Origin of the sequence: Streptomyces sp. NPDC002888, assembly GCF_042888465.1 — a bacterium.
Lineage (GTDB): Bacteria > Actinomycetota > Actinomycetes > Streptomycetales > Streptomycetaceae > Streptomyces.
On record NZ_JBIAPU010000007.1, the window covers coordinates 279973 to 337200 of the forward strand.

The window sequence follows — 57228 nt, forward strand, 5'->3', positions numbered from 1 at the left end:
GCTGCCATCGCATGCCGTTCACCTGGCCAGGTTCGTCGCCGATGACGTACCGGACCCGGCGGCCGTGCACCCGGCGGGCGGGGGCGCGGCAGCCCCGCGGACGGCAGCCGCGCGCGAGGCGGGCGTAGCGGTCCGTGGCTGTCATGGTGGTCACAGGCGTCATCGGGGCCAACTCTACCGGGAGTTCAGTCCCGGCCCTGGCGCAGTGCGGGATGTGCGCCCGCTGCCACCAGGTCGGCGACCGCGGTCTTGGGGTCGCGGCCGGTGACGAGGGACTCGCCCACGAGGACGGCGTCGGCGCCGGCGTTGGCGTAGGCGATGAGGTCGTGCGGGCCGCGGACGCCGGACTCGGCGATCTTGACGAGGTTGGTGGGGATCTCGGGGGCGATCCGCTCGAAGGTGCCCCGGTCGACCTCGAGCGTCTTGAGGTTGCGCGCGTTGACGCCGATCACCTTGGCGCCCGCGTCCACCGCGCGCTCGACCTCGTCCTCGTCGTGCACCTCGACGAGCGGGGTGAGGCCGATGGAGACGGCGCGCTCGATCAGGGACTCCAGGGCGGGCTGCTCGAGGGCGGCCACGATCAGCAGCGCGAGGTCGGCGCCGTAGGCCCGGGCCTCCCACAGCTGGTACGCCGTGACGATGAAGTCCTTGCGCAGGACGGGGATGTCCACGCGCGCGCGGACGGCTTCCAGGTCGGCCAGCGAGCCGCCGAAGCGGCGCTGTTCGGTGAGGACGGAGATGACGGCGGCGCCGCCCGCCTCGTAGTCGGCGGCCAGGCCCGCCGGGTCGGCGATCGCGGCCAGCGCGCCCTTGGAGGGGCTGGAGCGCTTGACCTCGCAGATCACCTTGACGCCGTCGCCCTTCAGCGCGGCCACTCCGTCCTTGGCGGCGGGAGCCTTGGCCGCGCGCTCCTTGAGCTCGTCGAGGCTGACGCGCGCCTGCCGCTCCGCGAGGTCGGCACGGACTCCGTCGATGATCTCGTCGAGCACACTCACGCGAGCGGCCCCCTTCCAGACGGTTGACTGTTCAAGCGGTTCCGGCAGCCGAAACCCATGGTCACTGCGATGGTATCCGGAGGATGGCGCAGGCCTCGCATCAGGCCGACGCCGGTCCCAATACCTGGACATTCCGCCATTGATCAAGGGTGCAGCCAGCCACCGAACGGCAGGTTCCGGACAACGGTGAAGACCAGTAGCAACGCGCCGAAGGTCCACAGGTGCACCGGCCCGACATCGACCCGCAGTGGCCGCCCGCGCACCGCGCGGACCACCCAGACGGTCCACAGCACGGCGAAGCCCAGGTAGGCGACGACGGCCGCCGCGTTGTCCTGCAGCGCGGTCAGGAAGTCCCCGTGAATGAACGCGTGCGCGCTGCGCAGCCCGCCGCAGCCGGGGCAGTAGACGCCGGTGTAGCGCAGGAGGGGGCAGACGGGGTAATGGCCCGGCTCGTTGGGGTCGACGGCTCCGACGTAGGCGAAGGCCCCGGCGACGGCCGCGAGTACCCCGGCGGGGACGGCGAGGCGCCCCAGGACGGTCCCGGTGGCCGGCGGAGGCGACGGCGGTGGGGGCGGCGGCACCACTTTCTGGCTGTCGGCGTTCACGTCTCGCATTGTGCCCCGCCCGGCCGCACACGCGCGCGAAGGGGCGGCCCGGCACCCACGGCGCCGGACCGCCCCTTCGCGCAGCAGCGGGGAGGTCAGCCCTCGACGCTCGCCGGCTCGGGCGTCGCCGAGACCTGGTGCACCGGGTGGACCGTCTTCGGCTGGCCGAGGCCCATGGACCGCATGATGCCGCCGACGACAGGGCTGAGAACCACGATCACCATGCCGGCCCAGAAGCCCAGTGGTTCCGCCATGACCATGAACGTGCCGGCGACGGCGAAACCGATGATGGCGATGGTGACACCGGTCCAGGCGGCCGGGGTGTGTCCGTGGCTGCTGCCCGCCATGACTTGCTCCTCGTTGCTGTGTACGTGTCGTACGTGTCTGAGCCGGCGTGTCGGAGCCGGACGCGGTCCATTGTCCCGTACCCGCGCGCGTGCCCCGAGCGGGGGTGCGTTCCGACCGTGTCTGGTTCACCACATCGGGAGCGCCGGTGCTGACGGGCGATGCTCCGCTACGCCGGATCCATGCCCGTCGGGTCCTCGCCCCGGTCCAGCGCCTTCCACAGGTCCTCGGGACGGTCGGGGTCGACGGCCGGGGCCGCGCGGCGCGGGCGGGGGGCGCCGGCGCGCTCGTAGCGGCCGGACATCGCGGGCCACAGACGGCCGTAGCGCAGGGCGAGCAGGCCGGCGAGGAGGAGGAGGACGCCGGCCGCCGCAGCGACGTACGGCCAGGCGGTGTGGCTGAAGGCGGTCACGGTGGACGTGGTGTCGCCGGAGGCCTTCGCGGCCTGATCGTCGAGGGCGGAGCTGTCGGAGGCACCGAGGAGGGCCGCGACGATCGTCCCGACGCCGGAGAGCGCGAGCACGGCGGCGACCAGGTGGCGGCCGGCCCTGCGGACGGCGAAGACGGCGACGAGTGCGGCGAGGCCCACTATGGCGAGCGCCGCGGGGACGCCGGTGACGTCGCTGCCCTTGGCGGTCAGGGGGAAGGATCCGCCGGCCACCGTCGCCGTGCCCTCCGACCAGCTCTGCCGGGTCGCGAGCAGGGCCACGGCCGCGCCCAGCGCACCGCACAGCAGGGCGAGGGCAAGACTCCGGCGGCCGGACCGGGCGGGGGCGGCGGCTTCGGAACGGGGGTCAGGTACAGCAGTCACGTACTCCACTATCGCCTGAACCCCGGGCGAACCGTCACCCGGGGCTCACGTGAGAAGCGCCCCACTTTCCCGTAAGCGCCCTACTTGCCGAGTCGGTTGGCCGTGTGGACGGCGCGGAGGACCGCTGCCGCCTTGTTGCGGCATTCGGTGTCCTCGGCGACCGGGTCGGAGTCGGCGACGATGCCGGCGCCGGCCTGGACGTAGGCGGTGCCGTCCCGCAGGAGGGCCGTGCGGATGGCGATGGCGGTGTCGGAGTCGCCGGCGAAGTCGAGGTAGCCGACGCAGCCGCCGTACAGGCCGCGCCGGGAGGGCTCGAGTTCGTCGATGATCTGCATCGCGCGGGGCTTGGGCGCGCCGGAGAGGGTGCCGGCCGGGAAGCAGGCGGTGAGGACGTCGAAGGCCGTGCGGCCCGCGGCGACCCTGCCGGTCACCGTCGAGACGATGTGCATGACGTGCGAGTACCGCTCGACGGACATGAAGTCGACGACCTCGACCGAACCGGGCTCGCAGACCCGCCCCAGGTCGTTGCGTCCGAGGTCGACCAGCATGAGGTGCTCGGCGCGTTCCTTGGGGTCGGCGAGGAGTTCGTCGGCGAGGGCCTGGTCCTCCTGCGGGGTCGCGCCGCGGTGCCGGGTGCCGGCGATGGGGTGGACCATCGCCTGCCCGTCCTCGACCTTCACCAGCGCCTCGGGCGACGAGCCGACGACGTCGAACTTTTCGAAGCGGAAGAGGTACATGTACGGCGACGGGTTGGTCGCGCGCAGCACCCGGTAGACGTCCAGCGCGCTCGCGGTGCACGGCGTTTCGAAGCGCTGGGAGGGGACGACCTGGAAGGCCTCGCCCGCGCGGATGCGCTCCTTGATGTCCTCGACGGCCTCCCGGAAGTCGGGGCCGCCCCAGAGCGCGGAGTACGCGGGGAGTTCGGAGGGCGGGAGGACGGCGGGGGGCTGGGCCACCGCGCGCGAGAGGTCCGCCTCCATGGCGTCGAGGCGGGCGACCGCGTCCGCGTACGCCTCGTCGACGCCCGTGTCGAGGTCGTTGTGGTTGATCGCGTTGGCGATCAGCAGGACGGAGCCCTCCCAGTGGTCCATGACGGCGAGGTCGCTGGTGAGGAGCATGGTCAGCTCGGGCAGCTTCAGGTCGTCGCGCTCGCCGGGGCCGATCTTCTCCAGGCGGCGCACGATGTCGTAGCCGAGGTAGCCGACCATGCCGCCGGTGAAGGGCGGCAGGCCCTCCTGGTGCGGGGTGTGCAGGGCCTCGATGGTGGCGCGCAGGGCGGCGAGGGGGTCGCCGTCGACGGGGACGCCGACGGGCGGGACGCCGAGCCAGTGGGCCTGGCCGTCACGCGCGGTGAGGGTCGCCGCCGAGCGGACTCCGACGAAGGAGTACCGGGACCACGAGCGGCCGTTCTCCGCGGACTCCAGCAGGAACGTGCCCGGGCGCTCGGCGGCGAGCTTGCGGTAGAGCGCGACCGGGGTGTCGCCGTCGGCGAGGAGCTTGCGGGTGACCGGGATGACCCGACGGTCGGTGGCCAGCTTGCGGAACGTCTCGAGGTCCATGGCGGCTGACCTTACTGATCCCCGGCCGGTACGCCGGAATCGGCGCCCTCGGCGTCCTTCAGGAGCACGTCGACGTCGAAGCAGGTCCGGGCGCCGGTGTGGCAGGCGGCGCCTACCTGGTCGACCTTGACGAGCACGGTGTCGGCGTCGCAGTCGAGGGCGACGGACTTGACCCACTGGAAGTGGCCGGAGGTGTCGCCCTTGACCCAGTACTCCCGGCGGCTGCGCGACCAGTACGTGCAGCGGCCGGTGGTGAGCGTGCGGTGCAGCGCCTCGTCGTCCATCCAGCCGAGCATGAGCACCTCACCGGTGTCGTACTGCTGGGCGATGGCGGGGAGGAGCCCGTCGGGGCTGCGCTTGAGGCGCGCGGCGATCTCGGGGGCCAGCCGGCTCGGCTGGCGGGACGTGCTGGTCATGGGTGCCATTGTGCCGCGCGCCACTGACAAGCCCGGCGTGGTGTCCACTGGATGGAAAGGGGCGGCGCGAAGCGCCTCGGTGAGGGGTGGTGGTCGGGTGACGGGTGGGCGGACCCCGTACGCGGTCGTAGGCTGGCCGCATGTCGACCTTCGCCAAGCGTGAACGGCTCCTTCTCGCCGACCTCTTGGAGACCGCCGGTCCCGACGCCCCCACCTTGTGCGAGGGCTGGCGGACCCGCGAGCTCGCCGCGCACGTGGTGGTGCGTGAGCGCCGCCCCGACGCGGCCGGCGGAATACTGATCAAGCAGCTCGCCTCCCGCCTGGACAAGGTGATGGAGGAGTTCACGGACAAGCCGTACGAGGAGCTGGTCCAGCTGATCCGTACGGGCCCGCCGCGCTTCTCACCCTTCCAGCTCAAGCAGATCGACGAGGCGTCGAACATCATCGAGTTCTACGTCCACACGGAGGACGTGCGCCGTGCCCAGTCGGACTGGACGCCGCGCGAGCTGGACCCGGTCTTCCAGGACGCCCTGTGGTCGCGCCTGGAGCGCACCGCCCGCCTGATGGGCCGCGGCTCCCCGACGGGCCTGGTGCTGCGCCGCCCGGACGGCCGTACGGTGGTCGCCCACCGCGGCACGCCGGTCGTGACGGTGACGGGCGAGCCGGCGGAGCTGCTGTTGTTCCTCTACGGCCGGCAGAGCGCCGCGAAGGTGGGGCTCGACGGCGACGAGGACGCCATCGCCAAGGTGCACGAGGCGAAACAGCTCGGGATCTGAGAAGCACCGCCGAACAGCCCTGAAAGAGGCACCTCATGATCAAGGTCGCGATGACCGGCGTGTACGTCGACGACGTGGCGAAGGCCCACGCGTTCTACACGGACGTCCTCGGCTTCGAGACCCGCATCCACATGGATCTGGGCGGCGGCACGCTGTTCGTCACCGTCGGTGCGCCCGAGGGGGCCCAGCCGGACCTCCAGTTGCTGCTGGAGCCCGGCCAGGGCCCCATCGCGGAGCCGTACCGAAGGGCGCTGCGCGAGGCCGGCCTGCCCTGCATCGTCTTCTCCGTGGACGACCTCGACGCGGAGTACGAGCGGCTGCACGGCCTGGGCGTCCACTTCACGCAGGCCCCGCAGGAGCAGGGGCCGGTCGTCGCGGCCGTACTCGACGACACGGTGGGCAATCTGGTGCAGCTGACGCAGCCGAAGGGCTGAGGGGCTCAGCGGGGCAGTTCCGCGCGGCGCAGGGGGGCGGAGGCGAGGGTCACGGCGCCGCTCAGGGCGCAGACCGCGGCGCAGGCGGTGAAGACCGGGCCGGTGCCCCACAGCTCGACCGCCCAGCCGACCACCGGGAAGGTGAGCGGGGCGACGCCGAAGCTGACCAGGGTGGAGACCGAGGTGACGCGGCCGACGTAGGCGGCACCCGCCCTGGCCTGCACCAGGGCCCCGGCCAGGGCACCCGACAGCCCGGCGAGGAGCCCGACGAGCAGGGCCACGCCGGCCGCTCCGGCGACCGACGGCACCCGGGCGAGGGCGCCGATGGTCACGGCACCGGCGATGCTCGTCACGGCCATCACGCGTCCCGCGCGGGCCACCCGCCCGCGCCAGGCGAGCAGGAACGAGGCGGCCCCGGCGCCGACGCCGAACCCGGCGAGCACCCAGCCCATGCCGGACGAGCCCCAGCCGCGCTCCTGGGCGAGGAGGGTCAGCCCGAGGTTCATGGGCCCGACGAACCCGAGGTCGCCGAGGGCGATGGCGAGGACCAGCGGGAACAGCACCCGGTCGTGCCGGATGTGCCGCAGCCCGTCCCGCAGTTCGGCGAAGACGGCAGCGCGCGTCTTCTCGTCGTCGTGGGGCAACTGCCCCACTCGCACGGTCAGCAGCAGCGGCAGGGACGCGCCGATCAGCAGCGCGGCGAGTCCGAACGCGCCCGCGGTGCCGCCGAGGGCGACGCCGATGCCGCCCAGGGGTCCGCCGAGGACGTTCGCGAGGCGGACGGCGAGGCCGCGCATGCCCTGGACCCGGGCGAGCTGACCGCGGCCGGTGATCCGCGCGGGGAGGGCGCCCGCGGCGGGCAGGAAGACGGCGTCGACGATCCCGAAGAGGACGGCCACCGCGCCCAGCACCCACAGGCCGGGGCTGGTGACGAGCAGGAGTGACGCCGCGGCGAGAACCAGGGCGCAGCGCACGCCGGTGCTGCCGACGACCACCCGGCGCGGCCCGTAGCGGTCGGCGACCACGCCCCCGCCGAGCATGAGCAGGGCGCGCGGCACGGCGCTGACCGCCGTCACCAGGCCGGCCTGTGCGGGGGTGCCTGCCTGTACGGCCGCCCAGGACAGGGCCATGTAGTAGACGTTGTCGCCGATCGCCGACGAGGTGTATCCGCCGAGCCAGCGCAGGACGTTGGGGTCCCGGTGGGCGGCGCGTTCGACGGTCTGGGCGACGGGGGCCGTGGGTCTGAGGGTCGACGGCATCTGCGTGGTCCTCTCGGGCACCGGATCAGGTCCGGAAGGGGAAGGTGTACGTGTGCACCGCGACGTTCTCCCGGCCCTCGGTGTCACCGGCGGCTTCGGCGGCCCGGCCGTGCTCGTCGTACCTGCGTACGAGGGCGAGCAGCTCCTTGTCGAGCTCTTTCAGTTCGTCCGGCGTCAACCGCAGGACCGCCTCGCTGGATTCGGCGGCCGTGTTCCACGGGTCGCCCCAGTGGACCCGTTCGTCGAGGAAGCGCCGGTACAGGTCGGCGCGCTGTTCGAAGAAGAGCCGGCTGGCCGCCGTGTGCGCGGCCGCCTTCTCGGGGGCGTCGCGGAAGTCCTCGTCGCGGATGCTCACCCCGTCCGAGGCGGGTTGCCACCAGCGCTCCCTGCCGTCGGCGCTCTGCGGCTCCGCCTCCTCGATGAGTCCGTGCTCGGCCAGCTTGCGCAGGTGGTAGCTGACCAGCGACACCGCCTCGTCGACCTGGTCGGCGAGCTGGGAGGCGGTGGCGACGCGGGCGATGGTCAGTCCGCGGTAGAGCCGCATCCGCAGCGGGTGGGCGAGGGCCTTGAGCGTGCCTAGGTCGGTGATGCGGCGGTCCCGCTCCTTCTTCTCCATGGCTTGACGCTAGATGCAAAAGAAAAGTTGCACAACATATTTTGCGCAACTTCTCTTTCACGTCTGCGCACAGGTAAGCCCCGGTCACCTGGTGGCCGGGGCTTACCTCACACCGGGCTGCGTCACCGCACGGGGTGTCCCGCCTTACGCAGCGTCTCCTTCACCTGCCCGATCCGCAGGTCGCCGAAGTGGAACACGGAGGCCGCGAGCACCGCGTCCGCTCCCGCCCCGATGGCCGGCGGGAAGTCGGCGAGCTTGCCGGCGCCGCCGGAGGCGATCACCGGAACCGTCACGTGCTTGCGGACAGCGGCGATCATTTCCAGGTCGTAGCCGTCCTTGGTGCCGTCCGCGTCCATCGAGTTGAGCAGGATCTCGCCGGCGCCGAGTTCGGCGGCCCGGTGGGCCCACTCGACGGCGTCGATGCCCGTGCCCCGACGGCCGCCGTGCGTGGTGACCTCGAAGGTGCCGGACTCGGTGCGGCGGGCGTCGACCGACAGCACCAGCACCTGCCGGCCGAAGCGCTCGGCGATCTCACGGATCAGGTCGGGACGGGCGATGGCGGCGGTGTTCACGCCCACCTTGTCGGCGCCCGCCCGCAGCAGCTTGTCCACGTCCTCGGGCGCGCGCACGCCGCCGCCGACCGTCAGCGGGATGAACACCTGCTCGGCCGTGCGGCGCACCACGTCGTACGTCGTCTCGCGGTTGCCCGACGAGGCGGTGATGTCCAGGAACGTCAGCTCGTCGGCGCCCTCGGCGTCGTACACCTTCGCCATCTCGACGGGGTCGCCCGCGTCGCGCAGGTTCTGGAAGTTGACGCCCTTGACGACCCGCCCGTTGTCCACGTCCAGGCAGGGGATGACTCGTACGGCCAAAGTCATGCGGTGACTCCTCGGAACGCCTCCACCTCGACCTCGACGACCAGGCTGGGGTCGACGAAGCCGGAGACGATGACCAGGGACGCGGCCGGGCGGACGGATTCGAACAGCTCCTTGTGGGCGCGTCCGATGTCGTCCACGTCCCGGGCGTGGGTGATGTACATGCGCGTGCGCACGACGTCGTCGCGGCCGAGACCCAGTTCCTCCAGCGCCGCGAACGCGACGTTGAAGGCGTTGATCGCCTGCTCGTACGGACCGCCTCCGGCGATCTCGCCGTCCACTATCGAGGTGCAGCCGGAAACCAGCACCAGACCGTTGGGCAGCTCCACCGCGCGGGAGTAGCCGAAGCTCTCCTCCCAGGGCGCGCCGGTCGTCACGCGTCGTACGTCGCTCACTGGGCTACCGCCTCCAAGGCCTCTTCAAGGGTGAACGCCTTCGCGTACAGCGCCTTCCCTACGATGGCGCCCTCGACACCGAGAGGTACCAGTTCGGCGATGGCCCGCAGGTCGTCGAGCGACGACACGCCACCGGAGGCCACGACCGGGCGATCGGTCGCCGCGCACACGTTCCTCAGCAGCTCCAGGTTGGGGCCCTGGAGGGTGCCGTCCTTGGCGATGTCCGTCACCACGTACCGGGCGCAGCCCTCCTTGTCGAGGCGCTCCAGCGTCTCGTAGAGGTCGCCGCCGTCGCGGGTCCAGCCGCGGCCGCGCAGGGTCGTGCCGCGGACGTCGAGACCGACGGCGATCTTGTCGCCGTGCTCGGCGATGACCTTGGCGACCCACTCGGGGGTCTCCAGGGCGGCGGTGCCGAGGTTCACGCGCGTGCAGCCGGTGGCCAGGGCGGCGGCGAGGGTGGCGTCGTCGCGGATGCCGCCGGACAGCTCCACCTTGATGTCCATGGCCTTGGTCACCTCGGCGATCAGGGCCCGGTTGTCGCCGGTGCCGAACGCGGCGTCCAGGTCGACCAGGTGCAGCCACTCGGCGCCCGAGCGCTGCCAGGCGAGGGCGGCCTCGAGCGGGGAGCCGTAGGAGGTCTCGGTGCCCGACTCGCCGTGCACGAGGCGGACGGCCTGGCCGTCGCGGACGTCGACGGCGGGGAGGAGTTCGAGCTTGCTCACAGTGTTCCGATCCAGTTGGTGAGGAGCTGGGCACCGGCGTCGCCGGACTTCTCGGGGTGGAACTGCGTGGCCCACAGGGCGCCGTTCTCGACGGCCGCCACGAAGGGCTTGCCGTGCGTCGACCAGGTCACCTTCGGGGCCCGGATCGCCGCGTTGTGCGTCTCCAGGCTCCAGTCGTGGACGGCGTAGGAGTGCACGAAGTAGAAGCGCGCGTCCGCGTCCAGGCCGGCGAACAGCTGGGAGTCGGCCGGTGCCTCGACGGTGTTCCAGCCCATGTGGGGCACGATGTCGGCCTGGAGCGGCTCGACGGCGCCGGGCCACTCGTCGAGGCCCTCGGTCTCGACTCCGTGCTCGATGCCGCGTGCGAAGAGGATCTGCATGCCGACGCAGATGCCCATGACGGGGCGGCCGCCGGACAGCCGACGGTCGATGATCCAGTCCCCGCGCGCGTCGGTCAGGCCCTTCATGCAGGCGGCGAAGGCGCCGACGCCCGGCACCAGCAGGCCGTTCGCGTTCATGGCCTTGTCGTAGTCACGCGTGATCTCGACGTCGGCCCCCGCGCGCGCGAGGGCACGCTCGGCGGAGCGGACGTTGCCGAAGCCGTAGTCGAAGACGACGACTCGCTTGGAAGCGGCGCTCAATTCCACACCTCCAGCCTCATGACGCCCGCTACGAGACACATCCCGGCGGCGATCGACAGCAGCACTATCAGGTTCTTCGGCATCTGCTGCTTGACGAAGGAAATGATGCCGCCGACCAGGAAGAGACCGACGACGATCAGGATGGTGGACAGCCCGTTCACAGCGCGCCCTTCGTGGAGGGGAGGATGCCGGCCGCGCGCGGGTCGCGCTCGCTGGCGTAGCGCAGGGCCCGCGCCAGCGCCTTGAACTGGCACTCCACGATGTGGTGCGCGTTGCGCCCGTACGGCACGTGCACGTGCAGGGCGATCTGGGCCTGGGCGACGAAGGACTCCAGGATGTGCCGGGTCATCGTGGTGTCGTACTCGCCGATCATCGGCGCCATCTTCTCGGGCTCGGTGTGCACGAGGTAGGGGCGGCCGGAGAGGTCGACGGTGACCTGGGCGAGGGACTCGTCCAGCGGGACCGTGCAGTTGCCGAAGCGGTAGATGCCCACCTTGTCGCCGAGCGCCTGCTTGAACGCGGCGCCGAGTGCGAGGGCGGTGTCCTCGATGGTGTGGTGCGAGTCGATGTGCAGGTCGCCCTCGGTCTTCACAGTCAGGTCGAACAGACCGTGCCGGCCGAGCTGGTCGAGCATGTGGTCGTAGAAGCCGACGCCGGTCGACACGTCGACCTTGCCGGACCCGTCGAGGTCGATCTCGACGAGGACCGACGTCTCCTTCGTCACTCGCTCCACGCGTCCCACGCGGTTCATGTGCTCTGCTCCTTCGGGGGTGTGGGGGTGTCCCCCACAAAGCTCAGTAGTTCACGGACCGCGTCGAGGAACGCGTCGTTCTCTTCGGGGGTTCCGGCGCTGACCCGCAGCCATCCCGGGATGCCGTTGTCCCGGACCAGGACGCCCCGGTCGAGGATCTTCTGCCAGACCGTGTGGGAGTCCTCGAACCGGCCGAACTGCACGAAGTTCGCGTCGGACTCCACGACCTCGTAACCGACGGCACGCAGCTCGCTCACCAGCCGGTCCCGCTCGGCCTTCAGCTGCTCCACGTACTTCAGCAGCGTGTCGGTGTGCTCCAGGGCGGCCAGAGCGGTCGCCTGCGTGATCGCCGAGAGGTGGTAGGGCAGTCGTACGAGTTGCACGGCGTCCACGACGGCGGGGTGCGCGGCGAGGTAGCCGAGCCTCAGGCCCGCAGCCCCGAACGCCTTCGACATCGTCCGCGAGACGACGAGATTCGGCCGACCTTCGATGAGCGGCAGCAGCGAGTCGCCGTGGCTGAACTCGATGTACGCCTCGTCCACGACCACCATCGACGGCTTGGCCGCCTGCGCGGCCTCGTACAGCGCGAGGACCGTCCCGGGCGGGACCGCGTTGCCCGTGGGGTTGTTGGGGGTCGTGATGAAGACGACGTCCGGCCTGTTCTCGGCGATCGCCTTCTCGGCGGCCGCGAGATCGATGGTGAAGTCGTCGTTGCGCGGACCGGAGATCCATCCCGTGCCCGTGCCGCGCGCGATGAGCCCGTGCATGGAGTACGACGGCTCGAAGCCGATCGCCGTGCGGCCCGGCCCGGCGAAGGTCTGCAGCAGCTGCTGGATGACCTCGTTGGAGCCGTTGGCGGCCCAGACGTTGGCCAGGCCGACCTCGTGGCCGGAGGTGTCCGTCAGGTACTTGGCGAGCTGGGTGCGCAGTTCGACGGCGTCCCGGTCCGGGTAGCGGTTCAGATCCCGGGCCGCCTCGCGCACCCGCTCGGTGATCCGCTCGACCAGCGGCTCGGGCAGCGAGTAGGGGTTCTCGTTGGTGTTCAGCCGTACGGGGACGTCCAACTGGGGCGCGCCGTAGGGGGACTTGCCGCGCAGCTCGTCCCGTACGGGGAGATCGTCGATTCCGAAGTTCACTTGTTCGCCGGTACCTTCCACCCGAACCTCGCCTTGATCGCCGCGCCGTGCGCGGGCAGGTCCTCCGCCTCCGCCAGCGTCACCACGTGGTGCGCGACCTCGGCCAGCGCGTCCTTCGTGTAGTCGACGACGTGGATGCCGCGCAGGAAGGACTGGACGGACAGGCCCGAGGAGTGGCAGGCGCAGCCGCCGGTGGGCAGGACGTGGTTGGACCCCGCCGCGTAGTCGCCCAGCGAGACGGGCGCCCAGGGGCCGACGAAGACCGCGCCCGCGTTCTTCACGCGGTCGGCCACGGCGGCGGCGTCCGCCGTCTGGATCTCCAGGTGCTCGGCGCCGTACGCGTCGACCACCCGCAGGCCCTCGTCGACGCCGTCGACCAGGACGATCGCGGACTGCCTGCCCTTCAGGGCGGGGACGATCCGGTCGTCGACGTGCTTGCTGGCCGCGACCTGAGGCTCCAGCTCCTTCTCCACCGCGTCGGCGAGCTCGGTCGAGTCGGTGACGAGGACGGCGGCCGCGAGCGGGTCGTGCTCGGCCTGGCTGATCAGGTCGGAGGCGATGTACACGGGGTCGGCGGTGGAGTCCGCGAGGATCGCGATCTCGGTCGGGCCGGCCTCGGCATCGATGCCGATCTTGCCGGTGAAGTAGCGCTTGGCGGCGGCGACCCAGATGTTGCCGGGGCCGGTGACCATGTTCGCGGGCGCGCAGGACTCGGTGCCGTACGCGAACATCGCGACGGCGGTGGCGCCGCCGGCCGCGTAGACCTCGTCGACGCCCAGCAGCGCGCACGCGGCGAGGATCGTCGGGTGCGGCAGCCCGTCGAACTCGGCCTGGGCCGGGGAGGCGAGCGCGATGGACTCGACGCCGGCCTCCTGAGCCGGTACGACGTTCATGACCACGGAGGACGGGTAGACCGACCGGCCGCCGGGGGCGTAGAGCCCGACGCGCTCGACCGGCACCCACTTCTCGGTCACCGAGCCGCCGGGGACGACCTGGGTCGTGTGGGTCGTACGGCGCTGCTCGCGGTGGACGAGACGGGCGCGGCGGATGGACTCCTCCAGGGCCGCGCGGACGGCCGGGTCGAGCTCCGCGAGGGCCTTGACCAGGGCCTCGGCCGGCACCCGTACGGATTCCAGCAGCACTCCGTCGAACTTCTCGGCGAAGTCGATCAGCGCCGCGTCGCCCCGATGATGCACGGCCTCGCAGATCGGACGCACCTTCTCGAGGGCGGCCGAGACGTCGAAGTCGGCTCGGGGCAGCAGGTCGCGCAGGGCGGGTCCCTCGGGGAGGGCGCCGCCGCGCAGATCGATTCGGGCCAGGAAGGAATATCGCAGCACGGGCTCAATTCTCTCAGAACCCGGATGCGGGTCGTCCGCGCGTATCAATGGCTGATACAGAACGTGGCCGGAACCCGGAAGATCCCCTTCACCTTGAGCGTTCAGGGCGCCACTCAGCGGGCATGAACGGTTGTACGAACACAATCTGTGACCGAAGGAGCTGAAAGAGTGACCGACAGTGCCGGCATCCGGGACGGCAGCGACCTGCCGGACGAACTGACCGCCACCGAGGCCGGCATGTGGCAGGCGTTCCGCAACGGCACGGTGTACGACCTGAGCAGCGGGGACACGGTCGTCGACGATCCGCACGGCGGGCATCCGTGGCGGCCGGCCCGGACCGTGCGGGCCCGCATCGTCGCCTGGCTGCTGCTCGACGGCCCGCCCGCGCTCGCGGGACGCGTGTCGTCGCTGAAGCTCACCGGCGTGCAGATCAGCGGCACCCTGGACCTGGCGGGCGGCACGGTGGTGCCCTACGTCGAGCTGAAGCGCTGCCGGTTCGAGCGGGAGGTGCTGCTGCCGGAAGCGCGTTTCACGACCGTGCGCCTGGTGGACTGCTCGGTGCCGCGCCTGGAGGCGGCCCGGGTGCACACGGAGGGCGACCTGCACCTGCCGCGCTGCCGCTTCCACAACGGCGTACGGCTGACCGACGCGCACATAGGCACGGATCTGCTGCTCAACCAGGCGATCGTGTACCGCGACCGCAGCGGCCGCTCGATCGCAGGCGACGGCATGACCGTGGGCCAGGACCTCCAGGCCGAACTCCTCGAGTCGCACGGCGAGCTGAGCCTGCGCAGCGCCACCGTCGGCGTCTCGCTGAGCCTGCGCGGCGCGAAGCTCGTCAACCCGTACTCCCGGCTCGCGCTGAACGCCCCGCAGCTGACCGTGGAGCGCACGTTATACCTGACCCCGGCCGGCATCGGCGGGCAGACCCTCAGCGGTACGACCCCGGCGCGCGGCACGCGGATCCAGCGGTTCGAGTGCCAGGGCGGGGTGCGCCTGGACGACGGGCGGTTCGGCGACGCCGTGGACCTCCAGCAGGCCCGGTTCACCTTCACGGACGAGCAGGAGCTGTCGCTGCGCCGCGTGCAGACGCCCGAGCTGCGCTTCCTCGGGGAGCGGCCCCTGCGCGGGGGCGTCGTGCTGTCGGGCGCACGGGTGGTCAACCTCGTCGACCGGGCGAACAGCTGGCCGGGGCCGGGCAACCTGCACATGGGCGGCTTCACGTACGAGAACCTGGTGCCGCGGGGCCCGTTCCCGCTGGCCGAGCGACTGGAGTGGGTGTCCGCGGCGACCGCCGAGTACAACCCGGAGCCGTACGAGCGTCTCGCCGCCGTGCTGCGGGCGGGCGGCGAGGACGAGGACGCCCGCGAGGTGCTGCTGGCCAAGCAGCGCCGCCGCCGCGAGACGCTGCCGCCGGCCGCGAAGCTGTGGGGGTTCGTGCAGGACTGGACGGTGGCCTACGGCTACCGGCCGGGCCGGGCCGCGGTGTGGATGGCGGTGCTGTGGGCGGCGGGCTCCCTGGCCTTCGCACACTCCGCCCCTCCCCCGGCGAAGGGCGAGGGCCACCCTCCGTGGAACCCGGCCCTCTTCGCCCTCGACCTGCTCCTGCCGGTCATCGATCTGGGCCAGGTCGGCCAGTGGGAGCTGCGCGGCGGCCGGCAGTGGCTGGCCGCGGCACTGATCCTGCTCGGCTGGATTCTGGCGACGACGGTGGCGGCGGGCGCGACGCGGTTGCTGCGGCGCAGTTGAGCGCCCTCGAAGGCCCTTGAAACCCCGGGGAGGTGAAGGGACACAGGAGGGACCAACACATGAAGAACACTCACCTTTTACTGTCCCTTGACTGCTCCGCGTACAACTTTCCGCAGGTTGTGTGAACCCCCTGGCGCCGCCCCGACCTGCGGCTTTTCAATGGTTGACACCATGGCTCTGCTGCCCCCGTTCATCCGCGCGTCCCGGATGACCAGGACCCTCGCGCGCCCCGCCGTCGCGCCGGCCCCGGCCGACGACGAGGTGCTCCTCGACGCGCCCGACGGCCGTCTCGGACCCGCCCTGGTGGCGGCCGGGCGGGGCGCGTACGAGCCCGCCGCCGAGCTGCTCGCCGTCACCCGGAAGAGAGCCGAGTGGGAGGAGCGCGACCGGTACGCGACCCGGCTCGCCGCCTTCGCCCGCTCACGCCCCGAGTGGCTCGACCGCTGGCGCGCCGCCACCCCGCACGACCCCGACTCCCTGGTGGTCGCCGCCCAGCTGGCCGTGGACCGCGCCTGGGGGTCGCCGGCCCGGGCCGAACTGCTGCGCGAGCTGAGCCCCCTGATCACGGCCGCCGCGCAGGGCGACCACCGCGACCCGGTGCCGTGGCGGATCGCGCTGGACCACGCGCGCGGCGCCCGGGCGGGCCACAGGTACTTCGAGGAACTGTGGGAGGCGGCGGTCCGCCGGGCCCCGCACCACTTCGGCTGTCACGTGGCGGCCCTGCGGTATCTGGCGTCCGCCTGGCACGGCTCGCACCGCGAGTGCATGAACTTCGCCGACCGGGCCGCCCAGGACGCACCCGAGGACGCGCTCGTGCAGGCGCTGCCGGCGCTGGCGGCCTTCTCCTACCTGAGTGACGGCTGCGGGCCGGGCGTGCCGCGCGAGCGGCTGGACGCGGCGGCCGACCGGGCGATCGTGCTCTCCGCCCGGTTCCCGGCGGCCGACCCGTGGTCGGCCGAGCTGCGGAACCTGCTGACGTACGTCCTGGCCCGGCTGAACCGTTGGACGGACGCCCTGGAGCAGCTGCGTCTGACGGGGCCGTACGCCACGTCGTTCCCCTGGGATTGGGAGTCGGACGACGCGTTGACCCGCTTCCTGACGGTCCAGGAGGAGGTGCGCGATGCGGTCGCGCACGGGCTCACGCCCGCCCCGTGGCATCCGAGGAGTGGGCACGGCGGACACGCGCGCGCTCTGGGCCATTAGGCTCTTGCGTCGTGACCACCGTCCGTCTGCCGCTCTTCCCCCTGAACTCGGTACTGTTCCCGGGGCTCGTGCTCCCGCTCAACGTCTTCGAGGAGCGCTATCGCGCCATGATGCGCGAGCTCCTGAAGGCCCCCGAGGACGAACCGCGCCGGTTCGCCGTCGTGGCGATCCGCGACGGCCACGAAGTGGCCCCCGCCTCGCCCGGCATGCCCGACCAGACGACGCTGCCCGAACGCGGCCCGGCGGCCGGTTTCGGCGCGGATCCGGCCAAGGCGTTCCACGGCGTCGGCTGCATCGCCGACGCGGCGACGATCCGGGAGCGCCCCGACGGCACCTTCGAGGTGCTGGCGACGGGGACCACCCGGGTGCGGCTGCTGTCGGTGGACGCGTCGGGCCCCTACCTGACGGCGGAGCTCGAGGAGCTGGCGGAGGAGCCGGGCGACGAGGCCGGGGCGATCGCGGAGGGCGTACTGCGGGCCTTCCGCCAGTACCAGAAGCGCCTGGCGGGTGCGCGGGAGCGGTCACTGACGGGCGGTGCGGAGCTGCCCGACGAGCCGTCCGTGGTGTCGTACCTGGTCGCGGCCGCGGTGATGCTGGACACCCCGACGAAGCAGCGCCTGCTCCAGGCCCCGGACACGGCGTCCCGCCTGCGCGACGAGCTGAAACTCCTTCGCTCGGAGACGGCGATCATCCGTAATCTGCCGTCGTTGCCCGCGTCGGAGCTGACGCGCGGCCCGACGAGTCTGAACTGAGGCCGGGGGACCTTCGATGGCGAAGAAGGCGAAGAAGCAGCAGCAGTCGGGCGGCACGCCCGCGACGGTGGCGCTGACGGCGGCGGGCGTGGACCACACGGTCCACGCCTACGAGCACGACCCCTCCCACCCCTCGTACGGCGAGGAGGCGGCCGAGGCGATGGGCGTCTCCCCCGACCGCGTCTTCAAGACCCTCGTGGCGGACGTCGACGGCACCCTCACGGTGGCCGTGGTCCCGGTGGCCGGCTCCCTGGACCTCAAGGCCCTGGCATCGGCGGTGGGCGGCAAGCGGGCGACCATGGCCGACCCGACCCTCGCGGAACGCACCACCGGCTATGTGCGGGGCGGCATCTCTCCCCTGGGCCAGCGCAAGAAACTCCCCACCGTCCTGGACGCGTCTGCTTCGACCCACGCCACGATCTGCGTCTCGGCGGGCCGCCGCGGCCTGGAGGTGGAGCTGGACCCGGACGCGTTGACCAAGCTGACGAACGCGGTGCTGGCTCCGATCGGCCGTTCATGACGCCCTAGTGCCCCGGCAGGCAACGTTTGCCCGTCAAGGAGCGGCGTCGTGGGGGTCCCTCCCGCTCGAGCGAAGCCGAGAGTGGGGGAGCGTGCTCTCGGCGTGCCGGCCGGAAGCCCTCGTACTGGATGTACTTGGGTTTTCGGCCGGTGCGGCGAGAGGGCGTGCCGGGCGTCGCGACGGGGCGAACGTTGCCTGTCGGGGCACTAGCTGCGGGCAGTCGTGCCGCTGGGGCGGCTCCCGACCCAAAGAACGGCGGCACCCCGTCAGCACCCACCCAGCCCCCACACCAGCACCGGGCGCCTGAATTTCAGGCCGACTGTCCCCCGTACGGCGGCAACTGCTCCACCTCAGGATCCCGAGGCCCGAACAACGCCGTAAGCCCCACATGCACCAGCAACCCCGCCAGCGGCCAAGCGAGCAACGCCCCCTTCGCGCCAAGCCGCAGCGGCGCCGAGAATGTCACCCCCTTGCCCACCTGCTTCGCGTGGGCGATCACATCCGACGTGGGTCCGAGCCACACCCCGACCCGCCACGCCAGGAACGACCCGAGCAGCCCCCCGACGGCCAGCGCCACCACCAGCGGCACTCCCCCGCGGCGCCGCCACAGGAACACGGCCACGGCACTCACCGCTCCGAACGCCAACGCCAACAGAGTGAACGTTCCGTCGACGCCCACGGCCTGCTCGCCCTCGGTGTCCTTGACCAGGACGACCCAGCCGCCCTCCACCACGGCACCGATCAGCTGCACCTGCGGCGCCAGCCACCACCACAGCACCCCGAGCAGCGCCCCGCAGAGCGCCACCACCACGGTGACCACGGCGGCCTCTCGCACTTCGGTCTTCATCCCGGGCCCGTCCTGTCCGTACGCGGCGTCATGCGGCGCTGAAGCCACACCCGTATGCCCGGCGGGCGCCGGCGGCCACGGCTGGTGCGACGAGGACTGCGCGGAATGCGCGGCCTGCGAGGACGGTTCGTGCGGAGGCGGAGTCAGTGGTGCGGTCACCCTGACATCGTGCCAGGCGCGCCGGTGCGGCGCGTCACCGGACGGCGGCCCGACGGTACGCCCAGGTCGCGACGGCCAGCGAGACCACACCGACCCCGGCGCACACGGCGAGGTCACCGAGCACGAACGCCCAGTCGGGATGCGGTCCGAAGGTGCGTGCCAGGGCCTCCACGCCGTACGTCGACGGCAGCAGGTCCCGCGCGAACCGCACCACCTCCGGCATCCGGTCGGCCGGCAGCACCCCGAGGAGCAGCGCCGCCGACATGCCCAACTGCCCGAGCAGCGTGGCCAGCTCCGGCCGCGGCGCGAGCAGCCCGAAGGCCGCGCCGAGCCCGGACAGCGCGGCGCCCGCGAGCGGGATCACCGCGAGGAGTACCCACAGGTGCGTCAGCGGCAGCCCGAACAGCGCGCACCCGAACACGGCGGTCACCACGGTCCCGGGCACGGTGAAGGAGGCGTACGCCCCCGCCGCGCCCAGTACGACCGCCGCCGGCGGCACCGGCAGGGTGGCGTAGTGGTCGAGGCCCCCGCTCGCCCGCAGCTGCCCGAAGTACTGCGCGAGCAGGTTCAGCGCGACGAACGCGACGACGAGGACCGCCGACCCGGCCACCACGGCCTCCGCCTCGCTCCCGCCGTCCACGACCCCGCGCATCATGATCAGGATGCCGACCGACTGGAAGGTCGCCACGAACAGCAACGGGATGCGCGCCACCCGCGCCCGGGACAGCTGCGCCCGGTACACGGCCACCAGCGACGGCCACAGCCGCGCACGCGGCCCGAGCTCGGCCGGGGCCGGGGCCGTCGACTGCGCGGCCCGGGCACCACCCGGCACAACCTCGGCGGGTACGACACTCACGTCGCGCAGCTCCTCTTCGCTTCGGTCTTCGCGCTGATCCGTACGGAAACGGGGGCTCGCGTGCTCAAGCCCTCACCAGCCCCTGTCGAGCGGCGCCGCCCAGCGCCAGGTAGACGTCCTCCAGGCTCGGCGTGGCCAGGGTGAAGTCGTCGAGCGCGGCGAACGCGGCGCCGCCGGTGACGGTGGCCACGACCGTGCGGGCCTCCTCGGGGGCCAGCCGCAGCGTCCAGCGGCGCCCGGAGGCGACGGCCCGGTCCTGCAGCGCGGCGACCTCCGGCACGTCCAGCGGCGCCCGCTCGCGCCACACCAGCTCCACCCGCACCTCGTCGGCGACCTGCTCCTTGAGCCCGGCGGGCGTGTCGCAGGCGATGACCCGCCCCTCGTCGAGGACGGCGACCCGGTCGAGGACGGTCTCCGCCTCGATGACGTTGTGGGTGACGAGCAGCACGGTCGTCCCGTGCTGCGCCCGCCGCCGGTCGACGGCGGCCCAGACGGCCCGCCGCGCCACCGGGTCCATGCCGGTGGTCGGCTCGTCGAGCACCAGCAGCGGCCGATGACCGACCAGCGCGGCGGCGAAGCAGGCCAGCCGCCGCTGCCCGCCGGACAGCTTCCTCAGCGGCCGTCCGGCGATCGCCGTGAGCCCCAGCTCGTCCAGTACGGCGTCCCGCTCGGCGCGCGCCGAGCGGACGTCGAGGCCGCGCAGCCGCCCGGTCGTCTCGGTGGCGAGGGCCACGGTCAGCTCGTCGAGGGCACTGGACTCCTGCCCGAGGTAGGCGAGGATCCGCGCGGCCCGCTCCGGGTGCCGCACGATGTCGTGCCCGAGGATCTCGACCGCGCCGGTGTCGGGCCGCATCAGCCCGGTGAGCTGCCGTACGAGGGTGGTCTTGCCGGCCCCGTTCGGACCGAGCAGCCCGAAGATCTCACCCCGTCGGACGTCCAGCCGTACATCGTCGGTGGCCCGTACTTCGGGTGTTCCGGGAGCGCCGCGCCGGCCGCGTACCGCCGGGTAGGTCTTCGTCAGCCCGCGCGCACACACGACCTCGTCACTGTGCCGGATCACCGGTGCCGCGCGCGTACTCACAAGCAACGAGACTACGGGGTCGGCGAGCTTTGCTCGCCCCTGGGGCACTACAACCGATTCACTGATCCGCCGCCGGTACGCGTTCCGCCGCCGTCCGCACGTCGACCTCCCGCCAGAACCCGGCCCGGATCGCGTAGCGGTCGTGCTCGTCGATCTGGTCGTCCTTGTGCGCCAGCAGCCCGAACCGTGCCGCGTACCGGAGCAGCTCTCCGTCGACCCGGTGCGGGATCCGGGGGTACATGGTGGACAGCTTCTGCAGGTGGCTCTGGTCGCCCAGCCGTTCCATCCACCGCCGCGCGAAGACCTGCCCCACCTCGTACGGATCCCCGCCGACGGTGGTGATGTCCTCCTCCCGGTCGGCCCACCGCTGCTCCGCCGTGGTCAGCTGCGCGAGGGTCGGCATCGAGGCGACCTCGGGGGGCTCCGCGGCGCCACCCGGCCGGTCGACCCAGCCCTTGTCGGAGGACCAGCGCAGGGTCGCGGTCGCGGGATGCTGCACGGGGTGCGCGCCCGGGGTGCGCAGGGCGGCCAGGTCCTTCGGGGTGGGCACGCCCTTGGAGGAGGGCACACGCTCCTGTGTGCCGTTCTCGGAGGCGGCGGTAGCGGCGGGGTGCTCCCGCTCCTCGGCGGGCCGCTCGGCCGCCGGGGCGAGCGAGGAGTCGGGCAGCGGCGCGGAGAGGATCGCGGCGATCTCGGGGCGGGGCGCGGGCGGCGGCGCGCAGATCCCGCCCAGGTCCTTGGCCCGTACGGCCTTGGTGATCCACGCCCGGTCCAGCACGCGCCGTTCGTCGGCCTCGGCGACGAGGTCCTCGGACTGGTTGTAGTCGCCGTCGGCGGCCTGCACGGCCCACAGGTGTACGGCCACCCCGTGTTCCTTGGCGGCCATCATGCCCGGCAGCAGGTCGCCGTCGCCGGTGACGAGGACGATGTCGGAGCAGGCGCGGTTGCGGGCCAGCTCGGTCAGCTCGGCGTGCATGGCGGCGTCCACGCCCTTCTGCGCCCAGCGGCCGTCGCTGCGGGTCAGGGCGCCGAGCCGGACGGTGACCCGGGGCATGACGCGCAGTCTGCGGTGTTCGGGCTGGGGGACACGGTCGGGGGCGCCGTCGAACCAGTAGATGCGCAGCAGCGGGCGCTGGGTGTCCGACTCGGCCTGTTCGCGCAGCCCCTGGATGAGGGCGGCGTGCTCGACGGTGATGCGGGACCGCGAGGGCTCCCCGGCGAGGAGGCTGGCGGCGGCCCCCAGCAGATACCCGGCGTCCACCAGGACGATGCAACGGTCCACACGACTCACCCTCTTCCCCGGAGGTTTGCTTAGGGCCTGCTTCGAGTCTGCCCGACAGCGCGGGGGTTAACGGCCGGAACTCGATCTTCGGCGTGGCGTTTCCGGTCCGCGCTCTTCGACAAAGCCTGTCACAGACGGTAATTATCCGAAATGCGCCTCTTGCCAGCCTATGTGAATCTGGTCCCGGCCCTGGCCCCTAGATCACCCACAGGAGGCAGATCACCATGGCCAAGAACAAGAACCGTGACCGCAAGCCGTCGCAGTCCGACCGCGCGCAGCAGACCCCGCAGTCCGTGATGGAGCCGCCGAACGAGCAGCACGCCTCCCAGGCCACCCCTGGTGACCTGGCGCACAAGGGCCGGCAGAAGCGCTTCGGTCACAACTGACATCTGCGTAAAGGGCTGTTGCAGCCCAGGCACAGCGAGGGGCGCATCCGATGCCGGATGCGCCCCTTCCTGCGTTCACGTCCCTCAGCCGGCCAGGCAGGACGGTCCGAGCAGCACCTTCAGATCGCCGAAGAGTGCCGGGTCGGGCTTGACCCGGTGCCGGTCCAGGCGCAGCACCGTCGTCTTGGTCGGCCCCTGGAGCTTGATGCGGACCTCGCTGTCGCCCTTGTGGTGGCTGAGGATCTCACCGAGGCGGCTGACCATCGGCGGGGTGACGCGCGTGGCCGGGATGGTGAGGACCACGGGCGCGTTGGTGCCCGCGTTGGACAGGTCGGGGACCTGGAGCTCCATCGCGACGAGCCTCGGCACGTCCTCGCGCTTGTCGAGGCGGCCCTTGACGAACACGACGGCGTCCTCGACGAGTTGGGTCGACACCAGTTGGTAGGTCGCCGGGAAGAACATGCACTCGATGGAGCCCGCGAGGTCCTCGACCGTGGCGATCGCCCAGGCGTTGCCCTGCTTGGTCATCTTGCGCTGGAGGCCGGAGATGATGCCGCCGATGGTCACCACGGCCCCGTCGGCGTGCTCGCCTCCGGTGAGCTGGGCGATGCCCGCGTCGGCCTTGTCGGACAGCACGTGCTCCAGGCCGAACAGCGGGTGGTCGGAGACGTAGAGGCCGAGCATCTCGCGCTCCTGCGCGAGCAGGTAGGTCTTGTCCCACTCGTCGGTGGTGAACTCGACGTCGAGTCCGAACCCGGGCTCGCTGGTGTCCGCCTCGCCCATGCCGCCGAAGAGGTCGAACTGGCCCTCGGCCTCCTTGCGCTTGACCGCGACCACGTTGTCGATCATCGGCTCGTACTGCGCGGTGAGGCCCTTGCGGGTGTGGTTCATGGAGTCGAAGGCGCCGGCCTTGATCAGGGATTCCGTGGTCCGCTTGTTGCAGACCACCGCGTCGACCTTGTCGAGGTAGTCCGGGAAGGAGAGGTACTTCCCCTTGGCCTTGCGGCACTTGATGATCGACTCGACGACGTTCGTACCGACGTTGCGGACGGCGGAGAGGCCGAAGAGGATCACGTCGTCGCCCTGCGCGGCGAAGTTGGACATCGACTCGTTGACGTTCGGCGGGAGCACCTTGATGCCCATGCGGCGGCACTCGTTGAGGTAGACGGCCGACTTGTCCTTGTCGTCCTTGACGGACGTCAGGAGTCCGGCCATGTACTCGGCGGGGTGGTTCGCCTTGAGATAGGCGGTCCAGTACGAGACCAGGCCGTACGCGGCGGAGTGCGCCTTGTTGAAGGCGTAGCCGGCGAAGGGGACCAGCACGTCCCACAGGGCCTGGATCGCCTCGTCGCTGTAGCCGTTCTTCCGGGCGCCCGCCTGGAAGAGGACGAAGTTCTTCGCCAGTTCGTCCGGCTTCTTCTTGCCCATCACTCGGCGGAGGATGTCGGCCTCGCCGAGCGAGTAGCCGGCGATGATCTGGGCGGCCTTCTGCACCTGCTCCTGGTAGACGATCAGGCCGTAGGTGACCGCCAGGACCTCTTCGAGGGGCTCCTCCAGCTCCTTGTGGATCGGGGTGATCTCCTGGAGCTTGTTCTTGCGGAGCGCGTAGTTCGTGTGCGAGTCCATGCCCATCGGGCCGGGACGGTAGAGCGCGGAGACGGCGGAGATGTCTTCGAAGTTGTCGGGCTTCATCAGGCGCAGCAACGAGCGCATGGGGCCGCCGTCGAACTGGAAGACGCCGAGGGTCTCACCGCGCTGGAGCAGTTCGAAGGTCGTCGGATCGTCGAGCGGCAACGAGAGCAGGTCGAGGTCGATCCCCTTGTTGGACCTCACCATCTTGACGGCGTCGTCCATGATCGTCAGGTTGCGCAGGCCGAGGAAGTCCATCTTCAGCAGGCCGAGCGACTCGCACTGCGGGTAGTCCCACTGCGTGATGGTCACGCCGTCCGTGTGCCGCACCCAGATGGGGGCGTGGTCGACGATGGGCTCGCTGGACATGATCACACCGGCCGCGTGCACACCCATCTGCCGGACCAGGCCCTCGACGCCCTTGGCGGTGTCGATGACCTTCTTCACGTCCGGCTCGTTCTCGTACATCGCGCGGATCTCGCCCGCCTCGCTGTAGCGGGGGTGCGAGGGGTCGGTGATGCCGTTGAGGTCGATGCCCTTGCCCAGGACGTCGGCGGGCATCGCCTTGGTGAGGCGGTCGCCCATCGCGTACGGGTAGCCCAGCACGCGCGCGGAGTCCTTGATCGCGTTCTTGGCCTTGATCTTGCCGTAGGTGCCGATCATGGCGACCTTGTCGGCGCCGTACTTCTCGGTCACGTACCTGATCACCTCGACGCGCCGACGCTCGTCGAAGTCGATGTCGACATCGGGCATGGAGACACGCTCGGGGTTGAGGAACCGCTCGAAGATCAGGCCGTGCGGGATCGGGTCGAGGTCGGTGATGCCCATGGCGTACGCGACGATCGAGCCGGCCGCGGAGCCTCGGCCGGGGCCGACCGCGATGCCGTTGTTCTTGGCCCACATGATGAAGTCGGCGACGACGAGGAAGTAGCCCGGGAACCCCATCTGGATGATGACGTCCATCTCGTACTCGACCTGCTTCTGCCGGTCCTCCGGCACGTTGCCGGAGAAGCGGCGCTCCATGCCGCGGCGGACCTCCTCCTTGAACCAGGTGATCTCGGTGAAGCCCTCGGGGATGTCGAACTTCGGCATGAGGTTCTTGGCCTCGAACATGCCGGTGGTGTCGATCTGCTCGGCGACCAGGAGGGTGTTGGCGCACCCCTCCTGCCAGGCGTCCGAGGAGTCGATGGCGTACATCTCGTCCGTGGACTTCAGGTAGTAGCCGGTGCCGTCGAAGCGGAAACGGTCCGGGTCGGAGAGGTTCTTGCCGGTCTGGATGCACAGCAGCGCGTCGTGCGCGGTCGCCTCGTGCGCGTACGTGTAGTGCGAGTCGTTCGTCACCAGGGGCGGGATGCCGAGCTTCTTGCCGATCTCCAGCAGACCGTCGCGGACCCGGTGCTCGATGTCGATGCCGTGGTCCATCAGCTCCAGGAAGTAGCGGTCCTTGCCGAAGATGTCCTGGTAGTCGGCGGCCGCCTTCACGGCCTCGTCGAAGTGGCCGAGGCGCAGCCGCGTCTGGACCTCGCCGGAGGGGCAGCCGGTGGAGGCGATGAGCCCCTCGGACCACTGGGAGATGGTCTCCTTGTCCATGCGGGGCCACTTCTGGAGCCAGCCCTCGGCATACGCGTCCGAGGAGAGCCGGAAGAGGTTGTGCAGGCCGGTCTGGTTCGCCGCCCAGATCGTCTTGTGGGTGTAACCACCGGAACCGGAGACGTCGTCCCTCTTCTGGTGCGGCTGGCCCCACTGGATCTTGCGCTTGTTGCGCCGCGACTCGGGCGCGACATACGCCTCGATCCCGATGATCGGGGTGACTCCGGCCTTCTTCGCGGTGTGGAAGAAGTCGTACGCCCCGTGGAGGTTGCCGTGGTCGGACATGGCGATGTGCGTCATGCCCATCTCGTTGCAGGCGTCGAACATGTCCTTCAGCCGCGCGGCACCGTCCAGCAGCGAGTACTGGGTGTGGACGTGCAGGTGCGTGAACGGCGGCTTCGACACGGTTTCGGCCTCCAAGAAAAACGTACTTTTACGGATGTCCGACCGGCAGCGGACGGTCTGGGGGACAGCGTCGAAGTCTATGCCTCGGCACTGACACTCGGCGGGCACCTCCGCGTACCTTCGTGCGTTGGAGACGGCAGAGACTCTGTCGTACATGTACCGCACCAGGAGGCACCAGCGATGTCGGTTCCGCAGCTCAACGACGAGCACCGCGGCGAGGAGATCCTCGCCGTCTTCGACACCGCCTTCGGCCAGCTCCTGGCCGCCGACCCGGCCGCGTTCCGCGTGAAGTTCCGGAAGATGGCGGCCTCGGCCTTCGCGTTCTACCGGGGCACGGCCGGCCTCTTCTACCACGACCTGGACGTGGAGAAGCGGGGCGGCCCCTACCTGGACGAGCGCACCTCGCGCGTGTGGATCCACGGCGACCTGCACGCGGAGAACTTCGGCACGTACATGGACGCCAACGGCCGGCTGATCTTCAACGTCAACGACTTCGACGAGGCGTACGTCGGCCCCTTCACGTGGGACCTGAAGCGCCTGTCCGCCTCGATCGCCCTCGTCGGGTACGCGAAGGCGCTCAGCGACGACCAGATCACCGAGCTGGTGCAGGTGTACGCGGGCGCGTACCGCGAGCGCATCCACGCCCTGTCCACGGGCGCGAAGAGCGACGAGGTGCCGCCCTTCACCCTGGACACCGCCCAGGGCCCGCTTCTGGACGCGCTGCGTGACGCCCGCTCGCTCACCCGCTTCGGGCTGCTGGACTCGATGACCGAGATCCGTGACTTCGAGCGCCGGTTCGCCGCGGGCGGCGGCTCCATCGAGCTGGACGCCGCCACGCGCTACAAGGTCCTCGCCGCCTTCGACGGCTACCTGGAGACGCTCCCGGAGACCTCCCTGGCCCGCCCCGACTCGTACCGGGTGAAGGACGTCGTCGGCCGCCGCGGCATCGGCATCGGCTCGGCCGGCCTGCCGTCGTACAACATCCTCCTGGAGGGCCACAGCGACGCCCTGGAGAACGATGTCGTGATCTACATCAAGCAGGCCCAGACCCCGGCTGTCTCCCGGCACATCACGGACCCGGCGATCCGCGACTACTTCCAGCACGAGGGGCACCGCACGGTGATCTCCCAGCGCGCCCTCCAGGCGCACGCCGACCCGTGGCTGGGCTGGACCGAGCTGGGCGGCTCGGGGCAGCTGGTCGCCGAGGTCTCGCCGTACGCGGTCGACCTGGACTGGGGCGACATCGACGACCCGGAGGAGATCGCGGGCGTCGTCGCCGACCTGGGCCGCGCCACGGCCACGATGCACTCGGCCGCCGACGACCAGTCCGGCGAGTCCCTGGTGCCCTTCTCCACCGAGCGCGCCATCGACGCGGCGATCGCGGCCGACGAGGAGGGCTTCGCGCCGCTCCTGGTCGACTTCGCGCACAGCTACGGCGCACGCGCGCGTGCCGACCACCAGATCTTCGTGGACCTCTTCCGCAACGGCCGCATCCCGGGCCTGTGACGGGATCCATGCCGGGATCCGTAACGAAAAGAGCTCTCACAGGCACCCTTTAGGAGTCCCTTACGGGACCACGTGACACACTCTCCTGCGCTATGGACATATCCGGGACCCACCTCAGAGTCGTACGCGCGGCGCTGTTCACGACACTCGTCGTGACGCTCAGCACCGCGTCGCACGTGCTGCTGTCGCGGGCCCCGCTGCCGCTGAACACGGTGGCCGCGGTCGCGGTCGCCGTGTTCGCCCTCGCGTACGCCCTCGCGGGCCGCGAGCGCGGCTTCGGCCGGATCGCCGCCCTGCTCATCCCGCTGGAGCTGGCGGCCGACACGGTCTTCACCACCGGCCAGCACGTCTGCTACGGCCGCGCGGGCGGCCCGGTCGCCGGCCCCCTGCGCTCGGTCGGCTGGGACGTGCTGTGCGGCAGCGGCTCCGACGTGGGCACCCCGCTGGCGGCGGTGCCCGGCGCCGACACCGACCGGCTCGCCGCCCTGCTCGCCCACGCCGACCCGGCGACCGCCTGGCTGCTGCTCGGCGCGCACGTCGGCGTCGGCCTCCTCGCCGCCGCCTGGCTGCGCCGGGGCGAGCGGGCGCTGGCCCAGCTGCTGCGGGCGGTGACCGCGACGACGTTCCGGCCGCTGCTGCTGGCCGTCGCCGCCGTGAGCGTGCGGCTCGCCCCGCGGACCCACCGCCTGCCGCGCCCGGCGCGTCGTACGGCGACCGCCCGCGACCTGATCCTCGTGTACTCCCTGGGACGGCGTGGACCGCCGTGCTCGGCCGCTGTCGCCTGACAGCCCCCTGAGCACCACAAGTCCCCCTTACCCATCCCGCACACGACTGTGCGTTCCCTACGGAGATCATCACCATGAGCAAGCGGAACAGCCAGGCCGCGAAGAGCGCCGCCCGGGATCGGCTGCGCCAGGAGCGCGAGCGCCAGGCCAAGCGCGACAAGATCAAGCGTCAGGTCATCGTGGCCGCCTCCCTGGTCGGCGTCCTCGCGATAGCCGGCGGCATCAGCTACGCCGTCGTCCAGGGCAACAAGCCCGGCTACTGGGAGGCCGCGAAGGACGACAAGCTCGTCAAGCCGGCCAACACCACCGGCACCGACGGCACGACCGTCGTCGTCGGCAAGAGCACCGCCAAGAAGACCCTCGTGATGTACGAGGACCCGCGCTGCCCGATCTGCGCCCAGTTCGAGCAGACCGTCGGCTCCACGGTGGACAAGGACCTCGACGAGGGCAAGTTCAAGATCCAGTACGTCGGCGCCACCTTCCTCGACAACGGCCTGGGCGGCGAGGGCTCCAAGAACGCCCTCAGCGCCCTGGGCGCGGCGCTCAACGTCAGCTCCGAGGCGTTCCTGGAGTACAAGACCGCGCTGTACTCCACGAAGTGGCACCCCGCGGAGGACGACGACAAGTTCAAGGACGACGCCTACCTGATCAAGGTGGCGGACACGGTCTCCGCGCTGAAGGGCAACGCGGCCTTCCAGAAGGCCGTGAAGGACGGCACCTACGACAAGTGGGCGCTGGAGATGTCCAAGACCTTCGACGACAGCGGTGTCAAGGGCACCCCGACGCTGAAGATGGACGACAAGACGCTGACCGCCCCCGGCAGCAAGAACGCGCCGATGACGGTCGCCGACTTCAACACCGCGCTCGAGGCGGCCCTCAAGGGCTGAGCCGAGCCGGCGCCGGTCGGGCCTGAGCCGACCTCCAGCCGAAGAGCGGGCGAACTTTTGCCAGTTCGCCCGCTCTTTTGTCGTACTGGTCAGTAATCTGATCGCCCGTGACCAGACGACACAGATCATCCGAGAGCGCTCACCCGGCCAACTCCTTTGCGCCGCGCCGCCGTACGGTCGTCAAGGCCGCGGCCGCCACCGCGGTCCTCGCCGGCCCCCTCGCCGCCGCGCTGCCCGCCCGGGCGGCCGCCGACACCCCCGCCTTCCTGCACGGCCTCGCCTCCGGCGACCCGTTGCCCGACGGTGTTCTGCTGTGGACCCGGGTGACGCCGACAGCCGAGGCGACACCTGGCTCGGGGCTCGGCCCGGACACCGAGGTCAGCTGGATCGTGGCCAAGGACAAGGCGCTGACGAACGTGGTCGCCAAGGGCTCCACCACGGCGACCTCCGCCTCCGACCACACCGTCAAGGCCGACATCCGCGGTCTGGCACCGGCCACGGACTACTGGTTCCGCTTCTCGGCCGGCGGCACGGACTCCCCGGTGGCGCGTACCCGCACCGCGCCGGCGGCGGACGCCTCCGTGGCGGGCCTCCGCTTCGGCGTGGTCTCCTGTGCCAACTGGGAGGCCGGTTACTTCTCCGCCTACCGCCATCTCGCCGCGCGCGGCGACCTGGACGCGTGGCTGCACCTGGGTGACTACATCTACGAGTACGGCACCGGCGCGTACGGGACGCGCGGCACCGTCGTACGGCAGCACGCGCCGACCCACGAGATCCTCACGCTCGCCGACTACCGCACCCGGCACGCCAAGTACAAGACCGACCCGGACCTCCAGGCCCTGCACGCGAAGGCTCCCGTCATCGCGATCTGGGACGACCACGAGTTCGCCAACGACGCCTGGTCGGGCGGCGCCGAGAACCACACCGAGGGCGCGGAGGGCATCTGGTCGGCGCGTCAGGCCGCCGCCAAGCAGGCGTACTTCGAGTGGATGCCGGTCCGCCCGGCCGTCGCGGGCACCACCTACCGCCGGCTGCGCTTCGGCAAGCTCGCCGACCTGTCGCTGCTCGACCTGCGTTCCTACCGCTCGCAGCAGGTCTCGGTCGGCAACGGCTCGGTCGACGACCCGGACCGTACGCTCACCGGGCGCGCCCAACTCGACTGGCTGAAGGCGGGCCTGAAGGCGTCCGACACCACCTGGCGGCTGGTGGGCAACTCGGTGATGATCTCGCCGTTCGCGATCGGCTCCCTCTCCGCGGACCTGCTGAAGCCCCTCGCCAAGCTGCTGGGGCTGCCGCAGGAGGGCCTGGCCCTCAACACCGACCAGTGGGACGGCTACACCGACGACCGCCGTGAACTCCTGGCCCACCTGCGCTCGAACGCCATCCGCAACACCGTCTTCCTGACCGGCGACATCCACATGGCGTGGGCCAACGACGTGCCGGTGGACGCCGGGACGTACCCGCTGTCGGCGTCGGCCGCCACGGAGTTCGTGGTCACCTCGGTCACCTCGGACAACCTCGACGACATCGTGAAGGTCCCCGAGGGCACGGTCTCCACGATCGCCTCCCCGATCATCCGGGCCGCCAACCGGCATGTGCACTGGGTCGACACCGACCGCCACGGCTACGGCGTCCTGGACATCACCGCGGACCGCGCGCAGATGGACTACTACGTCCTGTCCGACCGCACGAAGGCCTCCGCGACCTCCGCCTGGGCCCGTTCGTACCGCACGCGCAGCGGCACGCAGCAGGTGGAGCGGACGTACGACCCCGTGTAGCCCGTCTGTCAGAGGGTCTCGAGGAAGCCGAGCGCCACCCGCCAGGTGGCCTCGGCGGCCTCCTCGTCGTAATCCGGCAGGTCGGGGTCGGTGTACAGGTGCCCGGCCCCGGCATACCGGTAGACCTCCACGTCGGCGCCCGCTCTGCCCATCTGGAGATACCAGGCACTCAGCCAGTCGTCCGTCTCGAACGGGTCGGGCTCGGCGACGTGCAGCTGGACCGGCAGGTCGTCGACCGAGGTGTTCGGCGCGAGGTCCGAGGTGCCGTGCAGGAGCAGCAGTCCACGCGCCTTCTCGTCGCCGAGCGCGAGGGTCTGCGCGATGGAGGCACCGAGCGAGAACCCCGCGTACACGAGCCCTCGCTCCGAGTAGGGGGCAGCGGCCAGGACGGCCCGCCTGAGCAGTTCGTCCTTGCCGATCGCCGTGTTGAAGGCCATGCCTTCCTCGACCGTGTCGAACGTGCGTCCCTCGAAGAGGTCCGGAGTCCACACCTCGTGCCCGGCGGAACGCAGCCGGTCCGCCGCCGCGCGCACCGCGGGGCGCAGTCCATGGGTCGAGTGGAAGAGCATGATGTTCATGAGGCCATGGTGCCAGCCGGCACCGACAACGCCGTTCGGCACCCACAACGCCGATCGTGGCCCTCTTCACAGAAGCCACATGTTCACGGGCCCGCTCGGCCGGTTACGTTCGAAGGCATGGAGAATCTGCTCCGCCCCGTGATCGTGATCGGCGGTTCGGTCGTCCTGACGCTGTTCATCGGCTGGGCCACCGACCGTCTGCTGTGCAAGGCCGACAACCGGCACCCGGAGACGCCCCTGTGGGGGCTGCTGCGCCGGGGCCGCATCCCGTACCAGCTCGTGCTGTGCGCGGCGCTGCTGAGAGGGTCCTACGACCAGGTCCACGTGCTTCAGGACCACCGGGTCGGCATCGGCCGGACCCTGACGCTGGTGCTGATCGGGTCGGCCGCGTGGCTGGTGATCCGGATCGCGGGGGCGGTCGTCGAGACGTCGTACACGCGGTACGCGCGCATGCACCGCGACCCGGCCCGGGTCAGGCGCGTGCGGACCCAGGTGACGCTTATCATGCGGGTGGTCTCCGCCGTCGTGGGCGTGGTGGCGTCGGCCGCGATGCTGCTGACGTTCCCCGCGTTCCGGGCGGCGGGTGCCTCGCTGCTGGCCTCGGCCGGCGTCCTCGGCATCGTCGCCGGTGTGGCCGCCCAGTCCACGCTGAGCAACCTGTTCGCCGGGCTGCAGATCGCCTTCGGCGACATGGTGCGCATCGGCGACACGGTCGTGGTGGACGGCGAGTGGGGCACCGTCGAGGAGATCACGCTGACCTTCCTGACGGTGCGGACATGGGACGAGCGCCGGATCACCATGCCGGTCTCGTACTTCACCTCGAAGCCCTTCGAGAACTGGTCGCGCGGCACCCCGCAGATGACCGGCATCGTCTTCTGGCACCTCGACCACTCGGCGCCGCTGGACGCGATGCGCGACAAGCTGAAGGACATCCTGCGCGAGTGCCCGGCCTGGGACGGCCGTGCCTGCGGTCTCGACGTCACGGACACCACGCCGAACACCCTGCAGGTGCGGGCGCTGGTGACGGCCAAGGACGCGGACGACATCTGGACGGTCCGGGTCACGGTCCGCGAGCGCATGATCCGCTGGCTGTCCGAGGAGCACCCGTACGCGCTGCCCCGCGTCAACACGGCCGACGCGCTCCTGCCGCCGAGCCGAACCAACGGCGACCGGCCAGGCGGCGACCGGACGAACGGTGACCGGACGAACGGCGACCGGTCCCGCGGCGGCTCGTCCCGCGACGGCTCCCGCGAGGGCGCGGTACCGCGCCGCACGTAAGAGCCCCCGCGCACGGGCCGCTGACATGACGTCCACCGGGCGTACCGGCACGCCCGGTGGACGTGCCGCCGACGAGCCGCTCCCGCGGCCGGCGCCGGGGTCGTTCCACCACGGCCGGAAAGCCGCCGACGGCGAACATCCCCCGGGGGAAACGCCCACCCCTCGTCCCACTGAAAACGTGCGCTGCGCGGGTGGGAGATCTCACCGCAGACTACGCACATCAAGGTGCCGAAGCACCCGATCCACGACCTCCGGATCCGCCCCCGCCTCACTCCGCGCCGCCACCACCTCATGCCGCGCGGCACTCAGCATCTCCGCCTGGATCCGCCGAACCCGCTTCAGCCGCCGCACCCGATGCTCATGTGCCTCCCGCCGCTCGTCCTCCCCCATGTCGGGACTGATCCGCAGCCCGATGTCGAACGCGCGCCGCAACATCTGCTCGGACAGCTCCTCCGACAGATCCTCCTCCGCCTCGATCTCCCGCAGCCTGCGCTTCGCAGCCTTCGCCGCCCGCACCGCCAACTCCTTCTCGAACTCCTTCTCCCGATCGGTGTCGGCCTGCACCCCCAGCCGCCGCACCAGCCACGGCAACGTCAGTCCCTGCAACACCAGCGTCGCCATGATCACCCCGAACGCGATGAACACGATCTCGTCCCGGTCGGGAAACGCCGTCCCCGTGTCCGTCTCCAACGGAACCGCCAGCGCCAACGCGACCGAGGCGACCCCCCGCATCCCCGCCCACCACATCACGACGGTCTCCCGCCAGCCCATCGGAATGTCCTCATCGTGGTCCCGCTTGGCGTGCAGCCGCTTGGTCAGCCACGTGGCCGGCAGCAACCACGCCAACCGCACGAACACGACCACCCCCACGATCGCCGCCGCCCACCCGAGCATCTCCCCCCACCGCCCGGACGCCGTCCGGATCGCGTTGTGCAGCTCCAGGCCGATCAGCCCGAACGCCACGCCCGTGACGAGCGTGTCGACGATGTCCCAGAACGTGTGCCCGGCCAGCCGTGTCATCACGTCGTCGGGATCGGTGGCGTACTCGGCGATGAACAACGCGGTGGTGAGCACGGCGAGCACCCCGGACCCGTGGAACTCCTCGGCCATCACGTACGAGGCGTACGGCACCAGCAGGGTCAGCCCGATCTGCAGGGTCGCGTCCCCGAGCAGATCCATCAGCCTGTTGGCGCCCCACCCGAGCCCGAGCCCGACCGCCACCGCCACCACGGCGGACAGCACCAGGTCAAGTCCCGCCCGCCACGGCGAGAAGGTTCCGCTCACCGCGGCGGTGATCGCCACGTGGTACAGCACGATGGCCGTCACGTCGTTGAAGAGCCCCTCGCCCTCCAGGATGGACACCAGCCGACGCGGCAGCCCGAGCTGCCCGGCGACGGCGGTCGCGGCCACGGGGTCGGGTGGCGCGACCAGCGCCCCGAGCGCCACCGCCGCGGCGACGGGCAGCCCCGGCACGATCGCGCTCGCGACGGCGGCCACGCAGAACGTGGTGACGAACACCAGCGCCACGGCCAGCAGGAAGATCGGCCGTTTGTTGGCCGTGAACTGCCGCCAGGACGTGCGCCGTACGGCGGCGTACAGCAGCGGAGGCAGCAGCAGGGGCAGGATCAGGTCCGGGGGGACGCTCACGTTCGGCACGAAGTCGAGCACCGCGAGCACGATCCCGAGCAACGTCATCAGCACCGGTGCCGGCAGCCCGAAACGATCCCCCACCGGGACGCTCACCACGGCCCCGAGCAACAGGACGAACAACAGGGCCAGCTGATCCACGCTCAGCGCTCCGCAGGGTCGACGTCACACAACAGACCCCAAGCCTGCCACGTCCCGCCCGTACCGCCCCCGAACAGAACAGCTAGAGCGCACGCCGCATCGCCCGGTGCGGTATGCCCGCGTCCGGGAACTCCGGCCCGTAGGGCACGTACCCCAACCGCTCGTAGAACCCCAGCGCGTGCGTCTGCGCGTGCAGGTCCACCGCCGTCAGCCCACGCGCGCGGGCCGCCTCCTCGACGGCCCGTACCAGCGCCGCTCCGACGCCCAGCCCACGCGCCGCCTGCGCGACGGCGAGCCGGCCCAGGGACCCCACCGCCGGGTCACCGTCGGTCTTCGCCGCGGCGGCCTCCCCGTACAGCAGCCGAGCGGTGCCGAGCGGCACCCCGTCCTCCCGGATCGCCAGCACGTGCACCGCGTCGGCGTCGTACGCGTCGTACTCGATCTCCTGCGGAACGCCCTGCTCCGCGACGAAGACCTCCTTGCGCACCGCGAAGCACGCCTCCCGGTCGGCGGAGTCCGCGGCGACGCGCACCGCGTACGGGGGCAGGCTCACGCGTACGTCTCCTCGCGGACCTGGTCGAGGGCCTTCTGGAGGTCGGCGGGGTAGTCGCTCTCGAACTCGGCCCACTGGCCGTCCCCGGGGTGCTCGAAGCCCAGCCGCACGGCGTGCAGCCACTGGCGGGTCAGGTGCAGCCGCTTGGCGAGGGTCGGGTCGGCGCCGTAGGTGAGGTCACCGACGCAGGGGTGGCGGTGAGCCGCCATGTGCACGCGGATCTGGTGCGTGCGGCCGGTCTCCAGCTTCACGTCGAGCAGCGAGGCCGCGCGGAACGCCTCGATGAGGTCGTAGTGCGTGACGGACGGCTTGCCCTCGGCCGTGACCGCCCACTTGTAGTCGTGGTGGGGGTGGCGGCCGATGGGCGCGTCGATGGTGCCGCTGGTCGGGTCGGGGTGGCCCTGGACGAGCGTGTGGTAGCGCTTGTCGACCGTGCGCTCCTTGAACTGGCGCTTCAGCGACGTGTACGCGTACTCGGACTTGGCGACGACCATCAGGCCGGAGGTGCCCACGTCGAGGCGGTGCACGATGCCCTGGCGCTCGGCGGCGCCCGAGGTGGAGATGCGGTACCCGGCGGCGGCCAGCCCGCCGATGACGGTCGGGCCGGTCCAGCCGGGGCTGGGGTGCGCGGCGACGCCGACCGGCTTGACGATCACGACCACGTCATCGTCGTCGTGCACGATCTCCATGCCCTCGACCGGCTCCGCGACGATCTGCACGGGCGCGGGCGCCTGCGGCATCTCGACCTCGAGCCAGGCCCCACCGTGCACCCGCTCGGACTTCCCGACCACCGAGCCGTCGACCGTGACCTTCCCCGCCGCGGCGAGCTCGGCGGCCTTCGTACGGGAGAAGCCGAACATGCGGGAGATGGCGGCGTCGACGCGCTCGCCCTCCAGGCCGTCGGGCACGGGCAGGGTACGGATCTCGGGAATCGTGCTCACCCGTCGAGTATGCCGGACGGGGCCGACAGCCCCGTACGGAGCCTGTGGACAACCCGGGCAACCCGGGCAGCCCCTCGCGGGCTCAGTCCTTGTGGACGGTGCCGTCCGGGTCGAGGCCGCGGAAGGACAGCAGCACGATCAGGATGCCGCCGCAGACGATCGCCGAGTCGGCGAGGTTGAACACCGCGAAGTGCTTCGGCGCGATGAAGTCGACGACCGCGCCCTCGAAGACGCCCGGCGAGCGGAAGATGCGGTCGGTGAGGTTGCCGAGCGCGCCGCCGAGCAGCAGGCCGAGCGCGATCGCCCAGGGCAGGCTGTAGAGCTTGCGGGCGAGCCGGGCGATCACCACGATCACCGCCGCCGCGATCATCGTGAAGATCACGGTGAAGGCCTCGCCGAAGCCGAACGCGGCGCCCGCGTTGCGGATCGCCTCGAACTTCAGCCAGTCCCCGACGATCTCGATCGGCGCGTGGTGCTCCAGCTTGGCGACCACGATCATCTTGCTGACCAGGTCCAGGACGTACGCGAAGGCCGCGACGGCGAAGAGCACGGGGATGCGCCGCTTGCCCCGGGACCGCTCGGCAGGGGTCTCCTGCGCCTCGGCACCGTTCGTCGCCGACGTCCCGTCGGAACCGCTGGTGCCGGAACCGCCGGCCGGGGCCGCCGTCCCCTCGGCGTCGGACCGCTCGCCCGACGCGGCGTCGTCACCGGGCTGCTCCTGATCGGCCCGCGCCGCGTCCGGGGTGTCCGGCGTACCGATGATGCGCTCCGCCTCTGCCACGTGAGTCCCTCAACCTAGGTGCCTGACTGAGGACGAGGGTACGGCACGCCCCGCGCGAGGACTCGCCGGATACCGCAGGTCAGTACCGGCGCTCCTGCTTCTGCTTGCACTCGACGCACAGCGTGGCCCGCGGGAAGGCCTGCATCCGGGCCTTGCCGATGGGGTTGCCGCAGTTCTCGCACAGGCCGTAGGTGCCCGCGTCCAGCCGTTCCAGGGCTCGCTCGGTCTGGATCAGCATCTCGCGCGCGTTGGCGGCCAGCGCCATCTCGTGCTCGCGCGTGATGTTCTTGGTGCCGGTGTCCGCCTGGTCGTCGCCCGCGCCGTCACCGGAGTCACGCATGAGGCCCACCAGGGACGCCTCGGACGAGGCGATCTCCTCGCGCAGCCGCTTCCCCTCGGACAGCAGCTCGGTCCGCGCCTCCTCGACCTCCTCCGGCGTCCAGGGGTCCTCACCGGGGCGCACCGCGAGCTCGCCCGGCTCCACCGCGGCGACCCGTGCCTTGGGTACCGCGCTCTGCGCCGCCGTGGCCGTGCCAGGAGTCTTCTTCGCAACCACGTTCGTGGCTCCCGTCTGCTTCGCGGCCTGGGCCGCGCCCACTTTCTTGGACGTGCTCTTCTTGGCCGCACCCTTCGTGGAGCCGCCCTTGCCCGCACCGCCCTTCCCAACGGCACCCTTCACCCCGACTGCCGCACCCGCTGTGGCGACCTCTTCCCCGCCGGCCGCCTTCAAAGCCCCGGCCCTCTTCCCGGCCGCCTTCGCCGCGCCGGCCTTCTTCCCGGCCACCGCCTTCTCCTCCACGACCTCGACGGCCGCCCGCTTCCCGGCGGTGGTGGCCTTCCTGCCGGCCACCTTCTTCGCGGTCACCTTCTTCGCGGCGGCTTTCGTGGCGGCGGGTGTCTTCGTAGCGGAGGTCTTGGCAGGGGCTGCCTTCTTCGCAGCCGTCTTCCCCGCAGCCGTCTTCCCCGCAGCCGTCTTCCCCGCAGCCGTCTTCCCCGCAGCCGTCTTCCCCGCAGCCGTCTTCCCCGCAGCCGTCTCCGTCGTGGCCGTCTCCGTCGTGGCCGTCTCCGTCGTGGCCGTCTCCGTCGTGGCCGTCTCCGTCGTGGCCGTCTCCATCGTGGCCTTCTTGACAGCCGCAGCCGCCTTCTTGCCCGTCGCCTTCCCGGCCGCCGACTCCCGCGCGGCCCCGGCGGCAGCCGACCGCACCGCCCGCACGCTCTTCACCGGCGTCGCCGGCTCCGCCTCACGAGCCGCACGCGCCCCACGAGCCACCCCGGTACCTGCCTGGGTGCTCTTCTTCCCGTCCACATCCTTCGCCGCACCGCCGGAGGCCTTGGCACGCGTGGACCTGCCCGACGCCGACTGCTGTACGGCGGTCTTCTTACCCACCATGCCGCGGCCCCTTCACATATTGTGATCTTGCTCGCGAATCGTGCTGGGACGATAAATCGACTTGAGTCCCGCGGCAACGGGGCACGCCGCCCGATTCGCCCGCCCCGCGAGTGCCACGCGACAAGCCTGCCTGCGTTGTGCCCAGCTCCCCGCCGGGTAATCCGACGAGCTCACGGTCCCAGCATCCGAACAGGCGTACCGCTCCATTCGGGGCACCCCGCCTCCCGCACGCCCGGCGGCCCGGGCCCCGAAAAACCGGTCCCCCCGTGTCCGCGCGGCGCCGTACACTGGGCGGAGCGAAAAAGCGTGGATGGGGACGAGTAGCGCCGTACGCAGCCCAGAGCGACCCGGGGACGGTGGAAGCCCGGGGGCGAGCGCGACGTGAAGATCACCCCGGAGCCGCCGGAGGAAAGCCACGGCTGATCGGCCAAGGCGAGTAGAACCGGCATCGCGACCCCAATGAGGGGGCTCACCGGTGCGCAGGGCACCCGGGCGAGCCAAGGAGGGTGGTACCGCGGGAGCGCGCCGCACATGGCGTAGACAGGAAAGAAAGCTCTCGTCCCTCCGACGGAAGGCAGCAAGTCCGCCGGAGGAAGCTCGCTGATGACAACGCCGACGTACCGCCAGGTGCCCGCCCAGGTCGACCTGCCCGCGCTCGAGCACGCGGTGCTCGACTTCTGGCGCGAGCAGAAGATCTTCGCCAAGAGCCTGGAGCAGTCCGAGGGCCGCCCCGAGTGGGTGTTCTACGAGGGCCCGCCCACCGCCAACGGCATGCCCGGCGCCCACCACATCGAGGCCCGCGTCTTCAAGGACGTCTTCCCCCGCTTCCGCACCATGCGCGGCTACCACGTAGCCCGCAAGGCCGGCTGGGACTGCCACGGCCTCCCGGTGGAGCTCGCGGTCGAGAAGGAACTCGGCTTCAGCGGCAAGAAGGACATCGAGGCGTACGGCATCGCCGAGTTCAACGCCAGGTGCCGCGACTCCGTACTGCGCCACACCGACGCCTTCGAAGAGCTCACGACCCGCATGGGCTACTGGGTCGACCTCGAAGAGGCCTACGTCACGATGGACCCCGAGTACATCGAGTCGGTCTGGTGGTCGCTCAAGGAGATCTTCAACAAGGGCCTGCTGGTCCAGGACCACCGCGTCGCCCCCTGGTGCCCGCGCTGCGGCACCGGCCTGTCCGACCACGAGCTGGCGCAGGGCTACGAGACGGTCGTCGACCCGTCCGTGTACGTCCGTTTCCCGCTCACCTCCGGTCCGCTCGCGGGCGAGGCCGCGCTCCTGGTGTGGACGACGACCCCGTGGACGCTGGTCTCCAACACGGCCGTCGCCGCGCACCCCGAGGTCACCTACGTCGTCGCGACGAACGGCGAGGAGAAGCTCGTCGTCGCCGAGCCGCTCGTCGGCAAGGCGCTCGGCGAGGGCTTCGAGCCCACCGGCCAGACCTTCACCGGCGCCGAAATGGAGCGCTGGACCTATCAACGTCCGTTCGAGCTCGTGGAGTTCCCGAGCGTCGGCGAGGGAACCAACGGGCACAGCCCCGAAGCGGCCCACTTCGTGGTGAACGCCGACTACGTCACGACCGAGGACGGTACGGGTCTGGTCCACCAGTCCCCCGCTTTCGGCGAGGACGACCTCAGGGTCTGCCGCGCCTACGGCCTGCCGGTCGTGAACCCCGTCCGCCCCGACGGCACCTTCGAGGAGGACGTCCCGCTGGTCGGCGGCGTCTTCTTCAAGAAGGCGGACGAGGCGCTCACGGACGACCTGAACAACCGCGGCCTGCTCTTCAAGCACCTGCCGTACGAGCACAGCTACCCGCACTGCTGGCGCTGCCACACCGCGCTCCTCTACTACGCACAGCCGTCCTGGTACATCCGCACCACCGCCATCAAGGACCGCCTCCTCCAGGAGAACGAGAACACCAACTGGTTCCCGGAGAACGTCAAGAACGGCCGGTACGGCGACTGGCTCAACAACAACATCGACTGGGCCCTGTCCCGCAACCGCTACTGGGGCACCCCGCTGCCGATCTGGCGCTGCGAGGACGACCACCTCACCGTCGCCGGCTCCCGCGCGGAGCTGACCGAACTGACCGGCACCGACCAGTCCGAGCTGGACCCGCACCGCCCGTTCATCGACGACGTCACCTTCGCCTGCCCGAAGTGCCGCAAGACGGCCACGCGCGTGCCCGAGGTCATCGACGCCTGGTACGACTCGGGTTCGATGCCGTTCGCGCAGTGGGGCTACCCGTACAAGAACAAGGAACTCTTCGAGTCCCGCTACCCGGCGCAGTTCATCAGCGAGGCCATCGACCAGACCCGCGGCTGGTTCTACACGCTGATGGCGGTCGGCACCCTGGTCTTCGACAAGACGTCGTACGAGAACGTCGTGTGCCTCGGCCACATCCTCGCCGAGGACGGCCGCAAGATGTCCAAGCACCTGGGCAACATCCTGCAGCCGATCCCGCTCATGGACCAGCACGGCGCCGACGCGGTCCGCTGGTTCATGGCGGCCGGCGGCTCCCCCTGGGCGGCCCGCCGCGTCGGCCACGGCACGATCCAGGAGGTCGTCCGCAAGACGCTCCTCACCTACTGGAACACCGTCGCCTTCCAGGCCCTGTACGCACGCACGTCCGGCTGGGCCCCGTCCGAGGCGGACCCCGCCCCGGCCGACCGCCCGCTGCTGGACCGCTGGCTGCTGTCCGAACTGCACGCGCTGGCCGACCAGGTCACCCAGTCCCTGGAGGCCTACGACACCCAGCGCGCCGGCAAGCTGCTGTCGGCGTTCGTCGACGACCTTTCCAACTGGTACGTGCGTCGCTCACGGCGCCGCTTCTGGCAGGGCGACAAGGCGGCGCTGCGCACCCTGCACGAGGTCGTCGAGACGGTCACCAAGCTGATGGCCCCGCTGACCCCGTTCATCACCGAGCGGGTCTGGCAGGACATGATCGTGCCGGTCACCCCGGGCGCCCCGGAGTCGGTGCACCTGTCGGCCTGGCCCGAGGCGGACCTGTCCGCGATCGACCCGGAACTGTCGAGGCAGATGGTGCTGGTGCGTCGCCTGGTGGAGCTGGGCCGTGCCACGCGCGCGGAGTCGGGTGTGAAGACCCGCCAGCCCCTGCGGCGCGCCCTGGTCGCGGCCACCGGCTTCGCCGCCCTCTCCCCCGAACTGCACACGCAGATCACGGAGGAGCTCAACGTCGAGTCGCTGGCCTCCCTCTCCGAGGTGGGCGGCTCCCTGGTCGACACGACGGCGAAGGCCAACTTCCGCGCCCTGGGCAAGCGGTTCGGCAAGCGCGTCCAGGACGTGGCGAAGGCCGTGGCGAACGCCGACGCGGCGGCGCTGTCCCTGGCCCTGCGCGAGGGCACGGCGTCGGTGGAGGTCGACGGTGAGACGATCACCCTCGCCCCGGACGAGGTGATCATCACGGAGACCCCGCGCGAGGGTTGGTCCGTCGCCTCCGACTCGGGTGCGACCGTCGCCCTGGACCTCGAGATCACGGAGGACCTCCGTCGCGCCGGCCTCGCCCGTGACGCGATCCGCCTGATCCAGGAAGCCCGCAAGAACAGCGGCCTCGACGTCGCCGACCGCATCGCACTGCGCTGGGCCGCGACCGACCCGGCCGTCACCGAGGCACTGACCGAGCACGCGGGCCTGATCGCCGACGAGGTCCTCGCCACGGCCTTCTTGAATGAGCACAGCGCCCAGGGCGACGCGGACGACACCTACGGCACCCCGTTCACCGACGAGGGCCTGACGCTGACGTTCCGCCTGCGCAAGGCGTAGCCGGCAACACGAAGGCCCGGTCTCCCCTCGAGGAGGCCGGGCCTTCGTCGTACCTGATCGTCGCCCCTGGTCAACCGTGTTCGGACGCAACACGCGTAAAAAGGGCGAGGCCCCGGATGAAATTCCGGGGCCTCGCCCTGAACGCTGCCGACGCCTAAGGCGTACTACCAACCGTCAGTGGTACTCCAACCGTCAGTTGTCGTCCTCGTCGATCAGGAACCCACGCATCGGCGAGGGAGCCTGGCCCATCGGCGACGGACCCTGCGGCCGCACCGGCGCCATGGGCTGCGTCATCGCGGGCGTCATCTGCTGCTGACCGCCGTAGGACGGGGCGGCGGGACCCGGCGCACCACCCATGCCCTGGTTGCCGCCGTACGACGGGGCACTGGCGCCGGCCGGAGCCATGGAAGGCGCCGGGGACGGCGGCAGAGAGGCCGTGGCCGGGGTGCGCGGCGGGGCGAGCGAGTCGTCGGCCTGGGTCTCCAGCTGGCGCAGCTGGGACTCGAGGTACGACTTCAGGCGCGTACGGTACTCGCGCTCGAAGCCGCGCAGGTCCTCGACCTTGCGCTCCAGCGTGGCACGGGCGGACTCCAGGGAGCCCATGGCGACGCGGTGCTTCTCCTGTGCGTCCCGCTCCAGGGCGTCGGCCTTGGCACGGGCGTCACGCTCGAGGCCCTCGGCACGCGAACGCGCCTCGCCCACGATCTTGTTGGCTTCGGAGCGGGCCTCGGCGATCGCCTGGTCGGCGGTCTGCTGGGCCAGCGAGAGGACACGGGCGGCGCTGTCGCCACCGGGACCCTGACCGGGGCCGCCCATCGGACCGCCCATGGGGCCGCCCATCGGGCCACCCATCTGCTGCTGCATCGGGGGCTGGCCACCCATCGGGCCCTGACCCATGGGGCCCTGACCCATCGGACCCTGACCCATCGGGCCGGGACCCTGAGGACCGCCCTGACCACCGCCGGGACCGGCGGGCAGCTGCGGGGCACCGCTCGGCAGCTGGGGCGGGCCACCCATGGGGCCACCCATCTGCTGCTGCGGCGGGCCCGATATGCCGGCGGGCACAGGAGCGCCGGGACCTCGCATGCCCTGCTGAGGCATACCACCCTGCTGGCCCATACCGCCCTGCTGGGGCATACCACCTTGCTGAGGCATACCGCCCTGCTGGGGCATACCACCCTGCTGAGGCATGCCGCCCTGCTGTTGATCCTGCTCCGGGGGCTTGCGCATGTTCTGCTGGTTCTGGGCAGCAGCGCGCGTGGCCGCGGCCAGTTTGGCGCGCAGGTCCTCGTTCTCGCGGAGCAGGCGGGTCAGTTCGGCTTCGACCTCGTCGAGGAAGGCATCGACCTCATCCTCGTCATAGCCTTCTCGGAGGCGGACGGTCGTGAACTGCTTGTTCCGCACGTCCTCGGGGGTCAACGGCATCTCTTCACCTCAACGTAGTCGTCGGCATTCGGCAAGACGGTAGTTCACATCGACTCACACCTGGCTCACGATCGAGATCAGGATGTAGACGATGATCATCAGTACGAAGAAGGACAGGTCGAGCGCCACGCCCCCGAGACGCAGCGGCGGGATCACCCGCCGCAGAAGCTTGAGCGGTGGGTCGGTGACAGTGTAGGTGGCCTCCAGAACGACCACCATCGCCTTGCCGGGTTGCCACGAACGGGCGAACTGGAAGACGTAGTCCATGACCAACCGGAAGATGAGCACGATGAGGAACACCATCAGCGCGATGTAGATGACATCCAGGACCACGCTCATGATCGGTGTTTCCCTCTCCCCTGCTCACGTACTGCCGTCTTGCTGCCGTGTACTGCTGTTTCCAGTCGTGCGTCTCAGCTCTGGTTGAAGAACCCGCCCTCTGCGATGCGGGCCTTGTCCTCCGCCGTGACATCGACGTTAGCAGGCGACAACAGGAACACCTTCTGCGTCACCCGCTCGATACTGCCGTGAAGACCAAACACCAAACCGGCCGCAAAGTCGACAAGTCGCTTCGCATCTGTGTCGTCCATCTCAGTCAGATTCATGATCACCGGCGTGCCTTCACGGAAGTGTTCCCCGATGGTACGGGCCTCGTTGTAGGTCCGGGGGTGAAGTGTGGTGATCCGGTACGGCTCTCGTTCCGACACGACCTTGGGCATGATCACCGGTGCGTTCTTCTCCAGGCTTGCGCGTTCTTGTGTGATGGATGCCACGGGCGCGATGCGCACCGGGCGCCCGGATTCCGCGGCGAGCGAAGCGGAATGGGGCACCGGGTCGCGCGGCATCGAAGGCTGTACCACTCGCACCGGTTCGTCCCTTTGGGACTGGTGTGCACTGTGCGACTGGTGAGACGGCTCATGCCGTCGGTGGTCCCGCTCGAGTTCCGGGTCCAGTTCGGGTTCGAAGTCGTCGTCCGGGTCAAAACCTCGGCCGTCGTACCCATCGTCCTCCACGAGGCCGAGGTAGACCGCCATCTTGCGCATCGCGCCGGCCATGCTCTTGGTCCTCCGCTCTGTGGTGGATCGGCTGACGACTACCAAGTCCCGCGATCCACGTGGCCCTTAAGTCCGCCTTTCGACGGTAATGACCATATTTTCTGCTGTGGTCCGACTTCTTGGCGACGTTACCCGAGCCTGGGGCGGACTCCGAGTACCGCGGTGCCGATGCGCACATGTGTCGCTCCGGCCGCCACAGCCTGCTCGAGGTCCGCACTCATCCCTGCCGACACCATGTTCGCAGCCGGATGGGTCCGGCGCAGGTCGGTCGACAAATCCACCAGTCGCTCGAAGGCCGCCTGTTGGCGTCCCGCGTACTCACCGGTGAGGGGCGCGACCGTCATCAGTCCGTCGAGCCGCAACCCCGGAGCCCCGGCCACGAGGTCGGCCAACTCCGCGATGCCGCCGGGCGCCACGCCACCCCGCTCACCCCGCGCGCTCTCGCCGGCGTCGAGTGCGACCTGGAGGAGGCAGCCGACCTCGCGCCCGACCCGTACGGCCTCCTTCGACAGGGCCGTCACCAGCTTGGAGCGATCGACGGACTGCACGACATCCGCATAACCGACCACGGATCGCACCTTGTTGGTCTGCAACTGGCCGACGAAATGCCAGGCAAGGGGCAGATCCGAGCATGCGGCGGCCTTCGGCGCCGCGTCCTGGTCGCGGTTCTCGGCGACGTGCCGCACACCGAGTTCGGACAGGGCCCGCACATCGCTCGCCGGGTAGGTCTTGGTGACCACGATGAGGGTCACTTCTTCTCGCTTGCGACCGGCGGCCGCGCACGCGGCGGCGATCCGCTGCTCGACTTGCGCCAGGTTTCCGGCGAGTTCGCCCTTACGGTCCGTCATGTCCCATCAGCCCAGCCAGACATATCCCGCGAGTCGCCCCGTGGCGCGGTCGCGGCGGTAGGAGAAGTGATCATCCGACTCCAGTGTGCACACCGGCGACTGCTCCCGGTCGCGCACCCCGAGCCGGTCGAGCTGCGCGTGCACTCCGGCGGCGACGTCCACGGCGGGCGTGCCCCGCCTCGTCACGGCGTGCGCCGCCGGTTCGACGGCGACGACCTCGGCGCGCATCGCCTCCGGCACCTCGTAGCACCGGCCGCAGACGGCGGGTCCGGTGCGGGCGACGATCCGGGACGGGTCGGCGCCGAGCTTCACCATGGCCCGTACGGCGGCGGGGACGACCCCGGCGACCATGCCGGGCCGGCCGGCGTGGGCCGCGGAGACCACTTCGGCGACCGGGTCGGCCAGCAGGACCGGCACGCAGTCGGCGGTGAGCACGGCGAGGGCGAGTCCGCGCGTGGCCGTCACCAGTGCGTCGACCTGGGGAACAGGATCGGTGCTCCACGGCCCGTCGACCTCGGCGACGTCGTTGCCGTGCACCTGGTTCATCCAGACGACCAGGGTGGGGTCGAGGCCGAGCGACTTCGCGGCCAGTTCCCGGTTGTTCCTTACGGCTTCGGGGTCGTCGCCGACCGCGCCGCCGAGGTTGAGCTCCGCAAACGGAGCGGCGCTCACCCCGCCCCACCGGTCGGTGAAGGCGAAGTGCGCGCCGCTCGCGCTTTCGCGCTGTCCTATCACTTCAGGAAGTCCGGTACGTCCAGCTCCTCGGCCGCGCTGTCATAGGTCCGCGACGGCGGGACCGGCGGGCCGGCCGGGATGTCGGCCACCGGCTCCGGCGCGGGCTCCGGCTCCTCCTTCGGGGTCACGCTGCCGAGCGAGCCGAAGGTCGGGCGGCTCTCGGGCTGCCGGACCGGAGTGGGCTCCTCGCGGCGGGCCGAGGCGGAGGACGAGCCGAGGACGTTGTCCCGCTTGGCGGGCGGCTGGCCCCCGTCGAAGCCGGCCGCGATCACGGTGACCCGGACCTCGTCGCCGAGGGCGTCGTCGATGACCGCGCCGAAGATGATGTTGGCCTCGGGGTGGGCGGCCTCGCTGACCAGCTGGGCGGCCTCGTTGATCTCGAACAGGCCGAGGTCGGAACCGCCGGAGATGGAGAGCAGCACGCCCCGGGCGCCGTCGATGGACGCCTCGAGCAGGGGCGAGGAGATCGCCATCTCGGCCGCGGCCACCGCGCGGTCGTCGCCGCGGGCCGAGCCGATGCCCATGAGGGCCGAACCGGCCTCGGACATGACCGACTTGACGTCGGCGAAGTCGAGGTTGATCAGACCGGGCGTGGTGATCAGGTCGGTGATGCCCTGGACACCGGAGAGCAGAACCTGGTCGGCCGACTTGAAGGCGTCGAGGACGGAGACCTGGCGGTCCGAGATCGACAGCAGCCGGTCGTTGGGGATGACGATGAGGGTGTCGACCTCTTCGCGGAGCTCGGCGATGCCGTCCTCGGCCTGGTTCGCGCGCCGCCGTCCCTCGAAGGTGAACGGGCGCGTGACCACGCCGATGGTGAGGGCGCCGAGGGAGCGGGCGATGTTCGCCACCACGGGGGCGCCGCCGGTGCCGGTGCCGCCGCCTTCACCGGCCGTCACGAAGACCATGTCGGCCCCCTTGAGGACCTCCTCGATCTCCTCGCGGTGGTCCTCGGCGGCCTTGCGGCCCACGGCCGGGTTGGCTCCGGCGCCGAGTCCGCGGGTGAGTTCACGGCCGACGTCGAGCTTGACGTCGGCGTCGCTCATCAACAGCGCCTGCGCGTCGGTGTTGATGGCGATGAACTCGACGCCCTTGAGACCGACCTCGATCATCCGGTTGATGGCATTGACACCACCGCCGCCGACACCGATGACTTTGATGACTGCGAGGTAGTTCTGCGGTGCTGCCACGTCGAAGGCCTCTCGCCTCGAGTTACGGGTCGTCGGATCACAAGAACGCGCTGCGCTTCGCGATGCGACGACTGATGCCGAATGGGACGGTCCGTAGCGCCGACCCGAACCCTAACGCTGAAGTTTAGGGTTACCAGTGTGTCTGTTCCCTGGAGTCTTCTGAACGGACACTAAGTCGACAAGTGGCGCCCGTTCAACGAACACGCCGAACCTCCCGTTTTTCTTTTCACCCTATGTGATCAGCCGTGTCACTGCCCAACCAGGGTGCTGGCCTGCGCGGATGTGCGTCAACTTCCCGATGACGCCGGGGCGGTGGGAACGCTGACGTCGAAGTGTTGCGCATCCGGGGCGGCTTTCATGAGAGCGCTGAGCGTACGGGCCTTGGTGGCACCTTTCTCGCCGCTTCCCCAGTCGACGGTCCGCCCGCCGCTCAACTCCAGCGAGATGTCGTCGTAGGAGCGCACCTTGACGGCCCCGGCCTCCCGCGCGACGGCGGCCGGAAGGGCGCCGGCGACCCGGACGGCCTCGCGCACCAGCCGGTCCTCGCCGAAGCGCCGCAGACTCGCGGTGGCCGAGCCCGACGAGGAGATGGCCAATTCCAACGCGGGCACGCCTTTCGGGGCCTCGGAAACCGTGGCGAAACGGACACCTTCATCGTCCACTTCGATGAACTTTTCGCCTTTTCGGACAATCAGAACCGGAGTGCGCTCGACCACTTTCAGTCCGATTCCATGAGGCCAGGAACGGGTCACGTCAATGGTGTCAATTCGGGGCAATTTCTGGCGCAACCGGGCCTCGATCGCCTCGAGGTCGACGGAAATCAACGGTTCCCCGACCGGGACGTCGGCGGCCTCACGCACCTGCGCCGGGGTCAGGACGCGCGTACCGGAGATGGACACCCGCTCCACGCGCAGCCACTGCGAGCCGTACAACACCCAGACGCTGCCCGCACCCAGGAGGACGAGCGCGATCGCGAAGATGATGATCGTACGAAGCCGGCGCGGCCGGAACCTTCGGACGAGGGGCGGGCCGGACGACTTCTGCTGACGGTCCCCGCGTTCCGCAGTCGTCGGTCCGGCCACGTTCCCAGCCCTTTCGTCACACGTGCCTAACGGCGCGAGGCGATCGCCTCGTACACCATGCCGACGAGCAGGTCGTCGGCGTCCCGGCGGCCGAACTCACCGGCGGCGCGGGACATCTCGTACAGCCGGTGCGGGTCGGCGAGCACCGGCAGGACGTTCCCCCGCACCCAGTCGGGCGTCAGTTCCGCGTCGTCGACGAGGAGGCCGCCGCCGGCCTTCACCACCGGCTGGGCGTTGAGCCGCTGCTCGCCGTTGCCGATGGGCAGCGGAACGTAGGCGGCCGGGAGCCCGACGGCGGAGAGTTCGGCGACGGTCATCGCGCCCGCGCGGCAGAGCATCATGTCGGCCGCGGCGTACGCGAGGTCCATCCGGTCCAGATACGGTACCGGGAGGTAAGGGGGCATTCCCGGCATCTGCTGGACGTGTGGCAGTTCGTTCTTCGGGCCGACCGCATGCAGGATCTGGATCCCGGCCTGCTGGAGCCAGGGGGCGACCTGCTGGACCACCTCGTTGAGGCGGCGGGCGCCCTGGGAGCCGCCGGAGACGAGCAGCGTGGGCAGGTTCGGGTCGAGCCCGAACATCGCGCGGGCCTCGGGGCGGGCGGCGGCCCGGTCGAGCGTGGCGATGGAGCGGCGCAGCGGGATGCCGATGTAGCGGGCGTCACGCAGCTTGCTGTCGGGGGTGGAGACGGCGACCCGGGCGGCGTACCGCGAGCCGATCTTGTTGGCGAGGCCGGGGCGGGCGTTCGCCTCGTGGATCACGATGGGCACACCGAGGCGCTTGGCGGCGAGGTAGCCGGGCAGGGCCACGTACCCGCCGAAGCCGACGACGGCGTCTGCCTTGGTGCGCTCCAGGATCTGCTCGGCGGCCTTGATCGTGCCGCGCAGCCGACCCGGGACGGTGATGAGCTCAGGGGTGGGTTTGCGCGGCAGCGGTACCGCGGGGATCAGCGCGAGCTCGTATCCCCGCTCCGGTACGAGCCGGGTCTCCAGGCCACGCTCCGTGCCCAGGGCTGTGATCCCCACGGTCGGATCCTGCCTGCGCAGGGCGTCCGCGAGGGCGAGCGCGGGCTCGATGTGGCCGGCGGTCCCCCCACCGGCGAGTACGACATGCACCGAAATTCACCGCTCTCCGGACGTGCGCGCCGCCGAGGCACGCCGTCGCATCGTGTTCCATCTCCGAGGCCCCCGGCCGAGCCCGGGGCCTCCCGCCCGCTTTCTACCAAAGCGAGGTTGCCGCATCGCTAGCGCCGCCCGCGCAGCGGGTTCGTCGCGCGCGAAGGCGATCAGCAACCCGATGGCGAACATGGTCGGCAGCAGGGCGGACCCTCCGTAGGAGAACAGCGGGAGGGGGACGCCGGCGATCGGCAGCAGGCCGAGCACCGCACCGACGTTGATCACGGCCTGGGCCGTGATCCAGGTGGTCACGCCTCCCGCGGCATACCTCACGAAGGGGTCCTCCGTGCGTCCGGCCACGCGGATACCCGCATAGCCTAGAGCCGCGAACAGGGCGAGCACCGACAGCGTCCCCGCGAGGCCCAGTTCCTCGCCGGTGACGGCGAAGATGAAGTCGGTGTGGGCTTCAGGGAGTTGGCCCCATTTTTCCACACTCGCGCCGAGCCCCGAACCGAAGATTCCGCCGGAGGCGAGGGCGTAGATGCCGTGCACGGCCTGCCAGCAGTCGGCGCCGCCCGAGCGGGGCTCGGTGGCGCCGATGCAGGCGAGCCGTGCCATGCGGTTCGGGCTGGTCTTGATGAGGATCACGCCGATCAGGGCGGCGACGGACAGCACACCGGCGAACAGCCTGGTCGGGGCGCCGACCAGCCACAGCAGGCCGAACAGGATCGCCGTCAGGATGATCGCCGTTCCCATGTCGCCGCCGAGCATGATCAGCCCGAGCAGCAGGAAGGCGACCGGTACGAGCGGCACCAGCATGTGCTTCCACTGGGTCAGCAGCTTCTTGTCCTGCTTGCGGGCGAGCAGGTCGGCGCCCCACAGCACGAGCGCGAGCTTGCCGAACTCGCTGGGCTGGATCTGGAAGGAGCCGCCGAGCGAGATCCAGTTCTGGTTGCCGTTGACGGCCATCCCTATCCCGGGCACCTGCACCAGGGCCATCAGGAAGACGGCTCCGGCGAGGATCGGGTAGGCCAGCGCCCGGTGCAGCTTCACCGGCATCCGGGAGGCGGTCAGCAGCAGTGCGGTGCCGATGGCGGCGGCCAGGAACTGCTTGCGGAAGAAGAAGGAACCCGGCAGCGACATCTGCAGCGCGGTGATCTGGGAGGCCGAGTAGACCATCACCAGACCGAGCCCGGTGATCAGCAGACTGCCGCCGAGGATCAGGTAGTACGCGGTCAGCGGCCGGTCCCAGGCCTTCCGCGCGCGCGTGTAGAAGGTGCGCAGGGGGTTCTCGCGCGGTGCGCGGGGGGCGGGGGGCCTGGTGACGCGCCGCTGCGCGGGCGGCCGCCCGGTACGGCTACCGGGCATCAGCGGCTCCCGCGCAGCGGTGCACCCGGCCGGGGAGAGGCCGGCACATCCCCGCGTCACCGGCGGACACCCGCCGATCACACCCGGGCCACATCCGAGTCACGCGTCCCTCCAAGGGTCCCGATGCACCCGCCGTGGCCAAGCCCCGCCGTCAGGTGCCCGCGCCGAGTTCGCGAACCGCTTCCGCGAACGCGTCACCGCGCTTGTTGTAGTTGGTGAACATGTCCATGGAGGCGCAGGCGGGGGCGAGGAGCACCGTGTCGCCCGCGACCGCGAGCCGCTTCGCCTCCTGGACGGCCTGGAGCATCGCCCCAGTGTCGGTCCGGTCGAGGTCGACGACGGGTACCTCGGGGGCGTGTCGCGCGAGGGCTTCACGGATGAGCGCGCGGTCGGCGCCGATGAGGACGACCCCGCGCAGCCGCTTCGCCGACCCCGCGACCAGTTCGTCGAAGTTCGCGCCCTTGGCGAGGCCGCCCGCGATCCACACGATCGACTCGTACGCCGCCAACGAGGCTTCCGCCGCGTGGGTGTTGGTGGCCTTGGAGTCGTCGACGTAGGAGACGCCGTCCACGTCGGCCACGTGTGCGATGCGGTGGGCGTCCGGGGTGAAGGCCCGCAGGCCGTCCCGTACGGCCTTGGCGGGCACTCCGAAGGCCCGGGCGAGAGCCGCGGCGGCGAGGGCGTTGGCGATGTTGTGCGGGGCGGGCGGGTTGACGTCGGAGACCTCCGCCAGCTCCTGGGCGTTCTTCTGCCGGTTCTCGACGAAGGCGCGGTCGACCAGGATGCCCTCCACGACGCCGAGTTGGGAGGGGCCCGGGGTGCCGAGGGTGAAGCCGACGGCCCGGCAGCCCTCCTCGACGTCCGCCTCGCGCACCAGGTCCTCGGTGGCCTTGTCGGCGGCGTTGTAGACGCAGGCGACCCGGTTGCCCTCGTAGATACGGCCCTTGTCGGCCGCGTACGCCTCCATGGAGCCGTGCCAGTCGAGGTGGTCGGGGGCGAGGTTGAGGACGGCGGCCGAGTGGGCGCGCAGGGAGGGCGCCCAGTGGAGCTGGTAGCTGGAGAGCTCCACCGCCAGGACGTCGTACTGCTCCTCGCCGAGGACCACGTCGAGCAGCGAGACGCCGATGTTGCCGACGGCGGCCGTGCGCAGGCCCGCCGCCTTCAGGATGGAGGCGAGCATCTGGACGGTGGTGGTCTTGCCGTTGGTGCCGGTGACGGCCAGCCAGGGTGCGGCGTCGGGGCCCCGCAGCCGCCAGGCCAGCTCGACATCGCCCCAGACCGGCACGCCGGCGTCGCGCGCCGCCGCGAACAGCGGCTTGTCCGGCTTCCAGCCGGGCGCTGTGACGATCAGCTCGGTTCCCTCGGGCAGGGTCGCCCCGTCACCGAGGCGCACGGTGACACCGAGCGCCTGAAGTTCGGCGGCCTGCTCCCGCGCGCGGGCGTCGTCGCCGTCGTTGACGACGGTGACCTTCGCGCCGAGCCCGTGCAGCACCTTGGCCGCCGGGATGCCGGAGACGCCGAGCCCGGCGACGGTGACGTTCTTTCCCTGCCAGTCGGTCACTTGTCCGCTGCCCATCCCGCGTAGAAGAGGCCCAGTCCGACAATCACACAGATGCCCTGGATGATCCAGAAGCGGACCACCACAAGGACTTCGGACCAGCCCTTGAGTTCGAAGTGATGTTGAAGTGGCGCCATGCGGAAGACGCGCTTGCCGGTCAGGCGGAAGGAGCCGACCTGGATGACCACCGACATGGTGATGAGCACGAACAGGCCGCCGAGCAGTGCGAGCAGCAGCTCGGTGCGGGAGCAGATCGCGAGGCCGGCGAGCACACCGCCGAGCGCCAGCGAACCGGTGTCACCCATGAAGATCTTGGCGGGCGAGGTGTTCCACCACAGGAAGCCGAGGCAGGCGCCCATCAGCGCGGCGGAGACGACCGCGAGGTCGAGTGGGTCGCGCACCTCGTAGCAGGCGTTCGGGTTGGTCAGGGTCTCGCCGTTGGCGCAGGACTCCTGGTACTGCCAGACGCCGATGAAGGTGTAGGCGCCGAAGACCAGCACGGAGGCGCCGGTGGCGAGGCCGTCCAGACCGTCCGTCAGGTTCACGCCGTTCGACATCGCGAGGATCATGAACAGCGCCCAGACGACGAACAGCACGGGGCCGATCGTCCAGCCGAAGTCCGTGATGAACGACAGCTTCGTCGAGGCCGGGGTGTTGCCGCGGGAGTCCGCGAACTGCAGCGAGAGCACCGCGAAGGCGATACCGCCGAGCAGCTGGCCGGCCATCTTCGCCTTGGCCCGCAGACCCAGCGAACGCCGCTTGACGATTTTGATGTAGTCGTCGAGGAAGCCGACCAGCCCCATGCCGACCATCAGGCCGAGCACCAGCACACCTGAATAGGTCACCGGCTTGCCCGTGATCACCTTGGACAGGAAGTACGCGGCGACCGTCGCCAGGATGAAGGCGATACCACCCATGGTCGGCGTACCGCGCTTGCTGGCGTGCTCGCGCGGGCCGTCGTCGCGGATGTACTGGCCGTACCCCTTGCGGGCCAGGAGCTTGATCAGCAGCGGGGTGCCGATCAAGGTCAGGAACAGGCCAATGACTCCTGCGAACAGGATCTGCTTCATCATCGGGCGGCAACCTCACCCTCGGCACCGGTCTCGATGAGCGCCTGCGCCACGCTCTCGAGCCCGACCGAACGGGACGCCTTCACGAGTACGACGTCTCCCGGGCGCAACTCGCTGCGCAACAGGTCGACCGCCGCCTGTGCGTCGGACACGTGCACCGACTCCTCACCCCACGAACCCTCGTTATATGCGCCCAGTTGCAGCCAGGAGGCTTCGATTCCCCCGACCGCGACGAGCTTGCTGACGTTGAGTCGGACGGCGAGCCGTCCGACCGCGTCGTGCTCGGCGAGCGCCTCGTCCCCGAGCTCGGCCATCTTGCCGAGCACCGCCCAGGTCCGACCCCCCTGTGCCCGTGAGGCTCCGCCCATCGCTGCAAGCGCACGCAGGGCCGCTCGCATGGACTCAGGGTTCGCGTTGTAGGCGTCGTTGACGATCGTCACGCCGTCCGGGCGCTCGGTGACCTCCATCCGCCAGCGGGAGAGGGAGCCCGCCTGGGAAAGCGCGGTGGCGATCTCTTCCGCGGACATGCCCAGCTCATGGGCGACGGCGGCCGCGGCGAGCGCGTTCGACACGTGGTGCTCACCGTACAGGCGCATGGTCACATCACTGCACCCGGAGGGTGTGTGAAGGCTGAAGGCGGGCTGTCCGCTGTCCGTGAGTCGCACGTTCTCGGCGCGTACGTCCGCTTCGCCGGACTCTCCGAAAAGGATCACCTTCGCCTTGGTACGGGAGGCCATGGCCCGGACCAACGGATCGTCGGCGTTGAGGATCGCGGCACCGCCCTCCTCCGCCGCGGGAAGGGCCTCCACGAGTTCGCCCTTCGCCTGTGCGATCTGCTCGCGTCCGCCGAACTCGCCGATGTGGGCGGTGCCGACGTTGAGCACGAGGCCGATCTTCGGGGGCGTCAGACCGGTGAGGTAGCGGATGTGGCCGACGCCGCGCGCGCCCATCTCCAGGACGAGGAACCGGGTCTCCTCGGTGGCGCTGAGCGCGGTCAGCGGCAGCCCGATCTCGTTGTTGAACGATCCGGGCGTCCACACCGTCGGCCCCTTGCGCTGGAGCACCTGCGCGATGAGGTCCTTGGTGCTGGTCTTGCCCGCCGAGCCGGTGAGAGCCACGAGGGTCGTGCCGAGTCGGTGCACGACGTGCCGGGCGAGGGCGCCGAGGGCCGTCTGGACGTCCTCGACGACGATCGCGGGCACGCCGACGGGGCGCGACGCCAGAACGGCTGCCGCGCCCGCCTGGACCACTGCCGGTGCGTAGTCGTGGCCGTCGACGCGCTCGCCGACGAAGGCGGCGAACAGGCTGCCGGGCACCACCTCACGGGAGTCCCGGACCACCGGCCCGGTGACCTGCACCGACGGATCCGGTATGTCGTGCGTCTGCCCGCCGACGGCTGCTGCGATCTCGGCGAGAGAGAGGGCGATCACAAGTTCATCCCTGGGTCTTCTGGATAGCTTCGCGAAGCACCTGGCGGTCGTCGAAGGGACGCACCACCCCGGCGATGTCCTGGCCCTGCTCGTGGCCCTTGCCCGCGATCAGCACGGTGTCCCCGGGCTGTGCGCGGGCGACGACGGCTTCGATCGCCGCGGCCCGGTCCTCGAACAGCAGCACCTCGCCGCGCTCGTGCGAGGGCACGGACGCCGCGCCCTCCAGCATCGTGGCGAGGATCGCCAGGGGGTCCTCGGAGCGGGGGTTGTCCGCGGTCAGTACGGCTGTGTCGGCGAGGCGCGCCGCGGCGGCGCCCATCGGGCCGCGCTTGGTCCGGTCGCGGTCGCCGCCGCAGCCGACCACGATGTGCACCTGGCCCTTGGTGACCTTGCGCAGGGCGCGCAGCACCGACTCGACGGCGTCCGTCTTGTGGGCGTAGTCGACGACCGCGAGGTACGGCTGCCCGGCGTCCACGCGCTCCAGCCGCCCGGGCACACCCGGCACGGCGGCGACGCCGTCGGCTGCGGTCTGCGGGTCGAGGCCGGCGCAGGCGAGGGCGACGACGGCGGCGAGGCTGTTGGCCACGTTGAAGGGGCCCGCCAGCGGCGACTTGGCGGTGACGCGCCGGCCGTCGGGCACGACGATCGTGAAGGTCGAGTCCAGCGGGCCGACCTCGACGTCCTCGGCGCGCCAGTCGGCGTCGGGGTGGCCCTCGGCGGAGAAGGTGACGACGGGGACGGTGGCCTCCTCGGCGAGGCGCCGGCCGTACTCGTCGTCGAGGTTGACCACGCCGAGTTTGCTGCGTTTCGGCGTGAACAGCTGCGCCTTGGCCTGGAAGTAGTCCTCCATGCCGGAGTGGAACTCCATGTGTTCCGGGCTGAGGTTGTTGAAGACTGCGATGTCGAAGACACAGCCGTCGACCCGGCCGAGGACCAGGGCGTGGCTGGAGACCTCCATCGCGACCGCCTCGACGCCGCGCTCCCGCATGACCGCGAACAGGGCCTGCAGGTCGGTGGCTTCGGGGGTGGTGCGCTCGGACTTGATGCGTTCGTCGCCGATGCGCATCTCGACCGTGCCGATCAGCCCGGTGGCACGGTTGCCCGCTCGCAGGCCGCCCTCGACGAGGTAGGCGGTGGTGGTCTTGCCGGAGGTGCCGGTGATGCCGATCTGCAGCAGGTCCCGGCCGGGGTGGCCGTAGATCGTGGCCGCCAGTGCGCCCATCCGTGCGCGCGGGTCGTCCGCGACCAGGACCGGCAGGCCGGTGGCCGCGGCGCGCTCGGCGCCCGTCGGGTCGGTCAGCACGGCGACGGCGCCCAGGCCCGCGGCCTGGGTGACGAAGTCGGCGCCGTGCAGGCGGGCGCCCGGCAGGGCGGCGTACAGGTCGCCGGGGCGGACCGCGCGCGAGTCATGGGTGATGCCCGTGACCTCGGCGGCACTCTCCGGCGGCTCGGCACCCAGCTGATCGGCGAGCTCCGCGAGGGGTGCGGCGGAGATCTGGACCGGCCTGGGCGGTCCCGGATATGTCACGGGGTGGCCCTTCTGGGTGATTTGGGACTGATCAGCGTGTGGCACGGCGGTGAGCGTACCGGGCGCACCCGCTCCGGAGCGAAGCGAGGGCGTGGGTGAGGGGATGGGCGAGGGGGTGGGCGGGGTGCGGTCCCCGGGATCGGGAGTGATCATGGTCACGGATCGTTCCTGGCTGGTTGCGCCGATCAGGGTCGGTAGGTGACGGGCAGCTTGGCGGCCTTCGCTCCCGTGGGCGGGATCTGGAGCGACTTCAGCGCGAACTCCATCACCTGCTTGTAGACGGGGCCACAGATCTGGCCACCGAAGTAGCTGCCCTTGGTCGCGTTCTGGATGGCGCAGTAGACGGTGATGCGGGGCTTGTCGGCGGGGGCGAATCCGGCGAACGAAGAGGTGTAGCCGTGGTACTTGCCGGTGGCCGGATCCACGCGGTTGGCCGTGCCGGTCTTGCCCGCCACCCGGTAGCCGGGGATGCGCGCCTTGGTCCCCGTGCCTTCCTCGTCGTCCACCACCGACTCCAGCATCTGGGCGAGGGTCTTCGCCGTCTTCGCGCTGACGACCCTTGTCTTCTTGGGCTTCGGGGCGGGTTCAAAACGTCCGTCGGGTCCCTTCGTGCCGCGCACGAGCGTCGGTTCGACGCG

The 57228-nt window shown here is 70.8% G+C and carries 55 protein-coding genes (2 of these 55 cut by a window edge); 13 read left to right on the top strand and 42 right to left on the bottom strand.

The genetic code is table 11. The features are described from left to right. From trpM to hisI, 7 genes are all read right to left on the bottom strand, one after another. A protein-coding gene (trpM, locus tag ACFYWX_RS14495) for a tryptophan biosynthesis modulator TrpM (RefSeq protein WP_389424325.1) crosses the window boundary here: on the bottom strand, positions 1-163 show its 5' portion. 86 nt of this gene lie to the left of the window's left edge; the window shows 163 of its 249 coding nt (coding positions 1-163); it begins with the start codon at positions 161-163; its stop codon lies beyond the left edge, outside the window. Between the two features lie 22 nt (positions 164-185). Then, positions 186-995 carry an indole-3-glycerol phosphate synthase TrpC gene (trpC, locus tag ACFYWX_RS14500; RefSeq protein ID WP_389424326.1) on the bottom strand — a complete coding sequence of 270 codons (810 nt, stop codon included), beginning with the start codon at positions 993-995 and terminating at the stop codon, positions 186-188. Positions 996-1138: 143 nt separating this feature from the next. Continuing rightward, positions 1139-1609: a DUF2752 domain-containing protein gene (locus ACFYWX_RS14505; protein WP_389424327.1), complete on the bottom strand. Its 471-nt coding sequence runs from the start codon at positions 1607-1609 to the stop codon at positions 1139-1141. A gap of 86 nt (positions 1610-1695) precedes the next feature. Beyond that, complete coding sequence (locus tag ACFYWX_RS14510; protein ID WP_389424328.1) at positions 1696-1947, bottom strand: HGxxPAAW family protein; 252 nt, start codon at positions 1945-1947, stop codon at positions 1696-1698. Positions 1948-2114: 167 nt separating this feature from the next. Next, positions 2115-2765 carry a TIGR02234 family membrane protein gene (locus tag ACFYWX_RS14515; RefSeq protein WP_389424329.1) on the bottom strand — a complete coding sequence of 217 codons (651 nt, stop codon included), beginning with the start codon at positions 2763-2765 and terminating at the stop codon, positions 2115-2117. Between the two features lie 71 nt (positions 2766-2836). Next, the gene (locus ACFYWX_RS14520) at positions 2837-4315 is read right to left on the bottom strand and encodes an anthranilate synthase component I (RefSeq protein WP_389424330.1); all 1479 of its coding nucleotides are present in this window, start codon (positions 4313-4315) and stop codon (positions 2837-2839) included. 11 nt (positions 4316-4326) lie between these two features. After that, complete coding sequence (gene hisI / locus ACFYWX_RS14525) at positions 4327-4731, bottom strand: phosphoribosyl-AMP cyclohydrolase (RefSeq protein ID WP_389424331.1); 405 nt, start codon at positions 4729-4731, stop codon at positions 4327-4329. A gap of 140 nt (positions 4732-4871) precedes the next feature. Here hisI and ACFYWX_RS14530 point away from each other — a divergent pair, with 140 nt between their 5' ends. Together ACFYWX_RS14530 and ACFYWX_RS14535 are read left to right on the top strand one after the other, a co-directional pair. Further along, positions 4872-5507, top strand: coding sequence for a TIGR03085 family metal-binding protein (locus ACFYWX_RS14530; RefSeq protein WP_389424332.1), 636 nt, complete (start codon positions 4872-4874; stop codon positions 5505-5507). 35 nt (positions 5508-5542) lie between these two features. Next, on the top strand, positions 5543-5941 hold the full coding sequence (locus ACFYWX_RS14535) for a VOC family protein (protein WP_389424333.1): 399 nt from the start codon (positions 5543-5545) through the stop codon (positions 5939-5941). 5 nt (positions 5942-5946) lie between these two features. On the opposite strand, the gene ACFYWX_RS14540 is transcribed toward ACFYWX_RS14535, so the two are convergent. The 10 genes from ACFYWX_RS14540 to hisD form a co-directional block, all read right to left on the bottom strand. Beyond that, positions 5947-7200, bottom strand: a complete 1254-nt coding sequence (locus tag ACFYWX_RS14540) for an MFS transporter (RefSeq protein WP_389424334.1) — start codon at positions 7198-7200, stop codon at positions 5947-5949. A gap of 25 nt (positions 7201-7225) precedes the next feature. Then, the gene (locus ACFYWX_RS14545; protein ID WP_389424335.1) at positions 7226-7816 is read right to left on the bottom strand and encodes an ArsR/SmtB family transcription factor; all 591 of its coding nucleotides are present in this window, start codon (positions 7814-7816) and stop codon (positions 7226-7228) included. Between the two features lie 122 nt (positions 7817-7938). Continuing rightward, complete coding sequence (hisF, locus tag ACFYWX_RS14550; RefSeq protein ID WP_389424336.1) at positions 7939-8694, bottom strand: imidazole glycerol phosphate synthase subunit HisF; 756 nt, start codon at positions 8692-8694, stop codon at positions 7939-7941. Then, complete coding sequence (locus tag ACFYWX_RS14555) at positions 8691-9086, bottom strand: RidA family protein (protein WP_389424337.1); 396 nt, start codon at positions 9084-9086, stop codon at positions 8691-8693. The genes hisF and ACFYWX_RS14555 overlap by 4 nt, the downstream gene beginning before the upstream one ends. After that, positions 9083-9808 carry a bifunctional 1-(5-phosphoribosyl)-5-((5-phosphoribosylamino)methylideneamino)imidazole-4-carboxamide isomerase/phosphoribosylanthranilate isomerase PriA gene (priA, locus tag ACFYWX_RS14560; RefSeq protein WP_389424338.1) on the bottom strand — a complete coding sequence of 242 codons (726 nt, stop codon included), beginning with the start codon at positions 9806-9808 and terminating at the stop codon, positions 9083-9085. The genes ACFYWX_RS14555 and priA overlap by 4 nt, the downstream gene beginning before the upstream one ends. Continuing rightward, a complete protein-coding gene (hisH, locus tag ACFYWX_RS14565; RefSeq protein WP_389424339.1) occupies positions 9805-10449 on the bottom strand; it encodes an imidazole glycerol phosphate synthase subunit HisH in 645 nt (214 codons plus the stop codon). Before hisH ends, priA begins: the two co-directional genes overlap by 4 nt. Continuing rightward, positions 10446-10610, bottom strand: coding sequence for a hypothetical protein (locus ACFYWX_RS14570; RefSeq protein ID WP_389424340.1), 165 nt, complete (start codon positions 10608-10610; stop codon positions 10446-10448). Before ACFYWX_RS14570 ends, hisH begins: the two co-directional genes overlap by 4 nt. Beyond that, entirely contained in the window at positions 10607-11200 is a 594-nt protein-coding gene (gene hisB / locus ACFYWX_RS14575; protein ID WP_030318918.1) for an imidazoleglycerol-phosphate dehydratase HisB, read from the bottom strand. Before hisB ends, ACFYWX_RS14570 begins: the two co-directional genes overlap by 4 nt. Further along, the gene (locus ACFYWX_RS14580; RefSeq protein WP_389424341.1) at positions 11197-12336 is read right to left on the bottom strand and encodes a histidinol-phosphate transaminase; all 1140 of its coding nucleotides are present in this window, start codon (positions 12334-12336) and stop codon (positions 11197-11199) included. Before ACFYWX_RS14580 ends, hisB begins: the two co-directional genes overlap by 4 nt. Next, complete coding sequence (gene hisD, locus ACFYWX_RS14585) at positions 12333-13673, bottom strand: histidinol dehydrogenase (protein WP_389424342.1); 1341 nt, start codon at positions 13671-13673, stop codon at positions 12333-12335. The genes ACFYWX_RS14580 and hisD overlap by 4 nt, the downstream gene beginning before the upstream one ends. 168 nt (positions 13674-13841) lie before the next feature. Here hisD and ACFYWX_RS14590 point away from each other — a divergent pair, with 168 nt between their 5' ends. The 4 genes from ACFYWX_RS14590 to ybaK all read left to right on the top strand — a co-directional run bounded on the left by ACFYWX_RS14590 (position 13842) and on the right by ybaK (position 17897). Further along, positions 13842-15422, top strand: a complete 1581-nt coding sequence (locus tag ACFYWX_RS14590) for an oxidoreductase (protein WP_389424343.1) — start codon at positions 13842-13844, stop codon at positions 15420-15422. Between the two features lie 159 nt (positions 15423-15581). Next, entirely contained in the window at positions 15582-16625 is a 1044-nt protein-coding gene (locus ACFYWX_RS14595) for a hypothetical protein (protein ID WP_389424344.1), read from the top strand. 11 nt (positions 16626-16636) lie between these two features. Further along, the gene (locus tag ACFYWX_RS14600) at positions 16637-17377 is read left to right on the top strand and encodes an LON peptidase substrate-binding domain-containing protein (RefSeq protein WP_389424345.1); all 741 of its coding nucleotides are present in this window, start codon (positions 16637-16639) and stop codon (positions 17375-17377) included. A 16-nt stretch (positions 17378-17393) separates the two neighbouring features. Next, positions 17394-17897, top strand: a complete 504-nt coding sequence (gene ybaK / locus ACFYWX_RS14605) for a Cys-tRNA(Pro) deacylase (RefSeq protein WP_389424346.1) — start codon at positions 17394-17396, stop codon at positions 17895-17897. A gap of 310 nt (positions 17898-18207) precedes the next feature. Here the strand turns inward: ybaK and ACFYWX_RS14610 are convergent, their stop codons facing one another. From ACFYWX_RS14610 to ACFYWX_RS14625, 4 genes are all read right to left on the bottom strand, one after another. Further along, positions 18208-18903, bottom strand: a complete 696-nt coding sequence (locus tag ACFYWX_RS14610; RefSeq protein WP_389424347.1) for an AAA family ATPase — start codon at positions 18901-18903, stop codon at positions 18208-18210. Between the two features lie 34 nt (positions 18904-18937). Further along, a complete protein-coding gene (locus tag ACFYWX_RS14615; RefSeq protein WP_389424348.1) occupies positions 18938-19759 on the bottom strand; it encodes an ABC transporter permease in 822 nt (273 codons plus the stop codon). A 64-nt stretch (positions 19760-19823) separates the two neighbouring features. Next, positions 19824-20840 carry an ABC transporter ATP-binding protein gene (locus ACFYWX_RS14620; RefSeq protein ID WP_389424349.1) on the bottom strand — a complete coding sequence of 339 codons (1017 nt, stop codon included), beginning with the start codon at positions 20838-20840 and terminating at the stop codon, positions 19824-19826. 58 nt (positions 20841-20898) lie between these two features. Continuing rightward, complete coding sequence (locus tag ACFYWX_RS14625) at positions 20899-22122, bottom strand: NYN domain-containing protein (RefSeq protein ID WP_389424350.1); 1224 nt, start codon at positions 22120-22122, stop codon at positions 20899-20901. Between the two features lie 224 nt (positions 22123-22346). On the opposite strand from ACFYWX_RS14625, the gene ACFYWX_RS14630 reads away from it, so the two are divergent. After that, a complete protein-coding gene (locus tag ACFYWX_RS14630; RefSeq protein WP_389424351.1) occupies positions 22347-22508 on the top strand; it encodes a hypothetical protein in 162 nt (53 codons plus the stop codon). A gap of 84 nt (positions 22509-22592) precedes the next feature. On the opposite strand, the gene dnaE is transcribed toward ACFYWX_RS14630, so the two are convergent. Further along, a complete protein-coding gene (gene dnaE, locus ACFYWX_RS14635) occupies positions 22593-26132 on the bottom strand; it encodes a DNA polymerase III subunit alpha (RefSeq protein WP_389424352.1) in 3540 nt (1179 codons plus the stop codon). Between the two features lie 180 nt (positions 26133-26312). Between dnaE and ACFYWX_RS14640 the strand changes: the two genes are divergently transcribed. The 4 genes from ACFYWX_RS14640 (at position 26313) to ACFYWX_RS14655 (ending at position 31088) form a co-directional block, all read left to right on the top strand. After that, complete coding sequence (locus ACFYWX_RS14640) at positions 26313-27638, top strand: DUF2252 domain-containing protein (protein WP_389424353.1); 1326 nt, start codon at positions 26313-26315, stop codon at positions 27636-27638. 92 nt (positions 27639-27730) lie between these two features. After that, entirely contained in the window at positions 27731-28423 is a 693-nt protein-coding gene (locus ACFYWX_RS14645; RefSeq protein ID WP_389424354.1) for a hypothetical protein, read from the top strand. A gap of 74 nt (positions 28424-28497) precedes the next feature. Beyond that, on the top strand, positions 28498-29310 hold the full coding sequence (locus tag ACFYWX_RS14650) for a thioredoxin domain-containing protein (RefSeq protein ID WP_389424355.1): 813 nt from the start codon (positions 28498-28500) through the stop codon (positions 29308-29310). Positions 29311-29417: 107 nt separating this feature from the next. Beyond that, positions 29418-31088, top strand: a complete 1671-nt coding sequence (locus tag ACFYWX_RS14655; RefSeq protein WP_389424356.1) for an alkaline phosphatase D family protein — start codon at positions 29418-29420, stop codon at positions 31086-31088. An 8-nt stretch (positions 31089-31096) separates the two neighbouring features. On the opposite strand, the gene ACFYWX_RS14660 is transcribed toward ACFYWX_RS14655, so the two are convergent. After that, positions 31097-31666, bottom strand: a complete 570-nt coding sequence (locus ACFYWX_RS14660) for a dienelactone hydrolase family protein (protein WP_389424357.1) — start codon at positions 31664-31666, stop codon at positions 31097-31099. Between the two features lie 117 nt (positions 31667-31783). Between ACFYWX_RS14660 and ACFYWX_RS14665 the strand changes: the two genes are divergently transcribed. Beyond that, positions 31784-32944 carry a mechanosensitive ion channel family protein gene (locus ACFYWX_RS14665; RefSeq protein ID WP_389424358.1) on the top strand — a complete coding sequence of 387 codons (1161 nt, stop codon included), beginning with the start codon at positions 31784-31786 and terminating at the stop codon, positions 32942-32944. 201 nt (positions 32945-33145) lie between these two features. Here the strand turns inward: ACFYWX_RS14665 and ACFYWX_RS14670 are convergent, their stop codons facing one another. From ACFYWX_RS14670 to ACFYWX_RS14690, 5 genes are all read right to left on the bottom strand, one after another. After that, entirely contained in the window at positions 33146-34732 is a 1587-nt protein-coding gene (locus tag ACFYWX_RS14670; RefSeq protein WP_389424359.1) for a Na+/H+ antiporter, read from the bottom strand. A gap of 82 nt (positions 34733-34814) precedes the next feature. Then, complete coding sequence (locus ACFYWX_RS14675; RefSeq protein ID WP_389424360.1) at positions 34815-35285, bottom strand: GNAT family N-acetyltransferase; 471 nt, start codon at positions 35283-35285, stop codon at positions 34815-34817. Then, positions 35282-36226, bottom strand: coding sequence for an RluA family pseudouridine synthase (locus ACFYWX_RS14680; protein ID WP_389424361.1), 945 nt, complete (start codon positions 36224-36226; stop codon positions 35282-35284). Before ACFYWX_RS14680 ends, ACFYWX_RS14675 begins: the two co-directional genes overlap by 4 nt. Positions 36227-36308: 82 nt before the next feature. Further along, a complete protein-coding gene (gene lspA, locus ACFYWX_RS14685) occupies positions 36309-37007 on the bottom strand; it encodes a signal peptidase II (protein ID WP_389424362.1) in 699 nt (232 codons plus the stop codon). A 79-nt stretch (positions 37008-37086) separates the two neighbouring features. Further along, positions 37087-38121 (bottom strand): TraR/DksA family transcriptional regulator, encoded by a 1035-nt coding sequence (locus tag ACFYWX_RS14690; RefSeq protein ID WP_389424410.1) that lies wholly within the window; start codon positions 38119-38121, stop codon positions 37087-37089. A gap of 879 nt (positions 38122-39000) precedes the next feature. On the opposite strand from ACFYWX_RS14690, the gene ileS reads away from it, so the two are divergent. Beyond that, complete coding sequence (gene ileS / locus ACFYWX_RS14695; RefSeq protein ID WP_389424363.1) at positions 39001-42186, top strand: isoleucine--tRNA ligase; 3186 nt, start codon at positions 39001-39003, stop codon at positions 42184-42186. Positions 42187-42378: 192 nt separating this feature from the next. On the opposite strand, the gene ACFYWX_RS14700 is transcribed toward ileS, so the two are convergent. The 14 genes from ACFYWX_RS14700 to ACFYWX_RS14765 all read right to left on the bottom strand — a co-directional run. Beyond that, positions 42379-43611 carry a DivIVA domain-containing protein gene (locus ACFYWX_RS14700; RefSeq protein WP_389424364.1) on the bottom strand — a complete coding sequence of 411 codons (1233 nt, stop codon included), beginning with the start codon at positions 43609-43611 and terminating at the stop codon, positions 42379-42381. Positions 43612-43665: 54 nt separating this feature from the next. After that, the gene (locus ACFYWX_RS14705) at positions 43666-43950 is read right to left on the bottom strand and encodes a YggT family protein (RefSeq protein ID WP_133926931.1); all 285 of its coding nucleotides are present in this window, start codon (positions 43948-43950) and stop codon (positions 43666-43668) included. A gap of 74 nt (positions 43951-44024) precedes the next feature. Then, positions 44025-44666, bottom strand: coding sequence for a cell division protein SepF (locus tag ACFYWX_RS14710; protein WP_389424365.1), 642 nt, complete (start codon positions 44664-44666; stop codon positions 44025-44027). A gap of 128 nt (positions 44667-44794) precedes the next feature. Then, positions 44795-45514 (bottom strand): YggS family pyridoxal phosphate-dependent enzyme, encoded by a 720-nt coding sequence (locus ACFYWX_RS14715; protein ID WP_389424366.1) that lies wholly within the window; start codon positions 45512-45514, stop codon positions 44795-44797. Positions 45515-45520: 6 nt separating this feature from the next. Next, positions 45521-46249 (bottom strand): peptidoglycan editing factor PgeF, encoded by a 729-nt coding sequence (gene pgeF, locus ACFYWX_RS14720; RefSeq protein ID WP_389424367.1) that lies wholly within the window; start codon positions 46247-46249, stop codon positions 45521-45523. Continuing rightward, entirely contained in the window at positions 46246-47439 is a 1194-nt protein-coding gene (ftsZ, locus tag ACFYWX_RS14725; protein ID WP_389424368.1) for a cell division protein FtsZ, read from the bottom strand. The genes pgeF and ftsZ overlap by 4 nt, the downstream gene beginning before the upstream one ends. A 287-nt stretch (positions 47440-47726) precedes the next feature. Next, a complete protein-coding gene (locus tag ACFYWX_RS14730) occupies positions 47727-48521 on the bottom strand; it encodes a cell division protein FtsQ/DivIB (protein WP_389424369.1) in 795 nt (264 codons plus the stop codon). 26 nt (positions 48522-48547) lie between these two features. Continuing rightward, the gene (gene murG, locus ACFYWX_RS14735) at positions 48548-49636 is read right to left on the bottom strand and encodes an undecaprenyldiphospho-muramoylpentapeptide beta-N-acetylglucosaminyltransferase (RefSeq protein ID WP_389424370.1); all 1089 of its coding nucleotides are present in this window, start codon (positions 49634-49636) and stop codon (positions 48548-48550) included. 6 nt (positions 49637-49642) lie between these two features. Then, positions 49643-51004 carry a putative lipid II flippase FtsW gene (gene ftsW / locus ACFYWX_RS14740; protein ID WP_389424371.1) on the bottom strand — a complete coding sequence of 454 codons (1362 nt, stop codon included), beginning with the start codon at positions 51002-51004 and terminating at the stop codon, positions 49643-49645. 151 nt (positions 51005-51155) lie between these two features. Next, positions 51156-52580: a UDP-N-acetylmuramoyl-L-alanine--D-glutamate ligase gene (murD, locus tag ACFYWX_RS14745; RefSeq protein WP_389424372.1), complete on the bottom strand. Its 1425-nt coding sequence runs from the start codon at positions 52578-52580 to the stop codon at positions 51156-51158. Further along, complete coding sequence (gene mraY / locus ACFYWX_RS14750) at positions 52562-53635, bottom strand: phospho-N-acetylmuramoyl-pentapeptide-transferase (RefSeq protein WP_389424373.1); 1074 nt, start codon at positions 53633-53635, stop codon at positions 52562-52564. Before mraY ends, murD begins: the two co-directional genes overlap by 19 nt. Next, positions 53632-55062, bottom strand: a complete 1431-nt coding sequence (gene murF, locus ACFYWX_RS14755; RefSeq protein ID WP_389424374.1) for a UDP-N-acetylmuramoyl-tripeptide--D-alanyl-D-alanine ligase — start codon at positions 55060-55062, stop codon at positions 53632-53634. Before murF ends, mraY begins: the two co-directional genes overlap by 4 nt. A 4-nt stretch (positions 55063-55066) precedes the next feature. After that, positions 55067-56749, bottom strand: a complete 1683-nt coding sequence (locus ACFYWX_RS14760; RefSeq protein WP_389424375.1) for a UDP-N-acetylmuramoyl-L-alanyl-D-glutamate--2,6-diaminopimelate ligase — start codon at positions 56747-56749, stop codon at positions 55067-55069. Positions 56750-56775: 26 nt separating this feature from the next. After that, positions 56776-57228: the 3' end of a peptidoglycan D,D-transpeptidase FtsI family protein gene (locus tag ACFYWX_RS14765; protein ID WP_389424376.1), read on the bottom strand. It continues 1497 nt past the right edge of the window; the window shows 453 of its 1950 coding nt (coding positions 1498-1950); its start codon lies off the right edge, out of view — the gene reads right to left on this strand; the stop codon is at positions 56776-56778.

What these genes read in the sequence shown, in the direction of transcription:
- hisI (WP_389424331.1), bottom strand. Translation starts at nt 4,731, where the DNA reads ATGACCAGCACGTCCCGCCAGCCGAGCCGGCTGGCCCCCGAGATCGCC.
- hisB (WP_030318918.1), bottom strand. Translation starts at nt 11,200, where the DNA reads ATGAACCGCGTGGGACGCGTGGAGCGAGTGACGAAGGAGACGTCGGTC.
- ACFYWX_RS14630 (WP_389424351.1), top strand. Translation starts at nt 22,347, where the DNA reads ATGGCCAAGAACAAGAACCGTGACCGCAAGCCGTCGCAGTCCGACCGC.
- ACFYWX_RS14505 (WP_389424327.1), bottom strand. Translation starts at nt 1,609, where the DNA reads ATGCGAGACGTGAACGCCGACAGCCAGAAAGTGGTGCCGCCGCCCCCA.
- ACFYWX_RS14645 (WP_389424354.1), top strand. Translation starts at nt 27,731, where the DNA reads ATGGACATATCCGGGACCCACCTCAGAGTCGTACGCGCGGCGCTGTTC.
- ftsW (WP_389424371.1), bottom strand. Translation starts at nt 51,004, where the DNA reads ATGCCCGGTAGCCGTACCGGGCGGCCGCCCGCGCAGCGGCGCGTCACC.
- ybaK (WP_389424346.1), top strand. Translation starts at nt 17,394, where the DNA reads ATGGCGAAGAAGGCGAAGAAGCAGCAGCAGTCGGGCGGCACGCCCGCG.
- ACFYWX_RS14690 (WP_389424410.1), bottom strand. Translation starts at nt 38,121, where the DNA reads ATGGAGACGGCCACGACGGAGACGGCCACGACGGAGACGGCCACGACG.
- ACFYWX_RS14665 (WP_389424358.1), top strand. Translation starts at nt 31,784, where the DNA reads ATGGAGAATCTGCTCCGCCCCGTGATCGTGATCGGCGGTTCGGTCGTC.
- ACFYWX_RS14650 (WP_389424355.1), top strand. Translation starts at nt 28,498, where the DNA reads ATGAGCAAGCGGAACAGCCAGGCCGCGAAGAGCGCCGCCCGGGATCGG.
- ACFYWX_RS14530 (WP_389424332.1), top strand. Translation starts at nt 4,872, where the DNA reads ATGTCGACCTTCGCCAAGCGTGAACGGCTCCTTCTCGCCGACCTCTTG.
- ACFYWX_RS14535 (WP_389424333.1), top strand. Translation starts at nt 5,543, where the DNA reads ATGATCAAGGTCGCGATGACCGGCGTGTACGTCGACGACGTGGCGAAG.
- ACFYWX_RS14710 (WP_389424365.1), bottom strand. Translation starts at nt 44,666, where the DNA reads ATGGCCGGCGCGATGCGCAAGATGGCGGTCTACCTCGGCCTCGTGGAG.
- ACFYWX_RS14660 (WP_389424357.1), bottom strand. Translation starts at nt 31,666, where the DNA reads ATGAACATCATGCTCTTCCACTCGACCCATGGACTGCGCCCCGCGGTG.
- ACFYWX_RS14540 (WP_389424334.1), bottom strand. Translation starts at nt 7,200, where the DNA reads ATGCCGTCGACCCTCAGACCCACGGCCCCCGTCGCCCAGACCGTCGAA.
- ACFYWX_RS14700 (WP_389424364.1), bottom strand. Translation starts at nt 43,611, where the DNA reads ATGCCGTTGACCCCCGAGGACGTGCGGAACAAGCAGTTCACGACCGTC.
- ACFYWX_RS14705 (WP_133926931.1), bottom strand. Translation starts at nt 43,950, where the DNA reads ATGAGCGTGGTCCTGGATGTCATCTACATCGCGCTGATGGTGTTCCTC.
- ACFYWX_RS14640 (WP_389424353.1), top strand. Translation starts at nt 26,313, where the DNA reads ATGTCGGTTCCGCAGCTCAACGACGAGCACCGCGGCGAGGAGATCCTC.
- mraY (WP_389424373.1), bottom strand. Translation starts at nt 53,635, where the DNA reads ATGATGAAGCAGATCCTGTTCGCAGGAGTCATTGGCCTGTTCCTGACC.
- ACFYWX_RS14545 (WP_389424335.1), bottom strand. Translation starts at nt 7,816, where the DNA reads ATGGAGAAGAAGGAGCGGGACCGCCGCATCACCGACCTAGGCACGCTC.
- hisF (WP_389424336.1), bottom strand. Translation starts at nt 8,694, where the DNA reads ATGACTTTGGCCGTACGAGTCATCCCCTGCCTGGACGTGGACAACGGG.
- ACFYWX_RS14715 (WP_389424366.1), bottom strand. Translation starts at nt 45,514, where the DNA reads ATGACGGACCGTAAGGGCGAACTCGCCGGAAACCTGGCGCAAGTCGAG.
- ACFYWX_RS14510 (WP_389424328.1), bottom strand. Translation starts at nt 1,947, where the DNA reads ATGGCGGGCAGCAGCCACGGACACACCCCGGCCGCCTGGACCGGTGTC.
- ACFYWX_RS14520 (WP_389424330.1), bottom strand. Translation starts at nt 4,315, where the DNA reads ATGGACCTCGAGACGTTCCGCAAGCTGGCCACCGACCGTCGGGTCATC.
- murD (WP_389424372.1), bottom strand. Translation starts at nt 52,580, where the DNA reads ATGGGCAGCGGACAAGTGACCGACTGGCAGGGAAAGAACGTCACCGTC.
- ileS (WP_389424363.1), top strand. Translation starts at nt 39,001, where the DNA reads ATGACAACGCCGACGTACCGCCAGGTGCCCGCCCAGGTCGACCTGCCC.
- ACFYWX_RS14595 (WP_389424344.1), top strand. Translation starts at nt 15,582, where the DNA reads ATGGTTGACACCATGGCTCTGCTGCCCCCGTTCATCCGCGCGTCCCGG.